Annotated in this window: 52 protein-coding genes and 1 other RNA gene; 14 read left to right on the top strand and 39 right to left on the bottom strand. The window is 38.6% G+C overall.

Translation table 11 applies throughout. The features are described from left to right. Nucleotides 1-77: 77 nt before the first annotated feature. Both rnpB and rsmI read right to left on the bottom strand, forming a co-directional pair. Nucleotides 78-451: RNase P RNA component class A (gene rnpB / locus H592_RS23385), an RNA gene on the bottom strand. Between the two features lie 330 nt (nt 452-781). Continuing rightward, nucleotides 782-1,642 (bottom strand): 16S rRNA (cytidine(1402)-2'-O)-methyltransferase, encoded by an 861-nt coding sequence (rsmI, locus tag H592_RS0116910; protein WP_028869814.1) that lies wholly within the window; start codon nt 1,640-1,642, stop codon nt 782-784. A 120-nt stretch (nt 1,643-1,762) separates the two neighbouring features. Here rsmI and H592_RS0116905 point away from each other — a divergent pair, with 120 nt between their 5' ends. The 4 genes from H592_RS0116905 (at nt 1,763) to H592_RS0116890 (ending at nt 5,627) form a co-directional block, all read left to right on the top strand. Further along, the gene (locus H592_RS0116905) at nt 1,763-3,844 is read left to right on the top strand and encodes a penicillin-binding protein activator (RefSeq protein WP_051369228.1); all 2,082 of its coding nucleotides are present in this window, start codon (nt 1,763-1,765) and stop codon (nt 3,842-3,844) included. Next, the gene (locus tag H592_RS0116900; RefSeq protein ID WP_028869812.1) at nt 3,813-4,181 is read left to right on the top strand and encodes a YraN family protein; all 369 of its coding nucleotides are present in this window, start codon (nt 3,813-3,815) and stop codon (nt 4,179-4,181) included. Before H592_RS0116905 ends, H592_RS0116900 begins: the two co-directional genes overlap by 32 nt. A gap of 8 nt (nt 4,182-4,189) precedes the next feature. Next, on the top strand, nt 4,190-4,777 hold the full coding sequence (locus H592_RS0116895; protein WP_182690220.1) for a D-sedoheptulose-7-phosphate isomerase: 588 nt from the start codon (nt 4,190-4,192) through the stop codon (nt 4,775-4,777). A 265-nt stretch (nt 4,778-5,042) separates the two neighbouring features. After that, complete coding sequence (locus H592_RS0116890) at nt 5,043-5,627, top strand: BON domain-containing protein (protein WP_028869810.1); 585 nt, start codon at nt 5,043-5,045, stop codon at nt 5,625-5,627. A gap of 313 nt (nt 5,628-5,940) precedes the next feature. Here the strand turns inward: H592_RS0116890 and H592_RS0116885 are convergent, their stop codons facing one another. The 12 genes from H592_RS0116885 to H592_RS0116830 all read right to left on the bottom strand — a co-directional run bounded on the left by H592_RS0116885 (nt 5,941) and on the right by H592_RS0116830 (nt 18,170). After that, nucleotides 5,941-6,168 (bottom strand): zinc ribbon domain-containing protein, encoded by a 228-nt coding sequence (locus tag H592_RS0116885; protein WP_028869809.1) that lies wholly within the window; start codon nt 6,166-6,168, stop codon nt 5,941-5,943. A 1-nt stretch (nt 6,169) separates the two neighbouring features. After that, nucleotides 6,170-7,645, bottom strand: coding sequence for a ribosome biogenesis GTPase Der (gene der / locus H592_RS0116880; protein ID WP_028869808.1), 1,476 nt, complete (start codon nt 7,643-7,645; stop codon nt 6,170-6,172). A gap of 76 nt (nt 7,646-7,721) precedes the next feature. Next, on the bottom strand, nt 7,722-8,921 hold the full coding sequence (gene bamB / locus H592_RS0116875; RefSeq protein ID WP_051369227.1) for an outer membrane protein assembly factor BamB: 1,200 nt from the start codon (nt 8,919-8,921) through the stop codon (nt 7,722-7,724). A gap of 14 nt (nt 8,922-8,935) precedes the next feature. Beyond that, a complete protein-coding gene (locus H592_RS0116870; RefSeq protein ID WP_028869806.1) occupies nt 8,936-9,616 on the bottom strand; it encodes a YfgM family protein in 681 nt (226 codons plus the stop codon). A gap of 35 nt (nt 9,617-9,651) precedes the next feature. Continuing rightward, nucleotides 9,652-10,929, bottom strand: a complete 1,278-nt coding sequence (gene hisS, locus H592_RS0116865; protein WP_028869805.1) for a histidine--tRNA ligase — start codon at nt 10,927-10,929, stop codon at nt 9,652-9,654. A gap of 228 nt (nt 10,930-11,157) precedes the next feature. Continuing rightward, nucleotides 11,158-12,267: a flavodoxin-dependent (E)-4-hydroxy-3-methylbut-2-enyl-diphosphate synthase gene (ispG, locus tag H592_RS0116860; RefSeq protein ID WP_028869804.1), complete on the bottom strand. Its 1,110-nt coding sequence runs from the start codon at nt 12,265-12,267 to the stop codon at nt 11,158-11,160. Nucleotides 12,268-12,556: 289 nt separating this feature from the next. After that, complete coding sequence (locus H592_RS0116855; protein ID WP_028869803.1) at nt 12,557-13,144, bottom strand: helix-turn-helix domain-containing protein; 588 nt, start codon at nt 13,142-13,144, stop codon at nt 12,557-12,559. Beyond that, on the bottom strand, nt 13,137-13,919 hold the full coding sequence (pilW, locus tag H592_RS0116850; RefSeq protein ID WP_028869802.1) for a type IV pilus biogenesis/stability protein PilW: 783 nt from the start codon (nt 13,917-13,919) through the stop codon (nt 13,137-13,139). The genes H592_RS0116855 and pilW overlap by 8 nt, the downstream gene beginning before the upstream one ends. Nucleotides 13,920-14,063: 144 nt before the next feature. Continuing rightward, nucleotides 14,064-15,182, bottom strand: coding sequence for a dual-specificity RNA methyltransferase RlmN (gene rlmN, locus H592_RS0116845; protein WP_028869801.1), 1,119 nt, complete (start codon nt 15,180-15,182; stop codon nt 14,064-14,066). Nucleotides 15,183-15,409: 227 nt separating this feature from the next. Continuing rightward, nucleotides 15,410-15,640 carry a FeoC-like transcriptional regulator gene (locus H592_RS0116840; protein ID WP_028869800.1) on the bottom strand — a complete coding sequence of 77 codons (231 nt, stop codon included), beginning with the start codon at nt 15,638-15,640 and terminating at the stop codon, nt 15,410-15,412. A gap of 12 nt (nt 15,641-15,652) precedes the next feature. After that, complete coding sequence (gene feoB / locus H592_RS0116835) at nt 15,653-17,944, bottom strand: Fe(2+) transporter permease subunit FeoB (protein WP_028869799.1); 2,292 nt, start codon at nt 17,942-17,944, stop codon at nt 15,653-15,655. 1 nt (nt 17,945) lies between these two features. Beyond that, the gene (locus tag H592_RS0116830; RefSeq protein WP_028869798.1) at nt 17,946-18,170 is read right to left on the bottom strand and encodes a FeoA family protein; all 225 of its coding nucleotides are present in this window, start codon (nt 18,168-18,170) and stop codon (nt 17,946-17,948) included. 323 nt (nt 18,171-18,493) lie between these two features. On the opposite strand from H592_RS0116830, the gene yciH reads away from it, so the two are divergent. After that, on the top strand, nt 18,494-18,820 hold the full coding sequence (gene yciH / locus H592_RS0116825) for a stress response translation initiation inhibitor YciH (protein ID WP_028869797.1): 327 nt from the start codon (nt 18,494-18,496) through the stop codon (nt 18,818-18,820). A gap of 158 nt (nt 18,821-18,978) precedes the next feature. Here yciH and H592_RS0116820 read toward each other — a convergent pair whose 3' ends face one another. The 5 genes from H592_RS0116820 to coaE form a co-directional block, all read right to left on the bottom strand. After that, nucleotides 18,979-19,323, bottom strand: coding sequence for a HopJ type III effector protein (locus tag H592_RS0116820; protein WP_028869796.1), 345 nt, complete (start codon nt 19,321-19,323; stop codon nt 18,979-18,981). A gap of 106 nt (nt 19,324-19,429) precedes the next feature. After that, on the bottom strand, nt 19,430-20,902 hold the full coding sequence (locus H592_RS0116815; protein ID WP_028869795.1) for a sensor domain-containing diguanylate cyclase: 1,473 nt from the start codon (nt 20,900-20,902) through the stop codon (nt 19,430-19,432). Between the two features lie 153 nt (nt 20,903-21,055). Continuing rightward, the gene (gene yacG, locus H592_RS0116810) at nt 21,056-21,250 is read right to left on the bottom strand and encodes a DNA gyrase inhibitor YacG (protein WP_028869794.1); all 195 of its coding nucleotides are present in this window, start codon (nt 21,248-21,250) and stop codon (nt 21,056-21,058) included. 52 nt (nt 21,251-21,302) lie between these two features. Beyond that, complete coding sequence (gene zapD / locus H592_RS0116805; protein ID WP_028869793.1) at nt 21,303-22,034, bottom strand: cell division protein ZapD; 732 nt, start codon at nt 22,032-22,034, stop codon at nt 21,303-21,305. Between the two features lie 54 nt (nt 22,035-22,088). Next, nucleotides 22,089-22,703 carry a dephospho-CoA kinase gene (gene coaE, locus H592_RS0116800; RefSeq protein WP_028869792.1) on the bottom strand — a complete coding sequence of 205 codons (615 nt, stop codon included), beginning with the start codon at nt 22,701-22,703 and terminating at the stop codon, nt 22,089-22,091. A gap of 121 nt (nt 22,704-22,824) precedes the next feature. Between coaE and nadC the strand changes: the two genes are divergently transcribed. Together nadC and H592_RS0116790 are read left to right on the top strand one after the other, a co-directional pair. Beyond that, entirely contained in the window at nt 22,825-23,679 is an 855-nt protein-coding gene (gene nadC, locus H592_RS0116795) for a carboxylating nicotinate-nucleotide diphosphorylase (RefSeq protein WP_028869791.1), read from the top strand. 72 nt (nt 23,680-23,751) lie between these two features. Then, nucleotides 23,752-24,690, top strand: a complete 939-nt coding sequence (locus H592_RS0116790; protein ID WP_084296318.1) for a DNA ligase — start codon at nt 23,752-23,754, stop codon at nt 24,688-24,690. On the opposite strand, the gene mutT is transcribed toward H592_RS0116790, so the two are convergent. The 3 genes from mutT to H592_RS0116775 all read right to left on the bottom strand — a co-directional run bounded on the left by mutT (nt 24,674) and on the right by H592_RS0116775 (nt 28,949). Further along, complete coding sequence (gene mutT / locus H592_RS0116785) at nt 24,674-25,060, bottom strand: 8-oxo-dGTP diphosphatase MutT (protein ID WP_051369226.1); 387 nt, start codon at nt 25,058-25,060, stop codon at nt 24,674-24,676. The genes H592_RS0116790 and mutT overlap by 17 nt on opposite strands. 123 nt (nt 25,061-25,183) lie before the next feature. Continuing rightward, a complete protein-coding gene (gene secA / locus H592_RS0116780; protein ID WP_028869788.1) occupies nt 25,184-27,907 on the bottom strand; it encodes a preprotein translocase subunit SecA in 2,724 nt (907 codons plus the stop codon). Nucleotides 27,908-27,947: 40 nt separating this feature from the next. Beyond that, nucleotides 27,948-28,949 carry a M23 family metallopeptidase gene (locus H592_RS0116775; RefSeq protein ID WP_051369225.1) on the bottom strand — a complete coding sequence of 334 codons (1,002 nt, stop codon included), beginning with the start codon at nt 28,947-28,949 and terminating at the stop codon, nt 27,948-27,950. 120 nt (nt 28,950-29,069) lie between these two features. Here H592_RS0116775 and H592_RS0116770 point away from each other — a divergent pair, with 120 nt between their 5' ends. Next, nucleotides 29,070-29,543, top strand: coding sequence for a DciA family protein (locus H592_RS0116770; RefSeq protein WP_028869786.1), 474 nt, complete (start codon nt 29,070-29,072; stop codon nt 29,541-29,543). A 213-nt stretch (nt 29,544-29,756) separates the two neighbouring features. Here the strand turns inward: H592_RS0116770 and lpxC are convergent, their stop codons facing one another. From lpxC to mraZ, 16 genes are all read right to left on the bottom strand, one after another. Next, nucleotides 29,757-30,686 carry a UDP-3-O-acyl-N-acetylglucosamine deacetylase gene (lpxC, locus tag H592_RS0116765; protein ID WP_028869785.1) on the bottom strand — a complete coding sequence of 310 codons (930 nt, stop codon included), beginning with the start codon at nt 30,684-30,686 and terminating at the stop codon, nt 29,757-29,759. A gap of 86 nt (nt 30,687-30,772) precedes the next feature. Continuing rightward, nucleotides 30,773-32,008 (bottom strand): cell division protein FtsZ, encoded by a 1,236-nt coding sequence (gene ftsZ, locus H592_RS0116760; RefSeq protein WP_245600445.1) that lies wholly within the window; start codon nt 32,006-32,008, stop codon nt 30,773-30,775. 34 nt (nt 32,009-32,042) lie between these two features. After that, nucleotides 32,043-33,287 (bottom strand): cell division protein FtsA, encoded by a 1,245-nt coding sequence (ftsA, locus tag H592_RS0116755; RefSeq protein WP_028869783.1) that lies wholly within the window; start codon nt 33,285-33,287, stop codon nt 32,043-32,045. 68 nt (nt 33,288-33,355) lie between these two features. Then, the gene (locus H592_RS0116750; protein ID WP_028869782.1) at nt 33,356-34,099 is read right to left on the bottom strand and encodes a cell division protein FtsQ/DivIB; all 744 of its coding nucleotides are present in this window, start codon (nt 34,097-34,099) and stop codon (nt 33,356-33,358) included. A 3-nt stretch (nt 34,100-34,102) separates the two neighbouring features. Further along, the gene (locus H592_RS0116745) at nt 34,103-35,023 is read right to left on the bottom strand and encodes a D-alanine--D-alanine ligase (protein ID WP_028869781.1); all 921 of its coding nucleotides are present in this window, start codon (nt 35,021-35,023) and stop codon (nt 34,103-34,105) included. Continuing rightward, nucleotides 35,023-36,483, bottom strand: a complete 1,461-nt coding sequence (gene murC / locus H592_RS0116740) for a UDP-N-acetylmuramate--L-alanine ligase (protein ID WP_028869780.1) — start codon at nt 36,481-36,483, stop codon at nt 35,023-35,025. Before murC ends, H592_RS0116745 begins: the two co-directional genes overlap by 1 nt. 15 nt (nt 36,484-36,498) lie before the next feature. Next, nucleotides 36,499-37,581, bottom strand: coding sequence for an undecaprenyldiphospho-muramoylpentapeptide beta-N-acetylglucosaminyltransferase (gene murG, locus H592_RS0116735; RefSeq protein WP_211235681.1), 1,083 nt, complete (start codon nt 37,579-37,581; stop codon nt 36,499-36,501). Continuing rightward, nucleotides 37,574-38,929, bottom strand: coding sequence for a putative lipid II flippase FtsW (gene ftsW / locus H592_RS22625; protein ID WP_084296317.1), 1,356 nt, complete (start codon nt 38,927-38,929; stop codon nt 37,574-37,576). Before ftsW ends, murG begins: the two co-directional genes overlap by 8 nt. A 2-nt stretch (nt 38,930-38,931) precedes the next feature. Then, on the bottom strand, nt 38,932-40,257 hold the full coding sequence (gene murD / locus H592_RS0116725) for a UDP-N-acetylmuramoyl-L-alanine--D-glutamate ligase (RefSeq protein WP_028869778.1): 1,326 nt from the start codon (nt 40,255-40,257) through the stop codon (nt 38,932-38,934). 1 nt (nt 40,258) lies between these two features. Next, complete coding sequence (gene mraY / locus H592_RS0116720; RefSeq protein ID WP_028869777.1) at nt 40,259-41,341, bottom strand: phospho-N-acetylmuramoyl-pentapeptide-transferase; 1,083 nt, start codon at nt 41,339-41,341, stop codon at nt 40,259-40,261. 48 nt (nt 41,342-41,389) lie between these two features. Next, entirely contained in the window at nt 41,390-42,928 is a 1,539-nt protein-coding gene (locus tag H592_RS0116715) for a UDP-N-acetylmuramoyl-tripeptide--D-alanyl-D-alanine ligase (protein WP_028869776.1), read from the bottom strand. Continuing rightward, nucleotides 42,925-44,496, bottom strand: a complete 1,572-nt coding sequence (murE, locus tag H592_RS0116710; protein WP_084296316.1) for a UDP-N-acetylmuramoyl-L-alanyl-D-glutamate--2,6-diaminopimelate ligase — start codon at nt 44,494-44,496, stop codon at nt 42,925-42,927. The genes H592_RS0116715 and murE overlap by 4 nt, the downstream gene beginning before the upstream one ends. Further along, entirely contained in the window at nt 44,496-46,325 is a 1,830-nt protein-coding gene (locus tag H592_RS0116705) for a peptidoglycan D,D-transpeptidase FtsI family protein (protein ID WP_028869774.1), read from the bottom strand. Before H592_RS0116705 ends, murE begins: the two co-directional genes overlap by 1 nt. Then, nucleotides 46,322-46,636, bottom strand: coding sequence for a cell division protein FtsL (gene ftsL, locus H592_RS0116700; protein WP_028869773.1), 315 nt, complete (start codon nt 46,634-46,636; stop codon nt 46,322-46,324). Before ftsL ends, H592_RS0116705 begins: the two co-directional genes overlap by 4 nt. Next, nucleotides 46,637-47,584, bottom strand: a complete 948-nt coding sequence (gene rsmH, locus H592_RS0116695) for a 16S rRNA (cytosine(1402)-N(4))-methyltransferase RsmH (protein WP_028869772.1) — start codon at nt 47,582-47,584, stop codon at nt 46,637-46,639. Further along, nucleotides 47,585-48,046: a division/cell wall cluster transcriptional repressor MraZ gene (gene mraZ, locus H592_RS0116690; RefSeq protein WP_028869771.1), complete on the bottom strand. Its 462-nt coding sequence runs from the start codon at nt 48,044-48,046 to the stop codon at nt 47,585-47,587. Between the two features lie 298 nt (nt 48,047-48,344). Between mraZ and rsfS the strand changes: the two genes are divergently transcribed. Genes rsfS through H592_RS0116665 form a run of 5 tightly spaced genes read left to right on the top strand, consistent with a single transcriptional unit; the run spans nt 48,345 to nt 52,935 of the window. Beyond that, a complete protein-coding gene (gene rsfS / locus H592_RS0116685) occupies nt 48,345-48,671 on the top strand; it encodes a ribosome silencing factor (RefSeq protein WP_028869770.1) in 327 nt (108 codons plus the stop codon). Then, nucleotides 48,671-49,141 carry a 23S rRNA (pseudouridine(1915)-N(3))-methyltransferase RlmH gene (gene rlmH / locus H592_RS0116680; RefSeq protein ID WP_028869769.1) on the top strand — a complete coding sequence of 157 codons (471 nt, stop codon included), beginning with the start codon at nt 48,671-48,673 and terminating at the stop codon, nt 49,139-49,141. Before rsfS ends, rlmH begins: the two co-directional genes overlap by 1 nt. Before the next feature lie 2 nt (nt 49,142-49,143). Further along, nucleotides 49,144-51,030 carry a penicillin-binding protein 2 gene (mrdA, locus tag H592_RS0116675; RefSeq protein WP_028869768.1) on the top strand — a complete coding sequence of 629 codons (1,887 nt, stop codon included), beginning with the start codon at nt 49,144-49,146 and terminating at the stop codon, nt 51,028-51,030. A 2-nt stretch (nt 51,031-51,032) separates the two neighbouring features. After that, the gene (rodA, locus tag H592_RS0116670) at nt 51,033-52,136 is read left to right on the top strand and encodes a rod shape-determining protein RodA (RefSeq protein WP_028869767.1); all 1,104 of its coding nucleotides are present in this window, start codon (nt 51,033-51,035) and stop codon (nt 52,134-52,136) included. A 7-nt stretch (nt 52,137-52,143) separates the two neighbouring features. After that, on the top strand, nt 52,144-52,935 hold the full coding sequence (locus tag H592_RS0116665; RefSeq protein ID WP_028869766.1) for a septal ring lytic transglycosylase RlpA family protein: 792 nt from the start codon (nt 52,144-52,146) through the stop codon (nt 52,933-52,935). Between the two features lie 276 nt (nt 52,936-53,211). On the opposite strand, the gene H592_RS0116660 is transcribed toward H592_RS0116665, so the two are convergent. Further along, nucleotides 53,212-54,966 carry a methyl-accepting chemotaxis protein gene (locus H592_RS0116660; protein ID WP_051369224.1) on the bottom strand — a complete coding sequence of 585 codons (1,755 nt, stop codon included), beginning with the start codon at nt 54,964-54,966 and terminating at the stop codon, nt 53,212-53,214. Between the two features lie 752 nt (nt 54,967-55,718). Between H592_RS0116660 and H592_RS0116655 the strand changes: the two genes are divergently transcribed. Then, nucleotides 55,719-56,765, top strand: a complete 1,047-nt coding sequence (locus H592_RS0116655) for an alkene reductase (RefSeq protein WP_028869764.1) — start codon at nt 55,719-55,721, stop codon at nt 56,763-56,765. Nucleotides 56,766-56,925: the final 160 nt, after the last annotated feature.

Raw genomic sequence — 56,925 nt, 5'->3', positions numbered from 1 at the left:
CAAGTGATTTAAATATAAAACTAAAACTCTATAAACGAAAAAGCCCCTGTTTACATTAAGTAAACAGGGGCTAAAATGGTTGGAGTTGGCCTGTAAGCCGGGTTCTGTCGTTGAATCGTCATTCGTCTAGGCCTGCAATCACTCACAGGCTCAAGCAACCTACCCGCTTCCAGCATGGGCCATGCCTCAGGAAGCCTATTTGGTTTTGCTTCGGGTGGAGTTTACCTTGCACTAATGATTACCCACTAGCCGGTGCGCTCTTACCGCACCCTTTCACCCTTACCTACTAATAAATTAGCAGGCGGTCTCCTCTCTGCTGCACTTGTCGTTAGCTCGCGCTACCCAGGCGTTACCTGGCACCCTGCCCTTTGAAGCCCGGACTTTCCTCCCCTTTTCAATACTTTAGAAATACATCTTAAGCAATCAAAGCGGCGACGATCTGGCCAACTCCGCGGCGTATTATACGGTAAAGCGATCACACTACAAGTAGTTAAAGCAATTATAATTACAGTAACAATTCTTAAATTCAAATAATAAGCAAGCAAGTAAACTATTTCGTTTTTTCAAACGACTAGCATTAACAAATTAAGTCATTTTATCGACTAAAAGTATTTATAGATAAAAGGCTATTATAGATTAAAAGCAGTTATAGATTAAGGTTCATTAGATATTTAAAGTAATACATGGACTAAACCAAGAACTATAAATCTGCCTTTACTTATTAAAGGTAGATTTATAGTTTGAAAGGTGAAGTAGAAAACTAGTACAGCCTATATTCAACCTATAAATTTTCTAGGCCCCATTTATAAAGGTCATTTTTCTTAAGATGATGAATTTCAGCGGTGATCGCTGCTGCTTTTTTAAGCGGTAACTCTTTTTTTAATAAAGTAAGTGTTTTGATCGCTTCTACCGAGAGTGCATCTTTATCTTTGCTCGCACCAGCTACCATCAATACAAATTCACCACGGCAATGGTTAGTATCTTGCCCTAACCAATCCAACATTTCACCAGCTGGCAACACGTAATACGACTCGAACATTTTAGTTAATTCACGTGCAATCACTAATTTACGATCCGCACCCATAATATTAATGATATGTTTCACCGTATCTTGAATACGGCGTGGCGATTCATAAAATATCATGGTCTGTGTTTCTTCTGCTAAAGCGGTGAGTTTCTCCGTTTTCGCCTTTTCTTTAACCGGTAAAAAACCTTCAAATGAAAATCTATCCGAAGGTAAACCTGCCGCTGAAAGCGCAGTAATAGCTGCACAGGCACCTGGCACAGGCACAACATCAACACCCGCTTCACGACATTCATTAACCAAATGGTAACCAGGGTCACTGATCAGGGGCGTACCTGCATCTGAAATCAAAGCAACAGATTGTCCTGCTTTAATTTTTTCAATTAACACTTTGCCACGTTGACGTTCATTATGATCATGTAATGGAAATGTAGGCTTGCTTATTTGGTAGTAACTTAATAGTTTACCGCTATGGCGGGTATCTTCTGCTGCAATTAAATCAACGCCTTTTAATATTTCAATGGCGCGGTAAGTAATATCTCCAATATTGCCCAAAGGAGTGGCAACAATATACAATTTTGCGCTTACTTCGTTATTTAATTGATTATTTTCAGACATATTTGACTCTATTAAAGTGTTAAGGATTGTTTAACTAAGTCGGCAATATTACACTATAGGCATCTTGATACCTATCTGAAAACTGATCTGAGATTGGTTTGATTAAAAAGGACAAAAAATTTGAACACTGCAATCTTATCTAAACGCGCTTTATACTTTCCTCTCATGGTTTTGAGCATGTTGTTTGTGTCCGCTTGTTCTGTCATTGAGCCAGATAAAAGTACAGCACCAACATTATTTACTGAGTTTAATGAATCAGCACAATATTTATTAAAACAAGCCGATAAACTCGATGAAGCTGACAATACGCCATGGCAATTAGCCGCTGTACAAGCCTTAACACAGGAAAATAAGTTTGTTTTGGCAGATTCTGTGATTGAGCATTTACAAAAGAAAACGCTGACGACACAACAAAAAAATCATTTATTGTTATTGATTGCTGAAAATGACTATGCGCTTAATCAATTTGATAAAACCGATGCAATACTTAAAAAGATTACTCAAAATGTATTAAGTGCGCCGGCGAATCTACACTACTTAAAAATAAAAGTTGATTTACAAGTTAGTAACAAAGAACATCAGGCGGCGTCCGATACATTACTAGAATTAACGCCTCTATTAACCACGGAGCAAGATAAACAAACTTACAATGATTTGTTGCTAAATGAGCTATCGTTATTAGACCCAAGTATTTTAAACAAATTTAAAAAAGTTACGTCAAGCGCAGAAATATTCTCAAATAAAGCCCTAGTAACCGATGCAACGGGTGAAAATACGAATGCACAAACAGCACTTGTTACACAGCAAAAAGAGATGTTTGTACATGGCTGGTACACATTAGCTAGCGTTTATCAACGCTATCAATTACGCAATAATCAATTACTGCAAGCGGTGGACGCTTGGAAGTTAGCTTATTCAAGTCACCCTGTTATTAATTATATGCCTACGCAATTAACTAACATTGAAGAGGCGATTCCTTACAAAGCAAATAAGATTGCCGTGTTATTACCATTATCTGGTCGATTCAAGAAACCAGCTGAAGCAATACAATATGGCATCAGCCATGCTTTTTATAATCAATTAGCATTGAAAAAGCAGTTAGATAATGAACAAGATCAGTTTAAAGAGTCTGACCCGACAATCGCTTATACACCTGAGATCATTATTCCTAGTGAGTTAAAATCGCCTCCAGCCGATTTGCTTTTTATTGACACAACAAAACACACTGCACAATCAATTGCAGACCAACTACATGCTCAAAGTATTGATTTTGTAATCGGTCCTTTAGTGAAATCTAATATTGATCAGTTATTACCTTTGATTACAGATATTCCAGTATTAGCTTTAAATCGCTTCCAAGAGGATGATGAATCAGCGGCGGCAAGCTCATCAATTCATTACGCGTTTCCACTTTCTCCGGAAAATGAAGCTGAACAAGCTGCAGAAATGATCTTCAAAAATAATCATAAAAAACCTTTATTATTAGCGCCAAAATCTAAATTTGGTGAGCGCGTTGCAGCTGCATTTGAAGCACGTTGGATAGCGTTAAATGAAGAGCAACAAGCAGAGTCTGATTATGGTGTAGAGGGGTATCCTGCTGAAACGCATTATTTTGCTGCTAAATCAGAGTATCCAAAGTTAATATCGACGGCATTACAAACAGATAAAAGCCAACAACGTATTAACCAGATGAGATCGGTGGTTGGCTATGGTATTAAATCGGAGCTCAGAAGCCGCCGCGATGTGGATGCTATCTATATTATTAGTAGCCGTAGTGAATTAATTTTATTGAAACCTTTTATTGCGGTGACAGTCAGCCCTTTTGCTAAAAGTATTCCTCTTTATGCAAGTTCACGAAGCCATGCTTCTGATTTAGCTAATATTCAAAATAAAGAACTTTCTGAACTGACGTTTTCAGACATTGCCTTTTTAATGGATGACGACAGTCAGATGAATAAAAATATTCAAGCAATCTGGCCACACCAAAGCTTTAGAACATTACGTTTGTTTGCATTGGGTTATGACAGCTACAATTTAATTGAGCAGTTAAAACAAATGCAAGTTATTGAAGGATATAAATATCAAGGTTTAGTGGGTGAGTTAACATTAGATCAGCGCAATACGTTACGTAGTAAGTTACACTGGGCAAAATACCAAGAAGGCGAACTCGTTGAAGTTACCTCGTCTGTTTCAGGCCAGTAATAACAGTGGCGTAAAATACGAACAACAAGCCTTGGATTTTTTACAACAGCAAGGCTTATTGCTTGTATGCCAAAATTTCTATTGCCGATTCGGTGAAATAGATTTGATTATGTCAGACCAAGATACATTGGTTTTTATTGAAGTACGGTATAGGAAAAATCAAGATTATGGTGGCGCACCGGCCTCCGTAACCTATCAGAAACAACAGAAATTAATTAAAACAGCAAAGCATTATTTATCGCAACTTAATAGTGAACCCTATTGCCGTTTTGATGTGGTCGCGATCAGTGAAAAAACATCAACACCGCAATGGATACAAGATGCATTTCAAGAGTAACATGTCACATGATTAATGAAAAAATTCAAGCTCACTTTGCAGAGAGCATTCAAACTAAAATCGTTGCAGCAGAAGCGCTGCCAGAGCAGATAGAAGCAGCAGCACTATTACTCAAAGATTGTTTAATCAATGGCCATAAACTGCTGGTTTGCGGTAATGGTGGTGCAGCAGGTTTAGCACAAATTTTTGCATCACACTTGCTTAACCGCTATGAAACAGATCGCCCTGCTTTACCTGCCATCGCGATCACTTCCGATTCATCGTTAGTTTCAGCGATTGCCAGTGATAGCCATTTTGACCAAATTTATGCACGCCAAATATCTGCATTAGCACAACCGGGTGATGTATTAATTACTATTAGCCATGGTGGTAATAGCCGTAATATGGTGAAAGCCGTTGAAACAGCACTCAGTAAAAATATACAAATTGTTGCTATGACAGGGGTTGATGGTGGCGAAATTGCAGGCTTATTAGGAGCAGATGATATTGAAATACGGGCACCAAGTGATAAAGGTGCACGCATTGAAGAGATTCATTTACTCGTGGTTAACTGTTTAAGTGACTTAATCGATCAACAATTATTCCCACAGTATTAAGCCTACTGCTCGTTACTACTTTGATCTTGTGTTCCATGAGGTGTTTTGATCGAAGCAGACAAAGGATGCCTGCTTATCTAAGTCATGATAAACAATAAAGAACAACACCCTGTAGTGATGCCAAGTAAACGGTTTGATGACTATTTATAGTGCCTTTTCACTTATTTATGTGCGCTAACTACCGGACATCAACCTAGGCTTATATAAAAAACCAGGAACTCGTTGTAAAATAAACTTGAAAGATTCACCGTCTCTAGGAAAAATTATGAAATATATAACCCGTTTTTTACCCGCTTTATTATGCTTTGCACTGTTACAAGGTTGTGCGAGTGGTTTGATTGTTGCTGCTGGTACCGCGGTCGCGGTTAATAGTGATGAGCGTACTCTTTCTCAACAAATTGAAGATGATCGTTTATCCATGGTAGCCATTGATAAAGTCGTTAACTCAGACGTATATAATAAAAATATGCGCATTAACATCGTCACTAATAACAGCTTTATTTTATTAATTGGACAAGCAGATAGCCAGGCGAATAGTAATAAAATAGAAGATATATTGATTAATATTGATGGTATTAAAGGGGTTTATAACCAACTACGCATCGGTCAAACCATCGGCCTAGTCAGACAAACACAAGATACTTGGCTAACGGCTAAAGTCAAAAGTAAGCTTACTGGACACGATAAAGTCGACCCTTTAAAAATTAAAGTGGTTACTGAAAATGCAGAAGTATTTTTAATTGGTCAAGTAACCAAAGAGATGTCTGACTTTGCGACCAACATTACCAGTAATGTTGAAGGCGTTAAACAAGTAATCAGAGTGTTTGAAGTGATAGAAGAGAAAAAATAAGTAACAATAGAAGGCTCTGTTACCTAGGTTTTATGCTCATAAGTGTAGTCATTAAACATTAAACATTAAACATTAAACATTAAACATTAAACATTAAACATTAAACATTAAACATTAAACATTAGACATTAGACATTAGTCATTAGTCATTAGAGATTAGGCATTAAATATATAAGCTTAAAAGCCTCTATTATTGTCCAGCATTTAAAATTGAAAGTATAAAAAAGGGAGTGACTACATAATGTAGAGACTCCCTTTTTTTATCATTACTTTTTGGGTTTAACTTTTAGTTTATTTTCAAATATGGCAAGTGCTATGCTTGTTTCACTAAGCTGTAAATGGCTGTCGATTTACTCTTTAGCTCATTACAATGCTCACACCAAAAACTCACCGCACCACAGGCCTTTAAACGCTGCAATGGTTGTCCACATTCACGACAGCAAACGTTAACTACAAAATCACTGTTGCAACTTGAACAATGGCGTTTTAATTCGCCACTATGCGTTAACTCTGATTCACAATCTGGACAAGATAACTGCATATTACTTCTTATTTTTACTGTTAGCGTAGTTGCGTAATAAACGTTGACGTTTATACATTTGATGCGGTGTTAGTTTATTACGACGGCCTTCAAATGGGTTACTTCCTTCTCTAAACTCGATACGGATCGGTGTCCCCATGATCCCTAACGTACGGCGGAAATAGTTCATTAAGTAACGCTTATAAGAGTCAGCTAATTTTTTAACTTGGTTACCGTGAATAACGATCAACGGTGGGTTATAACCACCTGCATGTGCATATCGTAATTTAACACGACGTGCGCCAACCATTGGTGGCTCGTGGTCATCTGTTGCCATACCCATAATACGGGTAAGCATCGCCGTTGAGATTCGTTTAGTTGAAGAGATATAAGCTTCTTCTACTGATTCAAATAAATGTCCAACACCCGTACCGTGTAGGGCAGAGATAAAGTGAATTTTAGCAAAATCGATAAAGCCTAAACGGCGATCCAATTCTGTTTTAACACGTTCTTTATCGTATTCTGTCATGCCATCCCATTTGTTCACTGCAATCACTAATGAACGGCCTGAATTTAAGGTGTAACCTAATAGGCTTAAATCTTGATCAGAAATACCATCACGCGCATCAATAATCAACATAACAACGTTTGAATCTTCAATCGCTTTTAAAGTTTTAATAACAGAGAATTTCTCAACGGTTTCATTGACTTTTTTACGCTTACGAACACCGGCGGTATCGATCAAAATATATTCACGTCCATCGCGTTCCATAGGAATATAAACACTGTCACGCGTTGTACCCGGCATATCAAATACTAATACTCGCTCTTCACCTAAGATACGGTTAGTCAATGTTGATTTACCAACATTAGGACGGCCAATCAGTGCAAGTTTAATCGGTAAAGCGGCTAAACGTTCTTGCTCTTTAGCAATTTCATCTTCGTCTTCATCATCGTAATCCAATGCAAATTCATACTCATCAACTTCATCTGAGATTGGATTTTCTTGATGGAACTCTTCTAGTGCAGCATCAATCATTTGACGCACACCTTTACCGTGCGCAGCTGCAATTTGATAAACTTCGCCTAATGCTAAGGCATAAAACTCACCACACATTGAATCCGCATCAATACCATCAATCTTATTCGCCACGATCATGACTTTTTTGTTTTGCTTACGTAAATGCGCGGCAATCGCTTCATCGGCAACGGTTAAACCTACTCGTGCATCTACTAAAAATAATACGGCATCGGCTTCTTCTATTGCAATTAATGATTGCTCAGCCATTAACGCATCAATGCCCTCTTCATCGCCTTGAATACCACCGGTATCAATAACAATAAATTCAAGTTCTTCAACTTTGGCTTGACCATATTTACGGTCACGCGTTAAACCGGGGAAATCGGCAACTAGCGCATCTCTGGTGCGAGTTAAACGATTGAAAAGCGTAGATTTACCTACATTAGGGCGACCTACTAAAGCGATGACTGGTAACATATTTTTTGAAATCCTATAAACTAAAAAAGCCCCATGCACAGCAAGGGGCTACAGTATAGCGTAAAAACGTATTAAATTATTCTACATTTAATATCGGTTTTTCAATGGCGATCAAATCACCACTGCGTGTTTGTAAATAAAGATGCGTAGACGTTGCAACAGGTTCGATATACAAACCATCAGAGTCTAGATCTTGTTGTGCAACAAATTGTCCGCTTTCGCGATCAATCCAATGTAAATAACCTTCAGCATCACCGACTACAATATATTCATTGGCGACGGTTACCCCTGTCACATTGCGGTAAGCTAATTCTTTATTGATCCAACGTTGCTCACCATCATTACGATTGACAGCAAACACATAACCACGGTAATCAGTTAAGAAAATATCACGACCAGATACTGTTAAGTTCTTAAAGCCTGAATATTTTTTAGACCACAACAACTCACCTTTTAACAGGTCAATCGCCACTAAGTTACCATTGTAACCCAACGCATAAACCGTTCCATTAACAATAACCGGCTTCATATCAACATCGGATAAACGATCTAACTCAGTCGCGCCATAAGGTCTTGAAACCGGAACTTGCCACAATGGTTGACCATTTTTTAATAGTGCGGCAGCCAGATAACCGTCAGCACGACCATAGATGATCCCGCCTTGCGAGATGCTTGGTGTTGCACTGCCACGCAAGGTAAGTTTAGGTTGAGCATTAGTTAAACTCCACATTTCCTTACCGGTTAAGCTATCAAGCGCAATTAATTCACCACGTGAAGTATGTATCACGACTAGGCTATTATCATAAATAGGCTGTGCGACAACTTCACCAGAGACTTTGCTCATCCATTTAATGTCACCGTTAGCAGCATCAAGTGCAAACACTTGTGCATTTTCGGTACCGATATAAAGTGTATCACCACCTAAACTAACACCACCAGATAAACGTGCAGACCGATTAGAGTCATTGGACTCATGATCGCTTAAGTCAATTGACCATAGCTTTTTACCATTTTTAACCGTCAGTGCTTTTACTTCACCATCACGAGCGGCAATGTAAACCGCATTGCTGTCTACGGCAGGTTGTAGTTGAGAGTAGTATTTATCCACACCATCACTAATACTGCTTGTCCAAGCAATAGTTGGTTCATAAATCGCTTCAAACTCTGGCAATTCTGCCATTTTAACAACATCATCTTCACTGCTAAAAATAGAGCAACCACTTAACACGAGTGTTGTTGTGGTGATGACAGTTAGCTTTTTAACCCATTTAATCATTGTATTATCTCAATTTATTGCGCAGCATCTAACTTAGGTGCTGGAGCAACATCTGCTTTAGCAACGGCTAAATCATCTAATTGTAATTGTAATAAAGGATCTACACGGCCTTCACTTGCATCAACTGCCGTTTGAAATGCACTACGAGCAGCTTCAAGATCGCCTTGTTTTAAATAAACTAAGCCTTTACTTTGATTAGCTTTAACAATAAAACCTTTTGCTGTGATTTTGTCTAACGTTGTTAATGCCGCTTGATAATCACCTAACTCACTATTTACTCGAGCAAGACGTAATTGAATAACGGGTGTTAACGGCTCATAGCTATTGCTGGCTAATAAATTAGTCAACTGTGTTTTTGCTAATGCAAAATCTTTAGCTTGAACGGCTTCTTTAACTAATAATAATGCACCTAATGTGGCGTAGTTATTGTCTTTGTTATTGGCAATAAAAGTACGCATTTCAGCACTACTTTGCTCTTCGCCCTCGGCTTCAAATTTACTTAATACTTGCTGAAATTCAGTGGATGCCTTTTCTTGATTTGTGGTCACAGTTTCACCGTAATAACGCCATCCCCAAAGACCTGCTAAACCAACTACAGCGCCCACAACCAGCATGGTCCCATTTTCTTTCCACCACTGTTTAATGGCATCAACTTGTTGTTCTTCTGTTTCGTAACCTTCAATAATATCAACCACGTGTGTTCCTTACTTATTCTGTTTTTATCAATATACTATGCAAAGTAGGTAGGTAATACCTTAACTAAGCTGTCAATTGCAACGGTTTGTTGCTCTGAATTTCCTTGCAAGTCTTTAATTGTGACGCAACCACTCTCTAATTCGCTTTCACCGATGATCAACGCAATTTTTGCACCGCTTTTATCAGCACGCTTCATCTGTTTTTTAAAGTTACCCGCGCCACAGTGATGCATCATTTTTAATTGGGGTAATTGATCACGTACAATTTCAGCAACTTTAAAGCCTGCGATATCAGTACCTTCACCAACAAGAATACTATAAATATCAACATCACCTTTAATATCATCATTTAACTCTAGGGTTTCTAGCATTAAAATAATGCGTTCTAAACCCATTGCAAAACCCACTGCAGGTGTTGCTTTACCACCAAGTTGTTCAACTAAGCCATCATAACGACCACCAGCACAAATTGTGCCTTGAGAACCTAGGCTAGTTGTTACCCATTCAAATACGGTGCGGTTATAATAATCTAAACCACGTACAATACGCTCATTGATCACGTATTTAACACCCGCAGCATCTAAATATGCTTGTACTTTGGCAAAATGTGCTGCTGTTTCGTCACCAAAATAATCAGATAGTTTCGGAGCATCTTCTAAGATTGCTTGAACCGCTTCATTTTTGCTATCTAACACACGTAATGGATTCGTTAACATACGGCGTTTACTGTCATCGTCGAGTTTATCTTCGTGTAACTGCAAGAACTCAACTAATTTCGCTTTATAAACATTACGTTCTTCATTGCTGCCTAAAGAATTTAATTGCAGTTCAACATGTTGCTCAATACCTAATGCTTTCCATAAACGTGCAGATAATAAAATAACTTCTGCATCGATGTCCGCACTTGCAATACCAAAGGTTTCTATACCAACTTGGTGAAATTGACGGTAGCGACCTTTCTGTGGGCGTTCATGGCGGAACATCGGCCCGATGTACCACATTCTACGTTCTTGGTTATAAAGTAAACCATGTTCATTACCCGCACGTACACAAGAGGCAGTCCCTTCTGGTCGTAAAGTTAAGCTGTCGCCATTACGGTCTTCAAAGGTGTACATCTCTTTTTCAACGATATCGGTTACTTCACCAATCGAACGTTTGAAAAGATGGGTACTTTCTACAATCGGCATACGAATTTCAGAGTAGCCGTAACTGCTGACGGTTTGTCTAATTAATGACTCTAATTTCTGCCAAACTGGGGTTTGTTCAGGAAGGGTATCGTTCATACCACGAATAGCTTGTATCTTCTTTGCCACAATGATTTCCGAATTCTGTCGATGAATAAAAATACATACAGTATGTATTGTTAATAAAATTGTTAGTCATTATAAGGAAGTTTGTGTCTAGATGGAACAATACTACAGAGGTTTGCTACGTTTAAGGTAAATAAAAAGCCCAAATATTAAAAACACTTGGGCTTATTTCGAGGTTTTCACTAAAAGTCTTGATTAACACAGACTTAATTTATTAAGTACCCGTTATGTTTACCCTTTAACGATAATGTTACTTTGGTCAGTACGGCTAATACGGGCACGAATTTTTGCTTCAAGCTGGTCAATCACGTTGTCATTATCGAAGCGATCACGTTGACGCGTTCCATCTTCGTAAAAACCACTTTTGTTTTTGCCACCAGTAATACCAATATCAGACACTAATGCTTCACCGGGTCCGTTCACAACACAACCAATGATCGATACATCCATCGGCATTACCACGTCTTCTAAACGTTCTTCTAAGGCATTAACCGTGGCAATTACATCAAACTCTTGACGTGAACAGGTTGGGCAAGCAATAAAGTTAATGCCACGACTACGAATACGCAGGGACTTTAAAATATCGAAACCTACTTTGATCTCTTCAACCGGATCAGCGGCCAACGACACGCGCAATGTATCACCAATTCCTTGAGACAATAACATACCAAGACCTACCGCAGATTTAACGCTACCACTACGTAAACCGCCAGCTTCAGTGATACCAAGGTGCAATGGTTGAATAATTTGTTTTGCTAATAATTGATATGATTCAACAGCTAATAGTGCATCAGATGCTTTTACACTGACTTTAAATTGGTCAAAGTTAAGACGGTCTAGAATCTCCACATGGCGTAATGCAGAGTCCACTAATGCCTGCGCAGTAGGTTCACCATATTGCTCTTGAATATCCGCCTCTAAAGAACCACCGTTAACGCCAATTCGAATAGGAATATTTTTATCACGAGCGCAATCCACAACACTGCGGATGCGTTGCTCATTACCAATGTTGCCAGGATTAATACGCAGGCAATCGACACCGTATTCAGCGACTTTCAACGCGATACGGTAGTCAAAGTGAATATCGGCTATTAAAGGAATATTGCACTGTTTTTTAATTTCACGAAACGCTTCTGCTGCATTCATAGTAGGAATAGACACTCGCACCATATCCGCACCAACCGCTTCTAAGCGTCTTATTTGTGCAACGGTTGCATCCACATCTGTTGTTAACGTGTTAGTCATTGATTGCACAGTAATTGGTGCACCACCACCCACAGGGACATTGCCCACCATAATCTGTTTAGATACGCGGCGTATAATCGAAGAGGTATGACTCATTGTAGTTACTCTTTAAAGTTAAAGGTTCAAGGTGATACGTTAGTATATCGCTTTTATCGTCGAATTATTATGACTGAGCGAAGTGACAATTAGTTGCTTACTCGCACCAATTTAACATTATTTAGTAGAAACTTCGCCGCAATATTGATTGCGTTAATTTTAGTTGAAATAGAACTGCTACTGCAAGTATTAACTAATGGCTTTTAATCCACTATGTCTAATACTCTCTGATATTACCGATACGTTTTCATTTTGTTGATAGCCAACGGTTGATCTAGCTTGCTGAACACTACTGTGCCGTATCTGTTTCCACACTTTGCTGTTCGTCTATCACTGGTTGCGCTGTCGACTCTGCTGGTAAAGTATCTTGGTCATTAAACAAAGGTTCATTTTCATCAGAATGTTCCGGCAAGCGCATCTCTCTATTTTCTGTTACAACACCGGGTTTTACCATGGAGAACAACGCAGAATAATTCCAAAATACAGTCAATCCTGCAGCCGTGATCAAGATCAGTAGGAAGAGTATCCAGATCACTTTTTTTGCCGAGCTTTTTTTTGCCCTGAGAATATGCGGACTTTTTAAGGTTGTCACGCGTTTTTCAGGGTGTATTAGTTGTTGGTATTCAGGATAAGATTTTAGATCAGCCACCCCAACCATTTTACTGTAATTGGCAATATAACCACGCAAGTAAATGATCGGGTATCGATTTTCAGCAATCACCTGCTCTAGGTTATTTTCAATATCTAAAATAACGGTTTCTTTTAAGTTGAGTTTAAGAGCAACCTCATCAATAGATAAATTAGCCGCTAATCGACTTTCTTTAAGAATTTTATCGAGTGTCATTGTCGTTTCCATCTGTAGAATTTGATCAGTCATGGTGCTCATTATTTAAATAGCTCAAAGCTTGTTGAGAGGTAGGGAATTTATCTAAAAGTTGTGCTGAATATCTTGCTAAACTTGCTTTTTTACCGGAAGCATAACTCAAACGTACCCATTGCCATAAACTTTCTGCCGTTGCAGGTGAGCTACGTTGAAAGGTAAATAAATTGATTGCAGCCGCTTTATAATTTTTTTCAGTAATATTTAACTTAGCTAAAGATAAATTAATACCGATGCTATTAGGGCTGTGTGATAAAGCATAACCATAATAGAAAATGGCTTTCTTATTATCTTTTGCCTCTTCCGCACATACGGCTGCATTAGAGTAAGTGCGGGCAACGCGTGTGTAATGTGGTAATGAAATTGCTTTTAAGAAAGCTTCTTCTGCTTTTTCATACTTACCCTGTGCACATAAGAAAGTACCATAATTATGATAAGTATCGCCATTATCTTCATCTAAGGCTAAGGATTTTTTATAAAGTTGCTCTGCTTTATCGTTTTCATTTACTTTCTGATAATAATAAGCGTAGATACGAAAGACTTTGGCACTATTAGGTTGGTATTTTAAGGCTGTATCAAGATTTTCTTTGGCTTGCTGCATTTGCTTGTTTTCGAGATATAACAAAGCTAATTTCAAACGCGTATCCGCAGCGCCTTCAGGATTAAAAGCCATTTTTTGGCCACCAGGGCTATTGATGGTTTTGATTGTTTCGCTTGAGACACAAGCTGAAATAAAAAATAAAGAGACTAAGCTAATCAATATAAAACGCATAAATTCCTCAAGAACGAAAAGTCGTGCAGGAAATGTCTTTCAAGCATCTCTATTGTGAAGTAACTTGTTGTTTGATGCATGCTTTTTTTAACTGTTCTTGAACTGGATCGTATTGTTCAAGAACAGAATTTAGGCTTTTTGTTATTAACTCTGTTGAATATTGATGTTTTCACCATGTTGGCGTTTATTCATGGTGCGTTTAGTACGGTCAATAACATCACCCACTAATTGTCCACAAGCAGCGTCGATATCATCACCGCGTGTTTTACGTACGATCACCGTATAACCATATTCCATCAACACTTTATTGAATCGGTCAACACGACTGTTACTTGGCTTAGTATAGTCATTACCTGGAAATGGGTTAAATGGGATCAAATTAATTTTACACGGTGTGTCTTTTAATAAATGCGCTAACTCGTGCGCTTGATCCGTAGAATCATTAACGTGGTCTAATAATAAATATTCTACCGTCACTTTACCGCGGTTTGCATTCGACTTACTAATATAACGTTTTACACCGGCTAAGAAGTCGGCAATATCATATTTGTCGTTAATGGGCATCATTTTAGAACGTAGCGCATCATTCGGTGCATGCAATGAAATCGCTAAAGCCACATCAATACGATCGCCTAAGATATCTAACGCAGGCACGACACCCGATGTAGATAACGTCACACGACGCTTCGATAATGCATAACCTAAATCATCTAACATTAATTCCATTGCAGGAATGACGTTATTTAAATTTAATAATGGTTCGCCCATGCCCATCATTACCACGTTAGTAATAGGTCGAGTACCACTTTCCCCCATCACACCGATAATTTTAGCCGCGCGCCATACTTGTCCGATAATTTCAGACACGGTCAAATTACGGTTGAACCCTTGTTGAGCCGTTGAACAGAAATCACAAGCTAACGCACAACCTACCTGTGAAGATACACATAATGTTGCACGGTCTTTTTCAGGGATATAAACGGTTTCAACTTCTTGATTACCAACAGTCATTGCCCATTTAATGGTGCCATCTTCACTGCGTTGTTCAACTTTAACTTCTGGTGCAATTATCTCTGCACGTTGCTTTAATTTTTCACGCAATGCTTTATTAATATTGGTCATTTGATCAAAATCATCACAACCAAAATGGTAAATCCATTTCATTACTTGTTCGGTACGAAACGGTTTTTCACCCATTTCGGTGAAAAAATCACGTAAACCTTGACGGTTCAAATCTAACAGGTTTACTTTTTTCTGACTCATGGAATGCCTCAACTAGACTAATTCTGGTATAAATTCGGAGGTGGATTGTACATATTTTGAATAACTGATGCTAGTCACAAATTTTAACTAAAAAAATACCTGAACCAGTTACTGCATCAGGTATTTGTTGTGTAAGGTTTATTAGCAAAAAATAAATTTGCAAGAAATGATCAACGAAACAAGCTTCAACCCCCTATTTCATGTTCTTGGGCAGTTAGTGTGAGCGATTATAATAAGGTTGTCATTGGGATAACTTGTTGTTTATGCCAACTATAGAAAACCTGTGGAGGCAGTTTATCTCCGCGTTGATTAATTGTTTTTTGTATATGCCCTGCTCGGATCAGTATTTCAATCATCGGTGCAAGCCCATTTCTTTGTAACCGAAAATGCTTTAACAATGTGCCTTCTTCTACACGTTGTTGTGTTTCAATATAGTCTGATAAACGCTTTAAAATCATTGTTACTCCTCTTTACACTAAGGATTGCTCAGAACTAATGGAGACGTCAGCAAGTAAGTTGCCTTTCGACTTTAACTTATACAACACGCCTAAAATTATAACAGCGGAACCTAATAAGTACGCGAGGCTAACCATAGGGTGTAATGCAAAGGTCGCGATTTGGTAATAAGCAACCGAAACAATATAAGCAATGGCAGTGGACCAAACGGCGATAAATCGTGCCCAATTCATACCTACTTCCCTGACGATCGCGCCCATCGCAGCAGCGCACGGTGCATAAAGTAGGATAAATAGTAAATAAGCAAACGCAGCTTCTTGGCTAACAAAGGCTTGTTGAATATTGCTATAAATAGTTAAATCAACACCTTGTACTTCAGCAGCCGTTGTTAAATCCCCTAACTCTCCGACATTTATGCCTAAAGGGTCGCTAATATCAATGCCCATTAGATTTTCAGGAATAGTCGCTAATGCTTCATTAAGCTTCTCTAACAAGCTTAACTCTGCTTCTGCGCCTGCATCTTGGGTTGAGTACAAGTTATTAAGTGTGCCTACTACCGCTTCTTTTGCGAAAATACCTGTTACTATCCCCACGGTAGCTGGCCAGTTTTCATTATTAATACCCAATGGCGATAAAATAGGGGTAATAATTTGTGCCCCTTGACTTAGCAATGAGCTTTCACTGTCTTGATGGCCAAAACTACCGTCAATCCCTACCGAGTTAATGACGTTCAGTAATGTCACCACTAAAACGATGGTTTGTCCGGCTCCAAATAAAAAACCTTTTAGTTTTTGCCATGTTTTGATTAAAGTATTTTTAACGGTTGGTATTTCATAGTCAGGTATTTCTAAAAACATACTTTCACTTTTACCCGGCAGAATCGTTCTACTTAGTACATACCCTGTCAGTACGGCAACTAAAATACCAATCAAATACAATAGGAAGACAATATTTTGTCCTTGCTCCGGAAAAAATGCACTGGCGAATAAAGCATAAACAGGTAATCGAGCTCCACATGACATAAATGGAGACATGATTACGGTGAGCAGGCGTTCGCGCTCTTTTTCTAAGGTTCTTGCGGCCATCACTGCGGGTACGGTACAACCAAAACCCACAATCATTGGCACAAAGGATTTGCCCGGCAAACCGATAAACTGCATGGCACGGTCAATAACAAACGCCGCTCTTGCAAGGTAGCCTGAACTTTCAAGCACGGCTAAGAACAGATACAAACAGGCAATCACGGGAATAAACGTCATGACGGTTTGAATACCATTGCCAACGCCATAGGCTAATACATTTATCAGCCATTCAGGGGCATTAATCAGACTTAACCATTGTGCCATTTGATCAACAAAAATAGCACCAGCGGCAATATCAAAGAAATCAATAAATGCACTACCAATATTGATAGAGAACATAAACATCAAATACATCACTAATAAAAACACTGGGATCCCAGTAAATCTATTTAAAGTAACCGCATCAATTTTTTCCGTTAATGTTTGGCTTAAATGTCCCTTTGTTCTAACCGCTTCCTGTGTGATTGTGTAAATGTAGGAGTAGCGAACATCGGCTATTTGTAAATCGACATCAATTGCTAATGAGCTTCTTAGCTGTTCAATAGTCTGTTTATCTTGCTGATTAAAGCCTTGTAATATTGAATAATCATTTTCAATACATTTGATCGCTAATGCTTGTCGTTTAAGGCGAGTATTAGTAGGAAATAATTGTGATGTTTGCTCAATAATGGGTTGTAATTGTTGTCCATAGTCGAGATAAAAGTCAGCTCCTAAGCTGGCTAAATCAAGTTCGCTAAATGTATGCTTTAATTGTTTTACCGCTTTTTGATCATGCGCAGATAGTGACACAACAGGGCAGCCTAACTGTTTACTGAGTTGCTTTTCATTAATCACTACATGTTGTTTATCTGCTAAGTCCATTTTATTCAGTACAACAAGCACTGGTAAACCAAGCTCTAGCAACTGCAGGGTTAAATACAAACTTCTTTCTAAGCAGCTCGCATCAATAATATTCATCACGATATCAGGTTGACTTTGCATCATATATTCAAAGGCAACGCGTTCATCTAATGAAGTGCCAAACTGGTCGAGGTCAAGGTTGTAGATACCAGGTAAATCAATGATTTTAACCGTTTGCTGCTCACCTAAACTAAAATGCCCTGTTTTTTTCTCAACAGTCACACCACTCCAGTTACCAACACGTTGATTGCTGCCCGTAAGCGAATTGAATAAAGTAGTTTTACCTGAATTGGGGTTACCAATGGTTGCAATATTTAAGGTCATATTAACGCTCCACTATGATCTGATTGGCGATACTTTTACGTAAAGCAATGGAGCTATTGGCACAGCGAATAGCTATCGGGTCACCCATTGGAGCAACCCGTAATAATTGTATTTGTGCTTTTGGTAAAAAGCCTAAATTAAGTAGTTTTTTGCGCATGACAGGCTCTATGGCATTGATGTTCACAATGTTTGCTGTTTGGCCTATTTTTAATTCTGATAATGTCATCGTTGATCCTCACCACTGTTGCACTGAATGCGTCTATCAGCACTTGTTACTAAACAACAAGGTAATACAAACTATTATCATTAACAATGTAAAACACCTTAAAAGCTCAGCTATAAAGCGGTCTCTTGTTTTAGATCAATTTGTAACCTTAAAGCACCATGAAGTGAGGATTCTTTCATCGTAATTGCGTTATAAAGGTGTTGATAAATGAATTTTATAAAAGGATTTTATGACAGAATTTTAAAGTGAATATTTTATTGAATTTTGCATCTGCAGTATTAACGGGTATAAAATAGGTAAAACTCAAATAAGTAGGAATGATGATGGATTTTGGTGATTTAAATGTAGTTTATTCTACTGACGGTGGAAAAGTAGAAAAAACCAAACAAAAACAAGTTGCGCCTGAGGGTGACGGCATTATTCGTCTACATCGTGAAACTAAAGGGCGTAAGGGTAAAGGTGTCACGTTAATTAAAGGTTTGCAACTTGACGATAAAGCAATTAAAGCATTAGCGAAAGAAATTAAAAAGCGCACCGGTTGTGGTGGCACGGTAAAAGACTTTGTTATCGAAATCCAAACAGACCAACGTGAGATTATTAAATCTGTATTAGAAAAACAAGGTTACCAAGTTAAGTTGGCTGGCAGTTAGATTAACTCCTTATTAAATTAGGCGTTTGCTAAATAAAGCACTAGTAAATTTAACAAGTAGTGACCAATAGTGAATGATTTTATTTGAAAAAGGGCTAATAATAAGCCCCTTTTTTATGACAAATAGCAATACAATTCTGTCATAAGTTATTTAAGCGATTATAACGGATTTAATGCCACTGCATCAAAATGGATACCAGACCAACCATTAAGCATAAACTGACGAATATTTTGGTGATCACTGGCTTCAGGGTTTTCTAGAACATCATTACGGTAATAGATACCAAAACAAGCTAAGGTTTGCGCTTCAGTTAATTTATTTAATTGTGCAAATGAAAAAACCTTACATGAGCCTGAGTTTTCACCTTCCGCATTAACTTGCAAACCATTGCTAAATGACGTTTCGGTAAATGCATAGTTTGCTTCAATCACTGCCATTGTATCGGCAAACTCAACCTGCTCCGGTTGTGTATTCAGTTTTGCTATAAAGTCTTGTAACGTCATTATTTTCCCTTGTATTTCATTTATTATAATTGTGATGATTTTTGGTTATAGGTTTTAATTTTTAGACAACCGTTATCAATAAAGTGGTGATTGACTACAATTGTTATCATTCATCAGCTATATATTGTACTTGATTACGTCCATTTTGTTTTGCTGAATAAAGGGCTTTATCAACTAATGCCATCATCTCCGTCACCGTTTTAACTTCCGGACGAACCACCGCTACTCCAATACTCAATGTCATCTGTACCGCTTCAGCGTGATCATTCATAACAATACATTCTTGCACTGCTTTTCTGATACGCTCAGCAACGACAACCGCTTGTTCAAGGTTAGTATGTGGTAATAGTATAATAAATTCATCACCACCGATCCTAGCAAAAACATCGACATCTCGCAGCGAATGAAAACAAACTTGAGTGAAGGCAACCATTGCTCTATCGCCTGTCGCATGACCATGTGTATCATTAATCAATTTAAAGTGGTCAATATCCAAGGCAAAAATAACCAAATCTGTTTCATATCGATGCACTAGACTTAACTCTTTATTAGCCTCTAACATAAAACCTCGACGATTTAATGTTTTGGTCAAGTGATCAGTTTGCGCTAACAACAAGAGTTTTTTAGCTTGATCCAATTGTTTCCAATAATTCAATAGCAACAAAATCGACATTATAAATAATATGCTGACAATACTGAACATCATCAATGTTTTTAAATACCAACTTTTTAACCAGTCTGTGTCGGCTTCACCAACGATGATATAAAACGGTAAAGTATCAACTTTACGCATACCATAAAAACGACTTTCAGTATCCAATGGGGACTTATACTGAAAGGTAGATAAAGTATCACGATCGGAGCCAACGTACTCAGCAGCAACTTTATCTTGGATCTGCACACCCACTTTCCCTGGCATTTGAGGTTTTCTGGCTAACAACACCATATTGCTATCAATCACACCTATCACGCCATGTTTATCCAGCACTACTTGATCGATTAAAGTTGAAAAGAAATTAAGCTCTATTTGAAAGCCGATCATGCCACCGAATTCTTTTGAGCCACCGCGAAAAGCTCGATTTTGCACAACACTGAGATTTCCCGTTGTGCTCTTAAAGGAGGGCGTCACATATTGTCCTGAGTTTTCATCGTTTCTATGTTCAATACACCAATCTCGTTTGCTGCCATTAAAGCCTATTGCAGATGACCGGGGTGGGTAGTTATAAGCATGAGAAATGATACAGTTTTCATCTGCAGTGCCTATGCCAGTGTAATAATTAGGTAAAGTTTGTAGTTTAGAAGTGAGAAATTTTATAGTTGCTTGTTGTTGGCTTGGATTGGGATGTGGGTAAATCAAATCATCTGATGAAATACGACTCATTATGTCTAACAAGACATAATCGGATGCTTGAAATTCTCCCTTCAGCCATTCAGCGATCAGGAAACTTGTATTACCGACGCGAGAGCGAACCGCTTCTTTTTCCTTCGCATAACTTGCATATGTATCGTAAACAGCATAGCTCAGGATTAACACACAAAATAAAATACAACATAGCAAACTTCGTCTATATTCGTTCATACGTACCTACTTTTAATAGAGTCTTGTATCTAATGAATATTTACAGAGGGATAAATGAAAATATCCAGAATGTATTTTAAGTTAGGCTAACATTCTGGATTTATACAGTATAAATTATTTTTTGTTTCGGTTATTAAAAATAAATGGCTTTATTTAATCTTCTTCAAAATAAATAGTTTTGTTTTGTGGCAAATTCTCAGGGCTAACAGACTCGCCTTTAATCCGTTTTTCTTCGTCGGCCCATTCACCTAAATCAATAAGCTGACAACGTTTACAACAAAATGGACGGTATAAACTTTGTTTATCCCAAACAACTTGTTTTTGACAAGTTGGGCAATTAACTTTCATCGTTCTTCCTTACATATTTAATCTTTTATTTTAACATTAATCGCTTATGTTATTAACAAAAAACCTGTTCAAATTCTATATAATCAGCGTGGCTATTTTCAGCATTGGCATTCATAAAACGAACCGAATAACGATGTTTGTGCCCTGATATCATAGGATATACCTGTAACGCAGGATCCACATTAATGATAATAAACAAGGCATGTTCAACTTCACCTTGGTAAAAAGCATTCTTAGCACGCTGTTTAGACTTAATACCTTGATGACGTTTCATTTTCAAAAATAATGTTAACGCACGCTCTAATACATCAAAGTGTTCAAACCATTTTAGAGCATCTGCCTTTTGTACCGAAATAGGCTGTGCTTGCCAGAAGTGAAACTGCGGCAAATCAAAGTTACAACAACCACCCGGAATGAAAAAGCGTTGTTTTAACGATGTTAAAAAACGACTGTCTTTGAAGAATTTTAATTGTTTTGACATAACTAACAAGGTACTAATTAATTCACTTATTTCTACCATTAATGCCTTAATAGCTTTTGTATCTGCCTGCTCCCAAGCGAGCCATGATTGCATATCTTCTAATAAAGCGCGTAAGTCTTTAATTAAATCATGGCGAATATCACTGCGATCACTTAATTCTATTAATTCAAATAATGATTTGAAATAAGCAGTGGCATCACTTTCATGATCCAAACCCATGCTTTGCTTAATTTGTAAAAAAAGTGATTCAAAGCGTAAGTAACAACGACTTTTTTCTGTAAGGGGGTATTCAAAAGAGATCATAAAATAGTCTATTTATTTGTTTTATAAAAAGTAAGGTTACATTAAAAGGCATAACTAAGAGTTAAATGTCTTCTTTTTTAGGGATAAAAATTTCAAATGTAACGATTTAATTTGTTGTTTTAAAGCAACGCGATCAATACTACTGTTGTCAATAACATAATCAGCTTGTTGTAAGCGAAGCGAACGGCTAATCTGCGCGTCCATAATGGCTTGAATTTGAGATTTTGAATTTTCGTCTCGTTTCATTGCCCGCTCGATCTGCAATTTTTCATCCACATCAACGACTAGCGTATAGTCAGTATATTGGGTCAGTTTATTTTCCAGTAATAATGGCGCTTCCAAAATCACATATTCACTCTTAGCCATCTTTAATTGCGCTAATAATGTATCGCGAATGATGGGATGCAATAATGCATTTAACCATTTTTTTTTAGCGTCAGATTGAAAAATAAGTTGCCTCAGCTTCGCCCTATCAAGTTCGCCTGCAGCATTTAAGACATCGCTGCCAAAATAAAGTTCAATTTCAGTTAATGCTTGTTGTCCAGGTTCAACTACCTGCCGAGCAACTTTATCTGCATCAACAATATCTATTCCTAAAGCGGTAAATTCTTTTGCTACGGTTGATTTTCCGCTACCAATACCGCCTGTTAAGCCAATAATCACTTGCATTATATCTTCTCTTTATATTGATCTGTATCTCTTATTTTATAAGAGTTAAGCATTAAGGTCATTGGTATTCAAAGGCCATTAGGGTAATATTTCATTTTTTATCCCCGTCTGGAAATTTACCATGATTGAACAAGAAATTGCACAAAGTGTTAGCTTAGCGTTAAACGAAGATTTAAATGGATTATCAGCAGCAGAAGGTGACATTACTGCTAATTTAATTCCTGAAGATAAACACTCAAAAGCGACAGTAATTACACGTGATGATGCAGTTTTCTGTGGTAAGGCTTGGACTCAAGAAGTATTTCGCCAATTGGGTGATCAAGTGGTTATCACTTGGCATGTTAAGGACGGAGATTTTGTTCTCGCTAATAGCCCTTTATTTACATTACAAGGTCCAGCAAGAACATTATTAACGGGTGAACGTACTGCATTAAACTTTATTCAAACGTTATCAGGTATCGCGACCACCACCAAATACTACTCTGACTTAATTGCGTCGACTCAATGTAAATTATTAGATACACGTAAAACATTACCCGGTTTACGCAATGCCTCTAAATATGCCGTTGTATGTGGAGGTGGTTTTAACCATCGTATTGGACTTTATGATGCCTACTTAATTAAAGAAAACCATATTATGGCCTGTGGTGGTATTAAACAAGCAATAACCGTGGCTAATCAACAGCACCCGGAACGTTGGGTAGAAGTTGAAGTGGAAAGCATTGATGAACTCAAACAGGCACTAGATGCGGGTGCACAACGTGTTATGTTAGATAACTTCAGCATTGCAATGATGTTAGAAGCTGTAGCCATTAATAAAAGTAATTCACGACAAGCAGATTTAGAAGTATCGGGCAATGTAGATAACACGACTATTTTAAGTTATGCCGAAACCGGTGTTGACTATATTTCAGTAGGTGCATTAACCAAACATGTGCATGCTGTCGATTTATCAATGCGTTTTATTCAAGAATAAAAATAACCTAACGCTAAAAAACTTCCTACACTTATAAAAGTCTTTGTTCTTTTAACTGTGTTGGAGGTTTTTATGATAGATACGCTTGCTCGCTTCACTCCCTACCTGTTGCTCGTCACGATAAACAGATTAATAAACCACTATTATATATTATGCAACTGCCTCACCCGCTTAAGACAGAGAAAAACAGGACTCCTGATAATACTCACCCTCTTTAGTACAACTTTTTGTTATGCGCAGACACCTGCTATCCAACTTGCAACCACCTTTCGACAAGACATTAATATTGAACAATATTTTGTCAGTGAAAAATTAGATGGATTACGTGCTTACTGGGATGGTAAACAACTTATATCCAAGCAGGGTAACCGTTTCACCGCCCCGGTTTGGTTTACACGTGACTTTCCTACTACTGCACTGGATGGTGAGCTATGGATATCACGACAACAATTTGAAAAAGTGTCAGGTATTGTGCGCACTCAAGATGTAAATAATTCTCACTGGCAACAGGTGAAGTTTATGATATTTGATCTACCACTTAGCCCAGCACCATTTTCACAACGTATTCAGCAGATGCAACAATTAGTTGATCAAGCGAATAGTCCCTATTTACAGATCATAAAACAACAGAAATTAACCTCTATTACCGCTTTATACGCATTGCTAGATAAGGTTGTTGATGAAAATGGAGAAGGTTTAATGTTGCACCACGAGCAAGCTTTATATCAACATAAGCGTAATAGAGACTTGATGAAGCTGAAAAAATTTGAAGATGCAGAAGCGATAGTGATGGAACATCTACCTGGTAAAGGTAAGTACAAAGGGCAACTGGGTTCTTTATTAGTAAAAACGGAAGATGGCATCACCTTTAAAATAGGCACTGGTTTTAGTGATAAAGAACGCCAAAACCCACCGCCAATTGGCACAACCATCAGCTATCGTTTTACCGGTAAAACGCGTAACAATGTGCCACGATTTGCCTCATTCATGCGTGTTAGAGTAATTTATTGATCACTGTTAAATTAGCTTTAGGGAACTCATATTCACAGAGTTGGGAGACACCAACCCATTTTATCTGTTGCCCTTCTAAGGACACTGGCTCACCTTCATAGTCACTGACTAAATAAAAGTGCAGACTTAGATTTAGTTGATCGTATTGAAAATTCAGTGAATCAAATAAAGTGAACTGGGTTGCACTTAACCCGACCTCTTCTTTCAACTCACGCAACATCGCTGTTTCGAGCGCTTCTCCCTGCTCAACTTTTCCTCCTGGAAATTCCCACTTTCCAGCAAGATGCTTACCTTGTTGGCGGCGGCTAATAAGTAGTTGTTTCTGTTCATTTTGTACAATGGCAATACTGATGGTTTGTTGTTCTATCATAATATTCACACTTACTTGAATCGATTAAGCTTATTTACGCTTTAAAAAAAAGGTGGTCTTCAAAGAAGTACCACCTTTTATATCATGCTGTACCGATGTTATCTAAATAATACCGGTATTAGATCACCCTAACTTACCATGACATTGCTTGAATTTTTTACCTGATCCACAAGGACATGGCTCATTACGCCCCACCTTTTTGTTTTCACGAATAAAGGTATCAGCTGTTTCAGCTGTTTCTTTTTCAGCTTCACCATCACTATTGACTTGCGCATGTTGATATTGAATTTTCGCTTTCTCTTCCGCTTCACGGCGTTGTTGGTCAATTGCTTCGGCTTCTTCTTTACTTTGAATTTGCACTTTAGACAAAATGCCCACCACATCCATTTTCAAGTTTTCTAACATCGCAATAAACAGTTCAAAAGACTCACGTTTATATTCTTGTTTTGGATCTTTTTGAGCGTAACCACGTAGATGAATACCCTGACGAAGATGGTCCATCGCCGCTAAATGCTCTTTCCACAACATATCAATAGTTTGCAACATCACTGATTTTTCAAATCCAGCAATAATAGATTCGCCCACTTGCTCTTTTTTATCTTGGTAAGTATTACGAGCATGCTCGACGATATTTTCACGAATGGTTTCTTCTTGTAAATTAGCATCGTCGGTTAACCATTGTTGCACTGGCAACTCGATCAAGAAATCTTGTTTCAGACGCGCTTCTAATCCAGCTAAATCCCATTGCTCCGTTAACGAATGTTGTGGTACATATTCATCGATGCAGGTATTGAAAACGTCTGCCCACATTTGCTCAATATTTTCAGTGATATTATCACTGTCCATAATGCCATTACGTTGTTGGTAAACGACTTTACGTTGATCATTAGCAACATCATCAAAGTCCAACAATGATTTACGCATGTCAAAGTTACGGCCTTCCACTTTACGTTGTGCATTTTCAATCGCGCGAGTTACCCAAGGATGCTCAATCGCTTCTCCATTTTCCATGCCTAATTTTTTCATCATATTAGACACTTTTTCAGAAGCAAAGATACGCATTAACGAATCTTCCATCGACAAGTAGAAACGGCTTTCACCAGCGTCACCTTGACGCCCCGCACGGCCACGTAATTGGTTATCGATACGACGCGATTCATGTCGCTCAGTACCTACAATATATAAACCGCCAGCAGCTAATACCGCCGCTTGATCTTCTTTCCATGCAGCAGTTTCAGCAACAATTTGTTGTTCAGTCAGTTCACCTAACTTTTCTAGACGGTTTTGTAAATTACCACCTAGCACAATATCTGTACCACGGCCGGCCATGTTAGTCGCAATGGTAACTGATCCTAACGCCCCTGCTTGTGCGATAATATCAGCTTCTTTTTCATGGAATTTAGCATTTAAAACATTGTGCTTAATATTTGCTTTTGTCATCAACTCAGAAAGTAATTCAGAGTTTTCAATTGAAACGGTACCGACTAACACAGGTTGGCGACGCTCTAAACGAGTTTTAATATCTTCTATAATAGCTTGGTATTTTTCAAGCTCAGTTAAGTACACTAAATCGCCGCCATCTTTACGTACCATTGGACGGTTCGTAGGGATAACAATGGTTTCTAAACCATAAATAGATTGGAATTCAAACGCTTCGGTATCAGCCGTTCCGGTCATTCCACCTAGTTTTTCATATAAACGGAAGTAATTCTGGAAAGTGATTGATGCAAGGGTTTGGTTTTCATTTTGAATTTTAACCCCTTCTTTTGCTTCAACAGCTTGATGTAAACCTTCAGACCAACGACGACCAGGCATAGTACGCCCAGTATGTTCATCGACTATAACCACTTCACCCTGCGCGGTCACAATGTATTCAACATCTTTTTCAAACAGAGTATGAGCTCGTAATGCAGCGTTAACATGGTGTAATAGGCTAATGCTTGATGCCGCGTATAACGACGTGTTTTCTTCTAATAAACCGCGCTCTTGTAGAATACGCTCAACTTTTTCTTGGCCGCGTTCAGTTAATAATACTTGCTTACTTTTCTCATCAACAGTGAAGTCACCTTCACCCACATATTCTTCAGTATCTTCTTTATCTTGTTGAGTCAGTAAAGGAATAATTGAATTAAGTTTGGTATAAAGCGTTGCATCACCATCGGTAGGGCCTGAAATAATCAATGGTGTTCTTGCTTCATCGATTAAAATAGAGTCAACCTCATCGACAATAGCAAAATGAAGACCGCGCATAACGCGTTGTGATGCTTCAAAAGCCATGTTGTCGCGCAGGTAATCAAAACCGAACTCGTTATTCGTACCGTAGGTGATATCTGCAGCGTATGCAGTACGTTTTTCTTCACCGGTCATACCTGACAAGTTAATGCCAACGGTTAATCCGAGATATTCAAATAGTTTTGCATTCCATTCCGCATCACGACGCGCTAGGTAATCATTCACAGTAATAACATGCACACCGTTGCCGGTTAACGCATTTAAATAAGCAGGTAATGTTGCCGTTAACGTTTTACCCTCACCAGTACGCATTTCTGCAATTTTATTCTCATTTAATACAATACCGCCAATCAACTGCACATCAAAATGACGCATACCAAATACACGTTCAGAAGCACTTCTGACTACTGCAAAAGCTTCAACCAAAATATCATCTATGGTTTCGCCTTTAGCGAGACGTTCTTTAAAGTAAGATGTTTTGGCTTTTAGCTCTTCTTCCGATAGTGCTTTAATCTCCGGTTCAAGTTTATTAATTTCATTTACTACTTTACGTAGGTTCTTAAGGTAACGGTCATTTCGACTGCCTATTATTTTTGTTATTAGCGATGTGATCATTTTGCTTTCTCATTGTAAAAAGTCGGATAAAAGTTGTAATTTAGCTTGGTAATCTTTGTATATAATAAACTGGGTCTATTTGGGTGCCATCTTTGATGACTTCATAGTGCACATGTGGCCCTGTAGAGCGACCTGTTGTTCCCATCACTGCTATTTGTTGACCTTTTTCAACAATAGCCCCCACCGCGACAAGTAACGATGAAGCATGTGCATAACGTGTTCTCAAACCACTGCCGTGATTAATCTCAACCACATAACCATAACCAGTGCGCGCTTCTGATGTCGTAACTACGCCTGCGGCAGTCGCATTAATTGACATGCCTGTATGTCCAGCGATATCAACGCCTTTGTGGCGACGTAAACGCCCCGTAAATGGGTCTGTTCGCGTACCAAAGGGTGAAGAGATCCAAGAGCCTTGAATTGGAACAGGGCGACCAGAAATGAATAACTCATCTGTAAGATGGAGATTAGTTAATGTAATTTCAAGTTGTTGCAGTAAATTTTGATTCTTTTGGTACTGATATGCGAGGAGCGATACATTTTTATGAAGTTTTACTAGGTCTGAAGTGTCTAACGTATTTATATTCGAAACAACATTTAACGGTACAGGTTGCTCAATGTCTTCATCCACTGACTCTGCATTTGTGGAAGTATTATCAATCGGCTCATGGTCAATCGCCTCTTCTACGACTTGCTCGTTATCAGACTCTATATTTTGGTCTAGGCTTTGATCTAGACTTTGTTCTAGGCCATTGGCATCAAGGATAAGCCCTTGATCGATATATTGGTTAATATCAAACTCAAATTCCTCTTTGGGAAAATTTGATTTATCGATAATACGTTCGCCCAAATTATTTAAACGAATACTCTGTGCTTGTAATTGACCTATCTTAACAGCCAGTGCTTGCACTTGTTGATTAGTTTGAGATTGTAAGGTGTCTAAATATTGTTGTTTAATAAGGTCTCGCTCGCCGAGAGCTTGTATTTTATGTTGAGTCAATTGTTGATGGTAATGCGATTGTAATAGCCAAGCACTCGTCATCAAGATCGCGACAATCAATATGCACACGAAAATAAATGTCGATCTTGTTATAGAAAAGTTATGTTCAGTCTCCTTCCTATTATAAATAACCGTTATACTCATAAACTTAATTCACTATTGATGGCTGCTATGAAATCTTACAAGAAACAACCTAAACCCATTGCACTATTATTAGAAAAAAATAGTTATCAGAAAAGTACATCCTTGATAACTAAGTTGGATATGGTACTACAAAGGCTTTTAAAACAACACAACATCAGTGGATGTCGTATAGGAAATATTGAAAATGGGACTTTGATTATAGAAAGTCCGACCTCACTTTGGCTTCAGCGTTTACAATTTATACGAAGTGATATCCTCAGCGAATTGCGCACGCATCATTCATCTTTGATTAACATCAAGGTCAAAGTTAACCCAGCCCTTGCAAAAGTGAGTCCATCACAACTAAAAACCAACAAACCAGTAAAAAAACGCGCACAAAAAATGAGTAAAGATATTGCAGACTCCTTTTTAGCATTAGCTGAAAATGCTGATCCTAAATTAAAAAAAGCACTACAATCATTAGCTAAATTCTCAACCAATAAAAGTGAATAATAGCGATTAACTAATCAGGCTATTCAATTCTGTTCTGCTCTGTTGTATTGCTTAAAGTAGACCACCTCTTTGCTGCTGATTCTAAATTGCACAAGTATTTATCAAAACAATTTCCCTAAAAAACATAAAAAAAAACCACTTTCAAATAAAGTGGTTTTCAATGAAGTCTATATTGGCTTAACTAAACATTTAATTAAATCTTAATTAAATGTTTTAAGCAGTAACAAACACAGGCTCAATATATTGTATAGGTGATTCGCTCACAGGTTCTTCAAAGGTCACCATTTCAAATGCTTCTTGATCTGCAAGTAATGCACATAAAAGTTTGTTATTTAAGGCATGCCCAGTTTTATAGGCTTTTAAATGACCCAGAATACTATAACCAGATAAATATAAATCACCGATAGCATCTAATACTTTATGTTTTACAAATTCATCTTCATAACGTAAACCTTCAGGGTTTAATACACGGAATTCATCTAAACCAATCGCATTATCTAAACTAGCACCTAGTGCTAAATTATTAGATTGTAGGTACTCAACGCTTTTCATGAAACCAAAAGTACGTGCACGACTGATTTCTTTGACAAATAAATCACCTGAAAACTGCATTTCAACATGTTGGTTTTGACCTTCAAATACAGGATGATCAAAATCAATTTTAAAATCTAAGCTAAAGCCATTATCAGAAGGCTGCAACTCAGCCCACTTACCTTCTTTTTCATCTTCCACACGTACTGTTTTCTTAATACGAATGAATTTTTTAGCTGCATTTTGCTCTTCGATACCAGCAGATTGAAGCAAGAAAATAAAAGGACTCGCACTACCATCCATAATTGGAATTTCTGGTGCGTCAACGTCGATAATAATATTATCAATACCTAGACCAGCCAAAGCAGCAGATAAATGCTCAACAGTAGAAATTTTCTGTCCTTGATCGTTCACTAAACAAGTACATAAAAGCGTTTCTTGTACTGCTTGTGCATGTGCTTTAAAGCTAACCACCGGGTCAAGGTCAATACGACGGTAAACAATACCCGTGTTAACAGGTGCAGGGTGCAACTCAATGGTTACCTTGTTCCCTGAATGTAAACCAACACCTGTTGATTTAACACTTTGTTTTAATGTTCTTTGCTTAATCATAAAATGACCTCCACTACGATGATATCTGCGACGAATGATAACAGTTTGAGATCAATATCACAAACTGTTATATCGCTAGCTTTAATTTAGTTATCTGCTTGACGTCTTAAAAAAGCAGGAATATCCAAGTAACTTTCGGCGCTAGTTTTATCTTTAACTTCAGCAATTGGCTCTACTATTTCAGGCTCTGTTTGACTAACATCTTCAGTTTCTGCAGTGCTTTTTGCAACGTCCACTTCAGGCGCTTTCTCAACGTTCTCAGCTGTTTTCTGAGTATTAAGCGTAGGGTTTTTAACTACATTTAATTCAGATTTACGCTCACCAATACCCGTTACAATAACTGTAACGTGTAATTCGCCCGTCTCTAGGGTTGGGTCAACGGTTACACCGATGATGTTTTGAGAGTCATCAGAAGCAAATTGTTTTAACGCATCACCCACAGTGTGGTACTCATCCCAACTGAAATCGATACCAGCAACGATATGTACAAGTACACCACGTGCATCTGATAGATCAACATCTTCTAATAATGGGCATGAAATAGCTTCTTCAACGGCTTCTTCAGCACGGTTCTCACCAGAAGAAACACCAATTCCCATTACCGCAGTCGTACCCGCTTCTGTCATGACAGTGCGTACATCCGCGAAATCGATATTGATAGTACTTTCTTCATTATTGATGATTGAAGAAAAGCCAGAAACCGCATCATAAAGTACGCCATTCGCAGCACGTAATGCATCTAAGAAAGAGATACCACGCGGTAACGATTTTTGTAATTTATCATTTGGAATAATCAACAAAGAGTCGATATTCTCAGATAAACGAGCAATACCCTGCGTTGCGTAATTCATTCGCTTACGGCCTTCAAACAAAGAAGGTTTTGATACGACACCGATCGTTAATGCACCTTCCTCTTTAGCGATTTCAGCAACAACTGGACAAGCACCAGTACCTGTTCCACCACCCATACCAGCAGCAATAAATACAACATCGGCACCAGCGACGATTTCTCGAATACGCTCTTTATCTTCAAGTGCTGATTTATAACCAATTTCTGGGTTTGCACCGGCACCTAAGCCATTAGTGATATTAGATCCTAATTGTAAGCGAATATCTGCTTTTGATGAACGTAATGCTTGCGCATCGGTATTCATAGCAATAAATTCAGCGCCAGTTAGGCCTTTTTCGATCATATAATTGATCGCGTTACCACCACCACCACCAATGCCAATAACTTTAATTATGGCTTGTGCTGAATGGTCTTCATCATCGATTATTTCAAACATTTGACTCTCTTCCACTCTATTAACTTCTTGTGACATCGTCTGTTACCACCCAATCCATGTAACTTGATAACTAATATTCTTTTTTTATCCAGTTTTTTATTTTACCGAATAAACTTGTAAAACGATTTTCCGGCTCAGCATCCTCTTCACCTGCAAACTCGTCATTTTTATAACGTAATAAACCTACTGCCGTAGAATAAGCTGGTGAGTTTACATCATCAGCTAATCCTTGAATATGCTCCGGTTTACCAATTCGAACTTGAATATTACCAAAGACTTCTTCAGCAATTTCAACCAAACCTTCAATTTGAGCGGCACCACCTGTTATGACAACACCCGCCGCTAATTGTTGCTTTAAACCTTCACGCGCAAACTTATCATTCAATTTAAAGATTTCATTCTTAACTAAAGTTAATAGCTCACTGTATCGTGGCTCAATAACATCTACTAATATTGAACGCTGCAAACTACGTGCAGGCCGACCACCAACACTCGGTAAGTCGATGGTTTCTTCATCTAGTACTAAGCGTTTATTTAGACACCCATATTTAACTTTTATTGCTTCAGCTGACGTTGGTGGAGCACTAAATGCAATGGCAATGTCATTAGTTACTGAGTTACCTGCGTAATCAAGTACCATACTATGCTGTAACGAACCCGCAATATAGATAGACAGGTCCATTGTACCACTCCCCATATCGATCATACAGACACCCAGCTCTTTTTCATCTTCACTGAGAATAGCTTCGCTTGATGCAACACCTGAAAAAGTTAACTGATCAATCACAAGACCACTACGTTCAACTGCTTTTTCTAAGTTTTTAACTAGGTCATTATGACAAGTAATTAAATGTACATTTGCTTTTAGCTTAACACCCGATAACCCAATAGGATTATTAATGTGCCCTTGGGAATCAATAGAGTATTCCTGAGGAATGACATGTAATAAGCGCTGTTCGTCACGAATTTTCACTGATCGTGCGTTATGGATCACACTTTCAACGTCATAGGTAGTCACTTCATGTGCTTCAATCGCCCAAGTACCTGATTCATTCATTGATTCAATGTGTGAACCAGAAACTGATAAGTTAACTGACGAGACTCGACAGTCAGCCATATCTTCTGCTTGCTTTAACGCACTTGTAATCGACTCAACAACTGCATCTAAGTTAGTTACCGATCCTTTATCAACTCCCTTGGACGGGGCACTGCCCACTCCAACGATATTAATTACATCATTTGCTAATAACTCACCGATTAAGACAACCACTTTATTACTACCAATGTCTAAACCAACTGTGTAATTACTTTCCATTCGTCTATCACCATTTTCTCTATTTTAAGAGAGAAGAATTAACTCAACATGAGCACAAAATTGTTATATTAGGTTTTATTATTTTCTGTTTTCTTCCATCCAATTGCCAACCCTGTATCATAACGAAGGTCAACATAATCGATGGAGCTAATTTCATATTTTTGTGCAATTCTTGGAAATGCATTTAAAAATAATTGTATGCGTTCTAATTTTTGTTCTTTACCTAACTTCAAACTAATGCCATTTCTTAACACCAATTCACTGGCATTACGTTGGTCACTGTGTAAAGCAGCAATTCTGTATTGACTTGGCAACAATAACTGATTTAATTGCAAATAAGTATTCAGCACTTGTTCAGCATGTTTATCATCACCAGACAGAGCAATATAATCATTCTCAGGTTCAGGTACCACATCGATAATTTCACCAAACCTATTCAATAATGACTTCTGGTTCCATGAAGCAACAATCGATTGCTCAACAATATGAATCTTTAACGTATCCGGCCAATTTTTTCGAATCGATGCAGAATAAACCCAAGGTTTTTGTTCTAACTGTTTTTGGATTTCAGCTATTTCTAAAGTAAAGAAATTTAACCTATCCTCTTGATCTGCTAATACCTCTCTCACCACGTCTTCAGTAATATGCTCGCGGTGGCCCGTAAGGACTAATGCCGTTAAGGGTGATGATTGGTGGTCCGTTAACCAAAATTTTAATTTAAAAAAGCTGTCCTGTAAGGCATACATTAAAAGTACAAAAACAAAGAAACCAATCCATTTGCTTATTTTGACTTGTTTTAACTTATGCCACATAGATTATAAAGTTTGCTCTAAAATAGATAACACTAATTGATCAAAGCTAATACCCGCTTGTTTCGCCGCTTTCGGTACTAAACTGGTTTCAGTCATTCCCGGCACTGTATTCACTTCTAATAGGAACCAGTTTTTGTTTTCATCACGCATAAAGTCAACACGCCCCCAACCACTACAGCCAATGGTTTTAAACGCTTCTTCAGCTAAATGGTTTAACTTGTTTAGTTCATTATCTGACAGTCCACAGGGACACAAATATTGTGTTTCTGTGGATTGATATTTTGCTTGATAATCATAAAATTGATTCGTTGTTTTCATGCTAATAGCCGGTAATGCGCGACCATTTAGCATTGAGACAGTAAATTCATCACCAGTTATCCAAGATTCTAACAATACTTTATTATCAAACTTAAACGCTTCTTCTAAAGCAGCCACCAATTGTTCTGCATTGTCTGCTTTAGCCATACCAATACTTGAACCTTCATGAACAGGTTTAACCATTACAGAACCTGATAAGGCAGCTAGTATATCGGTAGCGCTTGATGGTTCAAAGTTTTCTTTGATAATAATTTGATAGCTTGCAGTCGGTAACTGACAACTTTGCCAAATTTGCTTAGTTTTGGCTTTATCCATACCAATTGCTGAGCTCGACACATCACTACCAGTAAACGGAATATTCAATGTTTTTAAAAAACCTTGAATAGTGCCATCTTCCCCACCTCGACCGTGCAACACAATAAAGGCACGCTCAAAACCTAACGCTTTAATTTGTGAAATATCATCCAATTTAGGGTCAACCGCATGGGCATCAACACCTTGACGAAGTAAAGCATTTAACACAGCATTACCCGATTTTAATGAGATTTCACGCTCAGCACTATCTCCACCAAACAAAACTGCTACTTTTCCAAAATCAACCGCCATTAACCTGCACTCACTTGTGTCATTTTTTCGATATTTAATTTTAATTCAGCTAAGGTTTTAACAACAGCACCAATATTACCCGCGCCTTGAGTAAGCACCAAATCACCCTCTTGAATCACTTTTGCTAATGCACCCGGCAAAGCTTCCGGTGAGGCAACAAAAATAGGCTCTTTACCACTTTGTTGGCGAATTGTGCGACATAGCGAACGGCTATCTGCCCCCGCGATTGGCGTCTCACCTGCGGAATAAACATCTAATAATAATAGTTGGTCAACCTGCGATAAAACATGTGCGAAATCTTCGTATAAATCACGGGTACGTGTATAACGATGTGGTTGGTACGCCATAACAAGACGTTTTTCAGGCCAACCTTCTCGCGCTGCGTTGATAGTAGCTTGTACTTCGGTTGGGTGATGACCATAATCATCCGCTAACATCGCTTTACCACGACCGGTTTCGAATTCACCATATTGCTCAAAGCGACGGCCAATACCTTCAAAACTTTGTAGTGCTGCTAAAATAGCCGCATCTTCAATATCATCTTCCATTGCAACAGCAATTGCCGCCGCCGCATTCAATGCGTTATGTTTACCAGGTAAATTTAACTGGATCGTTAAATCAGGGCGATTATTACGGTGCACTAAAAATTCACTTCTGCTAACTGTTTGTTGAAAGTTAGAAATACGTACATCGGCTTGCTCATGGAAACCATAGGTCACGCATTGGCGAGCAAAACGTGGGATCAAATTCTCTACCACTTGGTCATCTAAACAAACAACCGCGGTCCCATAAAAAGGCAAGTTTTGAATAAATTGCACAAACGTATCTTTTAAAATTTCAAAGTCACCTTGATAGGTGTCCATGTGATCAGCTTCGATGTTGGTTACCACTGACACCATGGGTTGTAGATGTAAGAATGAAGCATCACTTTCATCAGCTTCGGCAATTAAATAACGACTTTGTCCTAATTTAGCATTAGTACCAGCACTATTTAGCAAACCACCAATCACAAAAGTAGGATCTAAATCTGCTTCACGATAAATACTCGCAATCAAACTCGTTGTGGTGGTTTTCCCATGTGTACCCGCAACGGCAACACCATGGCGATAACGCATCAACTCGGCTAACATTTCCGCACGACGAACCACTGGAATACGCGCTTGCTGTGCCGCCAATAACTCAGGGTTTTCTTTATTAATGGCTGTTGAAACAACCACCACTGAAGCACCATAGATATTCTCTTGTGCATGGCCAATAAAGATTTCCACACCAATGGTACGCAGACGTTTAACGACTGTATTTTCAGCAATATCAGAACCAGTGATTTTATAGCCTTCATAGGCTAATACTTCAGCAATTCCTCCCATACCAGCTCCACCTATCCCCACAAAGTGGATCTGTTTTACACGGCGCATTTCAGGGATCATGGTACGGATTTCTGCTAATTCAATTTTTATCATCGGAATTCACTTTCACTATATTTTCACTAAGGAATTACAAACGGCAGCCACTTGCTCCGTTGCATTTCTAATTGCTATATTTTTACAGTTTGTACTCATATCAACAAGCAACTGCCTATTTTGACTTAATGTCGCCAAACATTCACTTAATTTCTTTGCATTTAAATCTTTTTGAGGAAGTAATATTGCGGCCTCTGCATTTACTAAGCTTTGTGCATTTTTTGTTTGATGATCATCTACCGCATGCGGTAGAGGAACAAAAATAGCAGGTAAGCCTACCACAGCAACTTCAGCAACTGTAAGCGCCCCTGCCCTACAAATAATAACGTCCGCCCAATCATAAGCAGCAGCCATATCAGTAATAAAATCTTGTACTTTATACTCTACTTGAGAGTCTTGATAACGTGCTAAAACAGACTCAGAAAAGCCTTTTCCAGTTTGATGTAAAATAGACACTTTTGTCGCATCAAAGTTCATTAATGCTTGAGGTACTGTTTCATTTAAAACTTGTGCGCCTAAACTTCCCCCAATCACCAGTACCTTTAAACTAGAAGAGGATGCTGAAAATTGCTTTTCAGGTAAAGCCAAAAGGTCTTTACGTATTGGGTTACCGACTAAAATAGCTTTTTCATTCAAAAATGCACCGCTAAAGCCCATTAATACCTTTTTTGAGAAATAAGAGAGTAAGCGATTGGTCATTCCCGCGGTTGCATTCTGTTCGTGTAACACAACAGGAATACCTAAAGTCCATGCCGCGATACCACCCGGTCCACTGGCAAAACCTCCCATACCCAATACTAAATCTACTTGTCTATTTTTTAAGACTTTACGTGCTTGAAAAATTGATTTCAAAATTTGAAAGGGAGCGGCTAGCAAACGTTTGATGCCATTCCCTCTCACTCCGGCCACGTCAATAAAATCTATTTCATAACCATGTTCAGGTACCAACCTTGCTTCCATTCTTGCTGCTGTCCCTAACCAGCTCACTTGCCAGCCTTCATTTTTTAATTTATCTGCGACCGCTAAGCCCGGAAAGACATGCCCACCAGTACCACCAGCCATCACCAATAAGGTTTTAGTTTTGCTCATATTATTCACCCTTTAGTTCATTACTTGATGTATTGCCAGTCATCTTATTGGAGACCTTGCTGAATGTGTTGTCGAATACATTGTCTGATTCAGTATCGATAACATTACTGGAAATGTTATCGGATGGCTCGCTAGGTACATTTTTTGGTTTCGATTTTTTCTTTTTGACTTTCTTTGTAATACGTACCTGTGCTGAGCTTAAGCGTGTTTCAAAATCAATACGTAATACTAACCCCACGGCAATAGCAATAGTGATCAAACTTGAACCACCATAACTAATCAAGGGTAAGGTCAAACCTTTTGTAGGTGCAACACCGGAAGCGGCACCAATATTAACCGCAGTTTGAAAAGCGAACCAAATTGCAATACCGATAGCAACGTAACCAGCAAAAACAAAGTTTTGTTGTAACGCTTTTCTACCGATCGAAAAAGCTTTATAAACTAGAATAAACTCTAGAATAATAACAATACTAACCCCAATAAAACCTAACTCTTCTGCGAGAATAGCCATAATAAAGTCAGTATGTGCTTCAGGTAAATATTCAAGTTTTTGTACTGAATTACCTAATCCTTCACCGAACCAACCGCCTCGGCCAAAAGCCATTAAAGACTGTGTTAACTGGTAACTTCGGCCAAATGGATCAGCCCAGGGATCTAAAAAACCAAAAACCCTTGCCATACGATAGGGTGAGGTAACAATCAATAGGATGATCACCGATAACAACGCCACTGCAATCCCCACGAATGAGATCATGCGCGCATTAGCAATGAATAACATACCCATCATGATCACCACGATCACCACGGTTGAACCTAAATCTGGTTGTAATAATAATAATAAAGCTAATAGCGCTAATATTGCCAAAGGCTTTATAAAACCTTTAATAGTATCAATCACCTCTTTTTGCCGACGTAAAAGGTAACTTGAAATAAACAACACCACAGACAGTTTTGCAAACTCAGAGGGTTGGATATTCAAGGGCCCAAAGCGTAACCAACGTAAGGAACCATTTACTTCGGTACCAATAATCAACACTGAAAATAAAGCTAATGAAGAGAGCAGTAAAATAATAGGCGTGTATTTATGCCAGCGTGTGATTGGGATCGACACTACAGCCGCTAATATAAATAAGCATAAAATAATATAAATAAGGTGTCGTTTTAAGAAACGAAATGGGTCATCGGAAAGCGCTATTCCTTCAGGCATTGAAGCAGAGGCGACAATAACTAGACCAACGCCCATAAGCGTAAATACTAACACTAATAAAGAACGATCATAAGCTTGCGACTGCTGCGACGACTGAAAGGTTAGTGTTCTAAAGAGTGATGCTAACTTATTACTAATAGCCCTAAACATGACTAAATTTTTCCAGTAAGCGCGTTGACTAAACGAATAAAATGATCTCCGCGTGCCATAAAGTTTTTATACATATCTAAACTAGCACAGGCAGGTGTCAAAATGGCTAAATCACCAGCTTCAGCCTGTTGATTAATATATGAAACCGCTTGGTCTAAATTTTCAACAATTATGGTTCGAAGATCTTGCTCTGCAATTAATGTTGCGTCGCGCCCAAAACAAACAATTTGCCCTTTTACTTCTTGTAAGACTGGCTTTAATTCAGAAAAATCAGCACCTTTACCATCACCGCCTAAAATAACATGCACTTTACCTTGGATAGTATCAGACAAGCCTAATAGCGCAGCTTGCGTTGCACCTACATTAGTTGCTTTAGAGTCGTTTATCCAACGTACACCTTGGACTTCTTTAACAAATTCGCAACGATGTTTAAGCCCACTATAGGTTTGTAATGTAGACAACATAGAAGGCATTGACAAATCGACAACTTGACCTAATGCAAGCGCTGCTAAGGCATTCATCCAATTATGTTTACCGCTCAGTTTTAAAGCTGAACAGGTTAATAAAGGCTGTTGTTCGAGACTGAGGTAATGTTCGTTATGTTGTACAACCACCCCATAGTGTTGTTGATCAAAACCAAAACTTAATTGTGGTTGTTTGTCAGTAAAGGTTAATGGATCATCTCGATTAATGAGTACTGCTTGGCTCTGTTGATATATTTTATGTTTTGCAGCCGTGTAATCTTGATAGCTGCTATAACGATCTAAATGATCTTCGCTGACATTTAAAATAGTCGATACATCGGCATTGAGGGACTCTGTGGTTTCGAGCTGAAAACTCGATAATTCTAGAATATACAGAGTTATAGTAGGAGCTAATAAATCTAAAGCAGGTACACCAATATTACCACCAACAGCAACATTCACTTTCGCATCTATCGCCATTTCGCCAAGTAAACTGGTTACTGTACTTTTACCGTTAGACCCCGTGATAGTGACTAATTTTGCATGCTGATAAGGGGGGGTTTTTAATTCACGCGCAAATAACTCAATATCACCGATCACTTCCACACCGGCTTTAATCGCAGCATCAATCGCGGGCGTTGCAATCGCAATGCCCGGACTAACCACTAAACAATCAAATTGACATAAAAGTTGTGCAGATAAAGGCCCAATGATCAGCTTTGTTGTAGCATCAAGTTGATCTTTGCCAGGCGGTACTGCTCGCGTATCGAAGACGGTAACTGAGATGTCTTTTTTACGGAAAAAGTTGATACAGGATAGGCCCGTAGTTCCTAAGCCAATAATAGCAATACGCTTAGCAATCATATTAGCGAACCTTCAGCGTAACTAAGCCAACCAACACTAATACGATAGTAATAATCCAGAAACGAACAATTACACGTGGCTCCGGCCATCCTTTTTTCTCATAATGATGATGAATAGGCGCCATTCTGAAAATACGTTGCTTACGCATTTTATAAGAGCCCACTTGTAAAATAACTGAGACGGTTTCCAGTACAAAAATACCGCCCATGATCACTAATAAAAATTCTTGACGGACCAGTACCGCAATAACACCAAGAATAGCGCCTAGGGCGAGTGAGCCCACATCGCCCATAAAGACTTGTGCAGGGTAAGTGTTAAACCATAAAAAGCCTAAACCAGCACCGGCAATGGTACCGCAAATAATCACTAATTCACTCGCTTGCGGAATATACGGAATAAATAGGTAATGAGAGTAGTTAACATGGCTGGTTAAATACGCTATCAATGCAAAAGCAGACGCCACCATTACCGTTGGCATAATCGCTAGGCCGTCTAAGCCGTCGGTTAAATTGACCGCATTACTACTCCCCACCACGGTGAAATAAACCAATGGAATAAACAGTAAACCTAAGTAAGGCATATATTCTTTGAAAAAAGGCACCACTAATGTTAACTGTGCATCACCTTGCGCTGTCATATATAACACGATACCTAACGCTAGGGCGGCCACTGATTGCCAGAAATACTTCCAACGTGCAATTAATCCATCGGGATGTTTGCGTACCACTTTTAAGTAATCATCCATAAAGCCGATCGCACCGAAAGCAACAGTAGTGAACAATACAACCCAAACATATAGATTATCTAATCTTGCCCACAATAACGTACTTAATACAATCGCAGCTAAAATGAGTACACCACCCATGGTTGGTGTTCCAGCTTTACTGAAATGAGATTCCGGCCCATCATCACGTACAATTTGACCGATCTGCTGGCTCTGTAAATAACGGATCAACTTAGGTCCCGCCCACAAAGAAAATGCCAGTGCAGTCAACACAGCTAAGACCATTCTCACGGATAAGTATGTCAATACATTAAAGAAGGTGTAATGACTTGAGAGTAATTCCGCTAACCAGACTACCATGTTGAAATCCTATTTATATAAAGCTGTTGCACAGCTAATGAAGATGGCTTACGCACTGAATGTTTGTTTAATAAAAGCAACGATCTCTTCCATTTTTGCACTACGAGACCCTTTTACAAGGATCACTGTTTTAGATTCTTTATCACTTAAATAAGCATTAAGTGCTTCCTTAAGTTGTTGTTTATCTGTGAAATGTTCTGCCACAGTATTTTTAGCAGCCGCATTATACGCATGGCTGACAAGTTGACTCAAATTTCCTACGGTAAATAATTTCTGTATGCCTTGTTGTTGAGCATATTCGCCCACCGTTTTATGTTCTTGCTCAGCATAATCGCCCAACTCCCCCATATCACCACAAACTAATACTTGATTCGCCTGATATTGAACTAACAAATCAATTCCCGCTTTAACCGATGCGGAATTTGCATTATAGGTATCATCAATCACCGTGACGGTTTCTGAAATAACAGAACAATTAACCCGCCCTACGACTTGCTGGACACTTTCTAAGCCTTTTTTGATATCTTGTAACGAACATCCAAAAGCGACAGCCATGGTACTTGCTGCTAATGCATTACTGACATTATGCAAGCCAGGAAGGTTCAATTGTATGCTTATGTTTTGCAAAGTATTTAGCTTGTTTACTAAGGTATCTGAAAGATTTAGTGTAAAGCTAGCTTGCCCCAGTTCGTTATGCACAATATCACTGGCAAATAGATCCGGTTTCGCCCCGTTTTGCTGCTCACTTTTAGTCGAAAAACCAAGTAATGGTTGATCCTTATTAGCCAATTGCAGCACAAAGTCCACGGCAAAATTAGCCTCTAAATTTACTACTGCGATGCCAGATGGTGTCAAATTAGACCAAATTTCAGCCTTTGCTGTCGCCACACCCTGTAACGAACCAAAACCTTCCAAATGCGCAGGCATGACATTATTAACTAATGCAACATCGGGTTGTGCAAGTGCTGAGGTGTAGGCAATCTCGCCAATATGATTTGCCCCTAGTTCAAGTACGGCAAATTGATGTTGTGCTTGTAATCGTAATAAAGTTAATGGCAAACCGATATCGTTGTTAAAATTACCAGCGGTAGCTAATACCTTATTTTTATCTCCACTATGAACGCTTAATATGGCACTTAATAATTCTTTACAGGTGGTTTTACCGTTACTACCCGTGATCGCTGCACATTTAATGCCTTTTATTTGCTGTTTGATATAGCGTCCTAATAAGCCTAATGCAATTCTTGTATCGGCAACCATCACGACAATGCAATCATTAGCAAAAGTAAAGTTTTTGTTTTGACTACAATTCTTTTCAACCCTATTTTTTTCCACCCAGCTTTTTTCAACTAATAGGACTGCAGCACCTTTATCAATGGCGCTTTGTAACAGATTATGAGCATCAAAGGAGGGACCTTTTAATGCGATAAAGAGGTCATTTTCATTGATCGTTCGAGTATCAGTGCTGACATTATTAATCACGACAGAATTAATTTCCGCTAAGGTTAGATTATCTGATTTCTGATCATCTATATTAAGCTGACCATCAGTTGCTTCACATAACTGATCTACGGTGATCGGTATCATACGCTTTGTTCCTGCTGTTTCTTTTTGTTCTCAATCAAGTCGCTCAAACACTCTCGATCGCTGTAATGTATTTTCTTATCACCAAAGATTTGATAATCTTCATGCCCTTTTCCAGCAATTAAAATAATATCGTTAGCTTGTGCTGATTGAAGTAAATGCAGAATAGCTTGTTTACGATCATGTATCACTAAGGCTAATTCAGGTTGAGTTAAGCCTTTTTTTATATCTTCAACAATCTGCTGCGCATTTTCACTGCGTGGGTTGTCATCAACTATCACCACTTGGTCTGCGCCTTGCTCGGCCATTTTAGCCATTTCAGGTCGTTTGCCTTTATCACGATCACCACCACAACCAAAGACAGCGATAATACGCCCCTTTTGTTTATGATTTTGCAACGCTTTTAAAGCATTCAGCAAAGCATCGGGGGTGTGAGCGTAATCAACTACGAACGTTACCTGTTGTTGCGCAAAAAAGTACTGTTCCATTCTTCCTGGTACAACTGTTAACTTAGCTATTACGTCTGCAATTTGCTTAATCGAAAAGCCATCCGCAAGTAACGCACAACAGACTGCGGCAATGTTTGAAACATTAAAGTCACCATAAAATGGCGCATTGATCACTCCATCCCCCCAACTAGAGGTAAATTCGAAGCTAATTCCCTGCGCGAGGTACAGTACTTTTTTAATGCTGAAGAAAGGTTGATTTGAAAAATATTGCTGTGCATTCACACCATAAGCAATGGCATTTGGAAATGCTTTTAACCAAGCTTGCCCGACTGCATCATCGGCATTAATAATACGATGCTGCAGTGGAAACTCAGTAAATAATGTCTTTTTAGCTAGCGCATATGCTTCTAACGTGCCGTGATAATCAAGGTGATCACGCGTTAAGTTAGTAAAAATAGCGGTTTCAAAAGGGATCGCTGCAACACGGCCTTGTACCAAACCATGTGAAGACACTTCCATGATCGTATGTTTAGCACCTTGGGATTGATAATGTTGCAATTCACGGCAAACTGAAATGGCGTCTAAGGTGGTATTTAAACTGCTTTTTAACTGCCCATATAAACCATTACCAATAGTGCCCATTTGCGCACTTTGCTGATTCAATAGCATATAGCTATTTGCTAGCAAACTAGCAATGGTTGTTTTACCGTTGGTACCGGTAATAGCTGTGATGCTATGTAGGTTTTTTTGAGGAAAGTAAAAACGCATTGCTAATGCACTAAGGTGTTGACCTAGTTGATAAATCTCTATGATAGGCGTTGTTGCTTCGAAGCGAATTTGGCCATCAGTAGTTTTATCTGTGGTTTCAGCAAGCACCACTGCAGCACCAGCATTGATAGCATTTTTGATAAACCGACGGCCGTCATTAACTGATCCCTGCAAAGCAACAAACAAGTCACCTTGCTGAATTTCACGACTATCTAAGGTCATGCCAGATAAAGACTGAGTTAATGAAACAGTTAACCAAGGTGCTAGTAGCCAAGCAATGTCGACATTATATTGGCGCTGATTAAGTACACTTTTTACATCCAATGCTGGCACCGGTTGCGTTTCTTTAACCATTATTTAGCCTCCAAATAGGTGTAGCTTTGATCTCCACCATCGGGTAATACATGTGTTAACAATAAAGTACTTTTCATCACAGCAGAAAATACAGGTGCAGCCACATCGCCCGCATAGTATCTATCTCCCTGTGGTTCATTAATCATCACTGCAATAGCAAAGCGAGGACGACTCGCCGGTGCTATTCCTGCAAAGACAGCAACATAATCATCACCGTAACCGCCAGCTTCAGCTTTTCGAGAAGTCCCCGTTTTACCTGCAATACGGTAACCTTCAACTTTGGCTTTTTTTGCAGTGCCACCAGGTTTACTAACCCCTTCCATCATTGCGACGACTTCAAGTGCAATATTTTTAGGAATAACTTGTTCGCCAGGCTGTTCTGGACCTTTGATAATGGATAAAGGATATTGCATGCCACCACTGCCTAAGATGGCATAAGCTTTAGCAAGTTGTAACGTTGTCGAGGTAATACCATATCCAAAGGACATAGTGGCTAATTCAAAATCAGACCAACGATGGCGAATAGGTAAACGCCCAACACTTTCACCAATCAAAGCAATACCAGTATCATTACCAAAACCAAAATCCGCAAAAGTTTGCTGCAATTGCTCTGGTTTTAAACGTAAAGCTAATTTACTCACCCCAATATTACTGGACTTTTTCAAAATTTTAGCCAAATCTATTTTTCCGTAATTTCGACCATCGCGAACGCGACGACCACCAATGGTCATCCAACCAGGGGAAGTATCAATCACTTCATCAACATCGGTTTTATGGTGGATCAATGCACTAGCAACCACTAGCGGTTTAACCGTTGAACCTGGTTCAAAGGTATCGGTAATCGCTCGATTACGTAATTTGTAAGCTTGGTATTGAGTACGATCGTTTGGATTAAATGACGGATAATTGGCCATCGCATAGATTTCACCCGAGTGAACATCTAGCACTACAATAGAGCCTGAAGTTGCGTTATTCATTTTAATTGAACGTTTCAATTCAGTATAAGCAACTGCTTGAATACGTTGATCAATGGTTAACTGTAAATTGCCTGCTAATTTTTTCTCTTTAAGCACTTCAATATTATCAATAACATTACCTAAACGGTCTTTACGAACACGTTTTTTGCCAGTTTGCCCTTGCAGATAATCATTATAACTTTTTTCAATACCTTCAATACCTTGTGCATCTAGATCGGTTAATCCTAAGATATTGGCATTAATTTCACCGGTAGGGTAAAAACGGTGTGACTCTAGCTGGCTAGCAATACCCGACAGTTTTAACTGTTTAACATATTGCACCATGGGATCGTTAACTTGACGTTTTAAGTAAGCAAAGCGCGCATTAGGTCGTTGAATTATTTTTGCAATGGCTTCACGTTCAATGCCTAATACCTCAGCTAATGCAGACCATTTTTTTGATTCATAAAAATATTTTTTGGTATGTCGCTCTAACCCTGTTTTAGGATTGACAACGACACTATCAGCCCACTCTTCAAGAGTGAAAGCAAAATGTTTTTTGACCTCTTTAGGATCTACCCAAATAGCAAAAGCAGGCACACTGATCGCTAACTCTTCACCATTACGATCTTCAATATTGCCTCGATGTACCACTGATTTAGTGACACGCAAACTACGTTTGTCAGCTTCATTAGTTAAATATTCAGGCTCTAAGATTTGTATAAAGGCAAGGCGAGAGATTAAGGCTAATGCAATTAATGAAATAGTCACTGCAACAAAAGCATATCTACCCGAGGAATAACTCAGGTAGATTTTTTTCTTTCTTGTTTGTGAGCTTCCCTTTGCCCTTGATGTCGTCCGTCTTTTATTCATCGAATTTCCACTAATACACTATTTTGTTTGGTTGGTTGCGACATTGATAACTGTTTGGTTGCAACTGAACGAATGCGACTATGTTCATCGAGGGTATGTTCTTCGATCAATAAGTTTTTCCACTCGATCATTAAGTTATCTTTTTGTTGAGATAAGAACTCTTTTTTTGTTACTAACTCTCGTGTTTCATGAGTGATGTAAATATTATACAAAGCACTGATTAATATCACAATTCCTAGAATCACTAGGATCGCGTTTTGACGTAAGTCCGCTAATATCAGTAATAATAAATTTTCACGAGAAGCCACCATCTAGTTAACCTCTGGCTGTCTCAATTTGACAGCAATACGTAATACCGAACTTCGAGCGCGTGTATTGACAGCAATTTCTTGAGCACTTGGTTTAATCGCTTTACCCACTGCTTTTAAGTTTTTACCCACTTGCATTTGTGCGTCAGTTAAAGGCAAACCAGGTGGGTACTCTGGCCCTTTTTCCTGCTTACGAATAAAGCGTTTTACAATGCGATCTTCTAATGAATGAAAACTGATCACCGAAAGTTGGCCACCAATCGCTAAAATATCTAACGCACCATCTAATACTTTGTGGATCTCTTCTAATTCGCTATTGATATAAATACGAATACCTTGGAAGCTGCGCGTTGCAGGGTGTTTTTTCTTTTCACGTTTAGGACATAAACGTTCAATTAACTGTGCTAATTGCAGCGTGCGCGTAAACGGAGTTTCTACTCGATCTGCGACAATTGCGCGTGCAATGCGGTAGGCAAACTTCTCTTCACCGAAGGTCTTTAAGGCCCAACCAATATCATCAACATCTGCTTTTGCTAACCAATCAGCAGCGCTAATGCCCGATGTCGGGTCCATGCGCATATCTAATGGTCCATCGCGCATAAAACTAAACCCGCGCTCTGCGTCATCAAGCTGTGGCGAAGAAACACCAAGATCCAATAACACACCGTCTATCTTACCGGCCAAGCCAAGGTCTTTAATATATTCAGCCAAACCTGAAAAAGGTCCATGAACAATTTGAAAACGACTATCTTCTTTTTGTAAAGCTTCTGCGGTAGCAATTGCACGCGGATCTCTATCGATCGCAATTAAACGGCCATTTGGCCCTAGTTTCGATAAGATATGTCGTGAATGTCCACCACGTCCAAATGTCCCATCGACATAAATCCCATCGGGTTTAATGGCTAGTCCATCAACGGCTTCATTTAATAATACGGTTATATGCTCACTCATCTAGAACGAGAACTCCTTGAGAGAATCACTTAATTCCATGCCTAACGACATGTCACTTTGTAGATCTTGCTGAACTTGTTGATGCCACACTTGCTCATCCCAAATTTCGAATTTGTTTAATTGTCCGACTAACATTATTTTTTTATCTAGCTTTGCATGTTGGCGTAAGGTCGGCGCAATTAAGGTACGGCCATTTTTATCTAACTCACATTCACTGGCATGGCCTAAAATTAACCGCTGTATACGTCTTTCCTGTGGGTTAGTACTTGATAAACCACGTAATTTATTTTCAATCAATAACCATTCATGTAATGGGTAAAGCAACAAACAATTCTGTGTTTGAAAATCAATCGTGCACACAAACTGCCCCTGACAAGTGTCAGATAGCCAATCACGATACCGTGTAGGGATCGCAATACGTCCTTTTGTGTCGAGATTGATCGCATTTGCACCACGCAACATGACGGTTCAGTTCCATTGATAGATGGGTGAAAGATCCATTTTATAAGAAAAAGATCCACAAAACGACACTTTTTCCCACTTTTGGACACCCAGTCTAATATTCTGCGATATTATTGCAAGCAATGGATCTTTTAAATGAGGATCACAATCACAGTTTCCTCGGCTAGGTATTTTATTTATTTGTTATATCGGTTAATAAAAAAGTGAAATTATCCTCAAAAGGCGACCAATTAATAAGTTGCGTGATATACTCCGCCGCTTAATACAATTTAACTAATAAACTCGGAAGGAAATTCCCTTGCAAGACGAACAATTAAAAGCTTTTATCATCAATCAACTTGAAGAAATGAAAGCAAAAGAAATCGTAACTATTGATGTTGCTGGTATCTCTGATGTCACTGATACTTTGATCATCTGTACTGGTACTTCAAAACGTCACGTACGCTCAATTGCAGAACAAACTGCATTAGCAGCAAAAAATGCTGGTGAAGTGCCACTGGGCGTTGAAGGCCTTGAAGGTAGTGAGTGGGTATTAATTGATATGGGCACTGTGGTTGCACATGTAATGCAAGATGAGACACGTCAATTTTATCAACTAGAAAAACTATGGACTGAAACAGCGTAATGAAAATTCAGCTAATTGCAGTGGGTACTAAAATGCCTGACTGGGTTGAAAAAGGTTACCTTGAATATGCACGGCGTTTCCCAAAAGAGATGCAACTTGAGTTATTAGAAATTAACGCAGGTAAACGTGGAAAAAACGCGGACATTAAGCGTATTTTGAAAAAAGAAGGTGAATTAACCTTAGAAGCGATTCCAAAAGGTAATAAAATTGTCACGTTAGAAGTGACAGGGAAATCGTGGACAACGGAACAATTAGCGAATGAAATGACTAAGTGGCAGCACGATGGGCGAAATATTAGCCTATTAATTGGCGGGCCTGAAGGTTTAGCACCGGAATGCATTCAACAGTCAGAGCAGCGCTGGTCTCTTTCTGCATTAACCCTACCGCATCCATTAGTAAGAATCTTAGTTGCTGAAAGCTTATACCGAGCTTTCACGCTAACCATTAACCACCCTTATCACAGGGAATAAAGTTGAAGAGAAAGCGTAATAGCATACGTAACCACAGTGCTGAATCAGCCCTTTTTTTACGTAGAACTCTAGTTGTTTTCTTAGCAATACTGCTTGCAGTGGGTATTTTGATCTCCAATTTGTATTACCTACAAATTAACTCCTTCGATACTTACAAAACACGATCTAATGCCAACCGGATCAGTGTACAAACAGTGCCGCCTAATCGTGGTTTAATCTACGATCGCAATGGCGTCATTCTCGCTGAAAATAGACCTGTGTATAGTTTGCAAGTCATTGCTAATAAAACCAATAACTTAACAAAAGATATTGAACGGTTAACCAAGCTTGTATCGTTAACTGACAGAGAATTGGCTAAATTTAAAAGTCAAAATCGTTATTCACGATCTTTTAAAGCAATCACTATTCGCGATCAGTTAACGCCTGAAGAGGTCGCACTATTTACTGTCAACCAACACCTCTTTAAAGGTTTTTCAATTCAAGCGAGCTTAAAACGTTATTATCCTTTTGGTAATGCATTTACACACGTCTTAGGTTATATCGCAAAAATTAATAGTCGAGACTTAGAAAAAATTGAACAACGTGGCGAACGTGCTCGTTATCAAGGTACCCGCTACATCGGTAAATTAGGTATTGAAAGATATTACGAAGATATTTTGCACGGTCAACCGGGGCAACGCCAAGTAGAGGTTGATAGCTGGGGTAAAGTGATCCGCACCTTACAATTTACAGCACCAACACCCGGTAAAGATATTACCCTTAACATCGATATTAACTTACAACTTAAAACACAAGAATTGTTAGCTGATATGCGCGGCAGTATTGTGTTAATGGAAGCAAAAACCGGAGCAGTATTAAGTTTAGTTTCTGCACCAAGCTACGATCCTAATTTGTTTGTAACGGGGATCAGTCAAAAACAATACCAATCATTATTATCTTCTAAAGATCGTCCTTTAATCAATCGAGCTACGCAAGGCCGCTACCCACCAGCTTCCACCATTAAACCGCAAATGGCATTATTAGCGTTAGATGAAAAAGTGATCACCGAAGAAACGAAAATAAAAGATCCAGGTTGGTGGATTGTTCCTAACTCCAAACGCCGTTTTCGTGACTGGAAACGTTGGGGTCATGGTTTAGTGGATGTATTCCATGCTATTGAACAAAGTTGCGATACCTTCTTTTATGATACCTCCTATAAGTTAGGTATTGACCGTATCGAGCCCTTTATGCGTTTATTTGGCTTTGGTGAATACAGTGGCTTAGATATTGCTGAAGAAACAAAAGCAATTATGCCATCTCGTGATTGGAAACGAGGCCGCTTTAATCAACCTTGGTACGATGGTGATACCATCTCGATTGGTATTGGACAAGGTTATTGGACAGTCACTCCTATTCAGTTAACAAAAGCGACGGCTATCTTGGCAAGACGTGGTGAGAATATTAAACCACACGTATTACGTTCAATTACCTCTGCTGGTGAAACCTCAACGCCAGTGTATGAAACAAAACCAGCGATCACATTACACAGCAGCCGTTATTGGGATGTTGCTTTAAAAGCCATGCAAGGTGTAACCAGTAAACGTAGCGGTACTGCTTATCGCGCTTTTGGTGATGCACCGTATACTGTAGCCGGTAAATCAGGTACTGCGCAGGTCATCAATATTAAAGAAGATGAAGTTTATGATGCAGATAAAATTAGTGAGCGTCATCGTGATAACGCAATGTTTGTTGCCTTTGCCCCATTTGAATCACCTGAGATTGTGGTCACTGTTATATTAGAAAATGTAGGTGGAGGCAGCAGTAATGCAGCCCCTATCGCTCGCGCATTATTTGATGAGTACTTTAAAAGTAGACATCCCATCGCTTCTAAATCTGCACCGGACTCTTAATTATGGTTAGCACTCAGGCTCAAAAAAGTATTTTTTACCGTTTACATATCGACCCGTATTTATTGGTTGGATTATTTGCATTAATGAGTATTAGTTTAACGGTATTATATTCAGTGGCTGGTTATGAAATGGTTTATCGCCAAGTAATTCGGTTAGCCATTGCCTTGGCCGTCATGTTAGTAATAGCTCAAATCCCCCCTGAATGGTACCAACGTTGGACACCGGGCATTTTTATCATTTGTGTTTTACTACTGATCGCAGTATTAGTGATAGGCCATACCGGTAAAGGTGCACAACGTTGGTTAGATCTAGGTTTTACTAAGTTCCAACCTTCTGAAATAATGAAACTGATCATGCCTTTAATGGTTGCTTATTATGTCAGCCAACACACCCTACCAACTCGCCTCAAACAAGCTTTTATTGCGCTTATTATTGTTATTGTACCGACCTTAATTATCGCTAAACAACCAGATTTAGGCACCTCTATATTAGTTGCCTCATCCGGGCTATTTGTGCTGTTTTTATCAGGCATTTCTTGGTTATACATTGCTATTGCTCTGGCTGGTGTGATCGGATTTATTCCTATTCTATGGTATTTTTTGATGCTCGATTATCAACGCGGGCGAGTATTAACCTTGCTTAATCCTGAAGCCGACCCGCTTGGTGCAGGTTACCATATTATCCAGTCAAAAATAGCCATTGGCTCGGGTGGTCAATGGGGGAAAGGCTGGTTAGAAGGCACACAATCGCAGCTAGAGTTTTTACCAGAACGACATACCGACTTTATTTTCTCAGTATTTTCAGAAGAATTTGGCTTTATGGGGGTATTGTTATTATTGAGTATTTACATTTTAATTATTGGTCGTGGTCTGTGGATTGCTAATCAAGCGCAAGATGCCTTTACCAAACTGATCGCAGGCAGTATCATCCTGACCTTTTTTGTTTATATCTTTGTGAATATTGGTATGGTGAGCGGATTATTACCTGTGGTAGGTGTTCCGCTTCCGGTTATCAGCTTTGGCGGGACGTCGATTGTTACCCTATTAGCAGGATTTGGCATCCTAATGTCTATTCACACTCATAAACGCTTTAATATAAAACGGTGACCCCACAATGAAGAATTTAATTCTATTCAGCTTAACTTGTATTTTGTTAAGTGCCTGTAGTAATGATCGAGAACGCTATCAATATCATGATGATCATGCCCCTACGGCTATTCCACCATTAGCACATATAGAAGATGTAAACCCTCGCTATGAGCCACAATCTAGAGGTGGTAACAAAGACTATCGCGTACGTGGAATCAACTACAAAGTGTGGCGTGATATTACCGAGCTAACGGAAACTGGCGGCGCTTCTTGGTACGGTAATAAGTTTCATGGTCACCTTACTTCCAATGGTGAACGTTATAATATGTTTGCGATGAGTGCAGCGCACAAAAATCTACCCTTACCAAGTTACGTGCAAGTCACTAACTTAGCGAATAAAAAACAAATTATTGTGCGTGTTAATGATCGTGGCCCTTTCCATAAAGGACGTATTATTGACCTTTCCTACGCAGCCGCTAAAAAACTAGACATTATTCAAGCAGGTACAGGACAAGTTGAAATTAAATTAATCCACTTTCCTGAACATGAAAATACTAGCTTATTAGAAAAACAACAAAATGAAAGTATATACGGCACCTTTACTATTCAATATTTAGTGACATCGAGTGCGGCAAAGGCAACACAACTATCTAATCAATTGACTAATAAACATAACGTTGCCACCTTTTTTGAACAAAAAAATAATCTTTATTATCTGCGTATAGGCCCTTTAAATAGTGAAGCAAAAACAGAAGCTTTATTAAAAACGATTAAAAAAGAATACCCTAAAGCTTACATTATTCATCAAGAGCCTTAATATCAACACCGACTCATAAACTGCTTTTTACATAACATGATTTAAAATAATATGGCTTTCTAACACGACGTAGTTTTTTAAAATCAGGAAAGCTTGCTCAGGAAGGAAAATGCCGCGTTGAATGAATTATATTCAACGCGGCATTTTAGCTTTATTCCTTTATTCCTTTATTCCTAGAGTCTATTCACTCCCTGTTTGCTGATTTTTATGCTGCGTACTTACCAACACATTTATTTCCAAGCTCTCCCTATGGGCATCAGCAACGTTGTTGGCCTGCTATTCAAGTTTAAATTTATTGATAATAGCCACTAACTGAAGATTTGATTCGGTTAAATGATGAGTGCTATTGACCGTCTCTGTACCATTAATACTGAGAGTATCGACCATACCTTGAATCGCCGTCATATTACGATTAATTTCTTCACTCACAGAACTCTGCTCTTCGGCAGAGGTTGCTATCTGCCCTACTAAGTCATTAATATCAAGTACAGCTTCGGTCATTAAATCAAGCGAAGTAGATACTTTAGATGTTGTAGTTGCAGTACTGAGACAACTTTGTTTGGTTGAATCCATACTAACCACGGCAGCTTCAGAACCAACACTTAACTTTTCCAACATGGTATTAATTTCTATCGTGCTCTGTCTTGTTCTCGCAGCAAGTGCCCTTACTTCATCAGCTACCACAGCAAATCCACGACCATGTTCTCCGGCTCTTGCGGCTTCTATCGCTGCATTTAATGCAAGTAGATTAGTTTGCTGTGCAATTTCACCAATCACATTTAAGACACTGCTAATTTGAGCGCTGTCTTCACTCATTGATATAATCGTCTTGCCGGTATCTTCAACCTCATCGACTAAATCCGTGACACTCTGAACTGCTTGTCGCACCGCTACTTTAGATTGCTCTGCTTCACTATTGGTCGCTTCTGTCTGTTTCGCGGCATTAGCTGCACTTTCTGCCACCGCATCAGCTGTCGCACTCATTTCATGAATAGAAGTCACCGCCATTTCCATCTCCTCGCTATGCGACTGCAATAAGCGATGGCTAGACTTGGTCAGGTCTTCTAAGGTATTTATCTGATTGTTAATATTGACACTCGAATGAGAAACATCGAGCATCATAAGTTGTAGGTTTTCAATAAATTTATTAATACCACCCGCAATCTTACCTAAATCATCACTTGTTTCTACCTTAAGCCGATGTGTTAAATCACCACTGCCATTAGCTAAATCTGTGATCACATTTCTTAATGCCACAACAGGACGGAAGGCAATATTAAGGGCAAATACACTGAGCGGAATAATCACAGCAGCAGCAATTAATAATGCGATAGTAATGGAATTATTAAGGTTATCGGTATTACCTTGAATATAACTATTGTCGATGTAGCCGGTCAGCACCCATTCGTTACCCTCAATACTAAAGGTGTTGCTAATAGGCGTTAAATCACCATCTATCTTATTAGAAAATAAAACAGTGCCCACTGAATCTTTTAATACAACATAACTACCTTCCACGGCAGACACTTCAAAAAGGTGGTGTATTTTTGTAAGGTTAATGACAAAAATATCACCAGCATCATCAGCTTCTTTTTTAGTAATATTGATGTAAGGGATCTGATTTTCAAAATAGACATTACTGATTGATAATGGATCTTTTGCCGCAGCAATTTGTGCTATATATTTCTCGTTATTTGACGGGGCATCAATACTGCCTTTTTTATCAAATACCGCCCCATACTTAAATTTTATAATATTGCTAAACCCAGTGGAATCGACTGTCTTTTGTATCTCAGAAAAACTAAAATTACTATTACGAGCAAGTTTTACATTATTTTCAAAATCATTAATCAACTGATCTTTAACTAGATTAAGCTGAGCTTGAATATTCTGGGTATCATTTTTATAAATGTACTCTTTAATATAATAATTTGCACTTAAGAAGGAAATCATTACTGATATCGTAATGATGGCAATAACCAATGTTAATATTTTTGCTTTAAATGGTATTTTCTTAAAACTATTTTGCATGTAATTACTCGCTTGCTTTTAGTTAATTGCTTAATTATTTACTCAGTTGTATAAATATGATCAGAGTTCTTCTTGTAAAGCCTAGCTGGGATGTCATCAAAACCCGTTGCAAACAAATAAGTTGAAATAAATGGATTTATTATTAAACGTAGCGCAAACACATTCAGTGAGAGTTTCGTAAGGGGGATGCACAACTGCTGACTCGATTGAGTGTAGTGAGCTTTTAATTAAATGCTTTTGTTACATTTAATTAACATCTACAAATGCTGAGTAGATCACAAAAAATATTACTCATTGTTTTGAAACATTAAAAAAATACACAGACTTTTAAGCAAATAAAAACCAACCATTTATAAATGCTATTTAACCTCAATCCTGATTAATGAAAGCGGAATTGTATTTGAAATCATAAAATTATATTTTTTGACTATACAGCGCCGTTAGTTTTGCATAGTTCAAGGAGAATTATTGAAGCAATAACTGGTTATTGAGAGATGATTTAACAAAGAAATCCGCGGAAATAGCGGTGTTGTATCGCTTTGCTTATCCAGATCTGACGTTATTTGGCACTTTACGCTGATTATTTAAACACAACTTCATTTGAACAATCATTCAAACAAACCTTGATAAGCATTAAACCATCCCCATTACTTAACTATGTTTGCAAAGAGTAATTTGGTTTACCGCAACTATTTACAACAATTAGTTACAACAACTAATTACAGCAATGATTGACAACAAAGGAACATATAATGGCTATTGATTTACTTTCATCGTTTAAATTAAACGACACTATCACGCTAAGTAATAGAGTATTAATGGCACCACTGACCCGTTGTATGGCTGATGATGATTTAGTCCCTACACAGGATATGGTTGATTATTATGCGCGTCGAGCTGATGCCGGCTTAATTATTAGTGAAGCGACTATTATTCGCCCCGATGCACAAGGCTACCCTAATACACCCGGATTATTTACCCTGCAACAAATTCAAGGTTGGAAAAAAGTAACCGATGCCGTGCATAAAAATGGCGGTAAAATGTTTGCGCAATTATGGCATGTGGGTCGAGTGGCACATCCACATTTTTTCGATGGTGAAGTATTAGCCCCTTCTGCAATTGCAGTTGAAGGTTCTGTTCCGCGTATGCGTGAGCTAACTTATATCACGCCTAAAGCAGCGACGATTGAAGATATCCAAGGCTTAATAGCAGATTATGCAAAAGCGGCTGAGAATGCGATAGAAGCGGGTTTTGATGGTGTAGAAATACACGGTGCAAATGGTTATTTGATCGACCAATTTTTACATTATGCAGCCAATACACGTGACGATGAATACGGGCAAACACCTGAAAATATGTCACGCTTTGCATTACAAGTAGTTGACGCAGTGATCGCAGCAATTGGTAATGAACGTACTGCATTACGTTTAACACCCGGTGCTTATTTTAATATGAGTGAAGATAAACGTGATAAAGCGGTGTTTGATTATTTACTACCGCAACTTGAGAGCAGAAACTTAGCTTACTTACACGGTGGCATTTTTGATGATAGTACACGTTTTGACTCATTACAGGGTAAAACAACGTCTGAGTATTTACGTGCAGGTTACTCAAAAGGTACGTTAGTCGGTGTAGGAAGTTACAGCTTTGAAAGTGCGAAAGAGGCTATCAATACTGATAAGTTTGACTTAATTGCAATTGGTCGTCCGTTTATTGCTAATCCAGATTACATCAGCAAAATGCTTCGCGGTGAAGAGACCCTTACTTATAGCGATGAAATGCTAACAGAATTAAAATAATAACAGACCGCGCTTTGTACTATGTAACGGGTATATATCCTATAAAACGAAGCTTAAAATAAAGACAACCTTGCATTAACATAGGTTGTCTTTTTGACTGGATTTTTTTATCGTTAATATCTAGTAAATTCGCAAGCGAATAAAGCAAACAAACTTGGTA

It is taken from the genome of Psychromonas arctica DSM 14288 (assembly GCF_000482725.1).
GTDB lineage: Bacteria > Pseudomonadota > Gammaproteobacteria > Enterobacterales > Psychromonadaceae > Psychromonas > Psychromonas arctica.
The sequence above is the reverse complement of the archived record's forward strand: the minus strand, read 5'-3'. Positions and strand labels throughout refer to the sequence as shown.

Excerpts from the sequence above, each read along its gene's own strand:
- yacG (WP_028869794.1), bottom strand. The coding sequence starts at position 21,250 with ATGAAAGTTAATTGCCCAACTTGTCAAAAACAAGTTGTTTGGGATAAA.
- lpxC (WP_028869785.1), bottom strand. The coding sequence starts at position 30,686 with ATGATTAAGCAAAGAACATTAAAACAAAGTGTTAAATCAACAGGTGTT.
- ftsZ (WP_245600445.1), bottom strand. The coding sequence starts at position 32,008 with ATGTCACAAGAAGTTAATAGAGTGGAAGAGAGTCAAATGTTTGAAATA.
- rsmI (WP_028869814.1), bottom strand. The coding sequence starts at position 1,642 with ATGTCTGAAAATAATCAATTAAATAACGAAGTAAGCGCAAAATTGTAT.
- H592_RS0116890 (WP_028869810.1), top strand. The coding sequence starts at position 5,043 with ATGAAATATATAACCCGTTTTTTACCCGCTTTATTATGCTTTGCACTG.
- ftsW (WP_084296317.1), bottom strand. The coding sequence starts at position 38,929 with ATGTTTAGGGCTATTAGTAATAAGTTAGCATCACTCTTTAGAACACTA.
- H592_RS0116770 (WP_028869786.1), top strand. The coding sequence starts at position 29,070 with ATGGCTGCTATGAAATCTTACAAGAAACAACCTAAACCCATTGCACTA.
- H592_RS0116830 (WP_028869798.1), bottom strand. The coding sequence starts at position 18,170 with ATGACATTATCAGAATTAAAAATAGGCCAAACAGCAAACATTGTGAAC.
- H592_RS0116790 (WP_084296318.1), top strand. The coding sequence starts at position 23,752 with ATGATAGATACGCTTGCTCGCTTCACTCCCTACCTGTTGCTCGTCACG.
- nadC (WP_028869791.1), top strand. The coding sequence starts at position 22,825 with ATGATTGAACAAGAAATTGCACAAAGTGTTAGCTTAGCGTTAAACGAA.
- rlmH (WP_028869769.1), top strand. The coding sequence starts at position 48,671 with ATGAAAATTCAGCTAATTGCAGTGGGTACTAAAATGCCTGACTGGGTT.
- H592_RS0116705 (WP_028869774.1), bottom strand. The coding sequence starts at position 46,325 with ATGAATAAAAGACGGACGACATCAAGGGCAAAGGGAAGCTCACAAACA.
- bamB (WP_051369227.1), bottom strand. The coding sequence starts at position 8,921 with ATGATTAAATGGGTTAAAAAGCTAACTGTCATCACCACAACAACACTC.
- H592_RS0116855 (WP_028869803.1), bottom strand. The coding sequence starts at position 13,144 with ATGACTGATCAAATTCTACAGATGGAAACGACAATGACACTCGATAAA.
- H592_RS0116715 (WP_028869776.1), bottom strand. The coding sequence starts at position 42,928 with ATGATACCGATCACCGTAGATCAGTTATGTGAAGCAACTGATGGTCAG.
- H592_RS0116665 (WP_028869766.1), top strand. The coding sequence starts at position 52,144 with ATGAAGAATTTAATTCTATTCAGCTTAACTTGTATTTTGTTAAGTGCC.
- ispG (WP_028869804.1), bottom strand. The coding sequence starts at position 12,267 with ATGAGTCATACCTCTTCGATTATACGCCGCGTATCTAAACAGATTATG.
- murE (WP_084296316.1), bottom strand. The coding sequence starts at position 44,496 with ATGGTTAAAGAAACGCAACCGGTGCCAGCATTGGATGTAAAAAGTGTA.
- pilW (WP_028869802.1), bottom strand. The coding sequence starts at position 13,919 with ATGCGTTTTATATTGATTAGCTTAGTCTCTTTATTTTTTATTTCAGCT.
- H592_RS0116895 (WP_182690220.1), top strand. The coding sequence starts at position 4,190 with ATGATTAATGAAAAAATTCAAGCTCACTTTGCAGAGAGCATTCAAACT.
- coaE (WP_028869792.1), bottom strand. The coding sequence starts at position 22,703 with ATGCAAGTGATTATTGGCTTAACAGGCGGTATTGGTAGCGGAAAATCA.
- der (WP_028869808.1), bottom strand. The coding sequence starts at position 7,645 with ATGTTACCAGTCATCGCTTTAGTAGGTCGCCCTAATGTAGGTAAATCT.
- mutT (WP_051369226.1), bottom strand. The coding sequence starts at position 25,060 with ATGATAGAACAACAAACCATCAGTATTGCCATTGTACAAAATGAACAG.
- H592_RS0116745 (WP_028869781.1), bottom strand. The coding sequence starts at position 35,023 with ATGGCGGTTGATTTTGGAAAAGTAGCAGTTTTGTTTGGTGGAGATAGT.
- murC (WP_028869780.1), bottom strand. The coding sequence starts at position 36,483 with ATGATAAAAATTGAATTAGCAGAAATCCGTACCATGATCCCTGAAATG.
- H592_RS0116885 (WP_028869809.1), bottom strand. The coding sequence starts at position 6,168 with ATGCAGTTATCTTGTCCAGATTGTGAATCAGAGTTAACGCATAGTGGC.
- H592_RS0116815 (WP_028869795.1), bottom strand. The coding sequence starts at position 20,902 with ATGAACGAATATAGACGAAGTTTGCTATGTTGTATTTTATTTTGTGTG.
- H592_RS0116655 (WP_028869764.1), top strand. The coding sequence starts at position 55,719 with ATGGCTATTGATTTACTTTCATCGTTTAAATTAAACGACACTATCACG.
- H592_RS0116750 (WP_028869782.1), bottom strand. The coding sequence starts at position 34,099 with ATGTGGCATAAGTTAAAACAAGTCAAAATAAGCAAATGGATTGGTTTC.
- mraZ (WP_028869771.1), bottom strand. The coding sequence starts at position 48,046 with ATGTTGCGTGGTGCAAATGCGATCAATCTCGACACAAAAGGACGTATT.
- H592_RS0116660 (WP_051369224.1), bottom strand. The coding sequence starts at position 54,966 with ATGCAAAATAGTTTTAAGAAAATACCATTTAAAGCAAAAATATTAACA.
- zapD (WP_028869793.1), bottom strand. The coding sequence starts at position 22,034 with ATGATCTCTTTTGAATACCCCCTTACAGAAAAAAGTCGTTGTTACTTA.
- feoB (WP_028869799.1), bottom strand. The coding sequence starts at position 17,944 with ATGACCTTAAATATTGCAACCATTGGTAACCCCAATTCAGGTAAAACT.
- rsmH (WP_028869772.1), bottom strand. The coding sequence starts at position 47,584 with ATGAGTGAGCATATAACCGTATTATTAAATGAAGCCGTTGATGGACTA.
- rodA (WP_028869767.1), top strand. The coding sequence starts at position 51,033 with ATGGTTAGCACTCAGGCTCAAAAAAGTATTTTTTACCGTTTACATATC.
- ftsA (WP_028869783.1), bottom strand. The coding sequence starts at position 33,287 with ATGGAAAGTAATTACACAGTTGGTTTAGACATTGGTAGTAATAAAGTG.
- ftsL (WP_028869773.1), bottom strand. The coding sequence starts at position 46,636 with ATGGTGGCTTCTCGTGAAAATTTATTATTACTGATATTAGCGGACTTA.
- mraY (WP_028869777.1), bottom strand. The coding sequence starts at position 41,341 with ATGGTAGTCTGGTTAGCGGAATTACTCTCAAGTCATTACACCTTCTTT.
- H592_RS0116840 (WP_028869800.1), bottom strand. The coding sequence starts at position 15,640 with ATGATTTTAAAGCGTTTATCAGACTATATTGAAACACAACAACGTGTA.
- H592_RS0116775 (WP_051369225.1), bottom strand. The coding sequence starts at position 28,949 with ATGACGAGTGCTTGGCTATTACAATCGCATTACCATCAACAATTGACT.
- murD (WP_028869778.1), bottom strand. The coding sequence starts at position 40,257 with ATGATTGCTAAGCGTATTGCTATTATTGGCTTAGGAACTACGGGCCTA.
- secA (WP_028869788.1), bottom strand. The coding sequence starts at position 27,907 with ATGATCACATCGCTAATAACAAAAATAATAGGCAGTCGAAATGACCGT.
- rlmN (WP_028869801.1), bottom strand. The coding sequence starts at position 15,182 with ATGAGTCAGAAAAAAGTAAACCTGTTAGATTTGAACCGTCAAGGTTTA.
- H592_RS0116820 (WP_028869796.1), bottom strand. The coding sequence starts at position 19,323 with ATGACGTTACAAGACTTTATAGCAAAACTGAATACACAACCGGAGCAG.
- yciH (WP_028869797.1), top strand. The coding sequence starts at position 18,494 with ATGGATTTTGGTGATTTAAATGTAGTTTATTCTACTGACGGTGGAAAA.